The organism is Terrabacter sp. 2YAF2 (genome assembly GCF_052114705.1).
In the GTDB taxonomy this organism is placed as follows: Bacteria; Actinomycetota; Actinomycetes; order Actinomycetales; family Dermatophilaceae; genus Terrabacter.
On sequence record NZ_JBFRFG010000025.1, the window covers coordinates 1 to 56,552 of the forward strand.

The following is a 56,552-nucleotide window of genomic DNA, read 5'->3' on the forward strand; positions in this document are numbered from 1 at the left end:
AATGGCAAGTCGCGGACCGCCGCTACCTATCTGAGGCGTCCATGGCGCTGCTGTACAAGACCAGCGATACTGACACCGCCGCCATCACCAGCGGCCCGTGAGCACCGAGGAACTACCCCTCAAAGCCCACCACCCACCGGGACGCTGTCCGCGCAACCTTGTGTATGCCGTGTCGCCCCCCTTGATCGAAAGAGCAATCCGTCCGCCTACCTCCCCGATCGATAGAGCGATCCGTCCGCCCACCTCCCCGATCGAAAGAGCGATCCGTCCGCCCACCTTCCCGATCGAAAGAGCGATCCGTCCGGTCACCGGCCCCGCGCGCGCAATCGTCGAGCGCGGACCTCGGCGAGCTCGAGCATTCGCGTGCTGAAGAACCGCGGATGGATCGCGTTCAGGTTCAAGGATGCCGGCGGGTGTCCCAGCTTGTCCGCCACCTGCAGGACCAGGTCAATCCGAGACTGGTCCGTGTTGATGTGGTCGTTCCATACGGGCACAACAGCCCAATCGTGGTCGCAGAACCCGGCGAAGCGCACCTCGTCCTGCGCGCGCTGCTCGTCGCTGTCGTGGAACTCCCGTCCTTGGTACTCCAGCAGGAGGCGTTGCTTCTTCCAGCGCATGTCCGGCCGACCGAGCCAGAGCCGACCCGGTCCGTAGATCGGTTTGTTGAGCTCGGGCTCGGGCAGGCACGCCCGGACGAGGACGAGTCTGGTTCGTGTCTCGCCCGGAGACTCCGAGCCCACCCGGATCCACTCGAGGGCCTCGAGGAGCGTGAGTTTGCCTCGCGGGGCGACTCGAGCGTCGAGCGCTTCACGCAGCGGTTCGACCGAGCCCAGCGCGTTCGCGACGGCATCACCCATGATCACGAGATCGTCGAGTCCGAGGGGAAACCCGGGAGCGATGAGCTCTCCTATGTCGACCCAGGTATCCGCGAGGTTAGTCACCGGCACGCCGCACACGTCGACGACATCCCGGCTGGAGAGCCCGCGGTGCCCGACGACGCCGCGGCGGCGCACGGCCCCGTCCCGCGCGTCGCGCATGACGTGAATCGAGTGGTCATCATCGACTGACATCGGCAGCGGAAGTCCATGGAGGCGGGCAGCGCTGAGATGCGAGAAGGCGTGGCACTCGACGACGAGGGAGATCGCGGCACATCGGTGTGCCAAGGACTCGAGCGCGTTCGCGGTCCACACGCCTCGGACGGGTGCCTCGAGGTTGAGCCGGTGCACCTGGTGCCTGGTCAGCCCCCACACCGTGGCCATGGCCGACGTGAACGGCATGCGGCCGAGCGGATCTGGGAGCGACGGATGCATCATCCGATGGTGGCGCACCCGTCGGGAGCTGCGCGGTGACGACGACCGGGCCTGTGGACAACCGGCGCTTCGACCCGACCAGGTCACACGGCATACGCCCACGGAAGCGGACGGATTGCTCTCTCGATCGGGGAAGTGGGCAGGCGGATGGCTCTCTCGATCGGGGAGAGCGCGGACGGATTGCTCTTTCGATCGGGAAGGGCGGACGGAATGCTCTCTCGATTGGGGAAGTGGGCAGGCGGACGGATTGCTCTTTCGATTGTGGGTGGGGGCGTGGCTCCATAGATTGGCGGGATGGAGCGACGGCCGACGATCTACGACGTGGCCGAGGCTGCGGGGGTCGCGGCGTCGACGGTGTCGCGGGCGTTCGCTCGGCCCGGCCGCGTCAACGCCGAGACGGCGGCACGGATCTTCGCCGCCGCGCAGGCTCTCGGCTACCGCACGACCTCCCTGCCAGGCCTCGTCCCGAGTCGGACCAGGACGCTCGCCCTCGTCGTCACCGACATCACCAACCCCTTCTACGGCGACATCATCCGCGGAGCGCACGAGGCTGCCGGCGAGCTCGGCTACACCCTCCTGCTCTCGCACACCCAGGAGGACGCCCAGCTCGAGCGGGAGTGGACCGAGCGGGAGCTGCGGGCCGTCGAGGGCGTGCTGCTGACGAGCTCCCGGATGTCGGACCAGGCGATCCGGATGATGGCCAAGCAGAAACCGGTCATCGTCCTCAACCGTCGGCTGCCCGAGGTGCCGAGCATCCTCGTGGACAACGCCCGCGGCGTCCGACGCGCGGTCGAGCACCTGACCGAGCTCGGCCACGACTCGATCACCTACGTCGCCGGTCCCGAGTCGAGCTGGACCGACGGCGTCCGCTGGCAGGCCCTGCGCGAGGCGACCTACGAGCTCGACATCCGCCTGCGCCGGGTCGGCCCGTGCAACAGCCCCACGGTGCAGGCAGGTTTCGGGCGCGCGAGCGAGATCGCGGCCCAGGGGGCCACAGCCGTCATCGCCTACAACGACGTCGTCGCCATCGGCGTCCTCAAGGGCCTGCTCCGTCTCGGGCTACGCGTCCCGGACGACGTGAGCATCGTCGGTTTCGACAACACGCTCCTCGCCGAGATCACCGAGCCGGAGCTGACCACGGTCGCAGCACCGTTGCACGCGATGGGGGCCACCGGGGTCAGGAACCTCGTCGCCATGGCCGGCGGCGCGGTGCCGAGCCGTGAGCCCATCGTCATGCCGGTGCGCCTCGTCGTGCGCCGCTCGACGGGTCAGCGCAGCCGGAAGAGGACCTCGCCGGCGTTCGGCACGACGAACGCCCCGCCCTCAGCCTCGGCGGCGACGTCGATGGAGGCAGGGTCGGCGTAGCCGAGGTTGGCGGCACGGCATACGTCCTCGGGAATCTGGGTCGCGAGCGTGACCCGCACCCGCAGGCGCTCCTCGCCCGTCTCGGCGTCGTAGGTGCCGGCACCGCGCAGGTGGGTCGAGTGCGCGAGCGTGCCCCAGTGGATGTGCTTGAACCGGTCCCACTGCTTCACGAAGTAGTCGCGACAGTGGTAGCCGATCTCGTTGATCTCGGGGTGGCTCGTCGAGATCTCGGTGATGTGCGGGGCGTAGATGACGACCTCGCCGCCGTCGGCCACGGCAGGCTCGAGCTTGTAGAAGCCCTTGGCCCCCGTCCAGATGTCCTCGTACATCTCCGGGATGATCGAGATGACGCGGTCGACGGGCTCGTCGAGATACGTGACATGGGTGGCCGCGCAGACCTCCGCCGCGTTGGCCCACGACGAGATCGTGTCGCCGAACGAGATGGAGTGCAGGTCGAGCGAGCCGGACTCGCCGACGACGCACAGGGCCAGCTTCTCGGCCGGCACGAGTGAGGCGCCCTCGTTGATGAGGGCCCGGACCGGGGTGATGTCCGTCGTGCCGATGATCTCGGCCGACGTGATGAGCGCTCCGATCCAGTGCGAGACGTCGATGATGTCCTGGCCCGCGACACCGGGGAAGAAGTACTTGTTGCCCCCGGAGATGCCAACGACCTCGTGCGGCAGCACCGGCCCGACGACGAGCGCGACGTCGTGCTCGACCACGGCACGGTTGAGCAGCACCGGCACATCCATCGACAGCCGTCCCTCGGACAGCTCGGACAGGCGGACCGCCGGGATCGTGCCGAGGTCGGCGAAGGTCGAGGGCTCCCACCACTCGTGGTTGAGCACGGTCATGCCGGGATACGTCGCCTCGAGCGCGCCCTCCTCGTAGCCGAGGTGGGCGGCGAGGGCGGCGGCCGACATCGGCTGGTGCGTGCCGAGCGCGATGAGCGTGGTCATCCGGCTGACCCGCCTGTGCAGCGCTCGGTGCACGGCGCCGACGAGGAGCGGGAGGGGGCAGGAGCGGGTGCCGTCTGGGACGACGATGCAGACGCTCTTCCCGTCGAGGTCGACGCCGCCGAGCTGCTCCTCGATGAACGCCGTGACCGCCTCGGGTGCGAGGACACCCTCGGTGCCACCCAGCCGAACGGCCCGACGCGCGGCCTGCGCCGGTGTCTCGTCGGCGGACGGGCTCGGGCCGGGGGCGGTCGCGGGAGTGATCGCGGGGGTGGTCGCGGGGGCGGTCGTCATGGCCCCACTCTCGCCCCGGCCGCCGCGCGCGGACAAGGGCTCCCGGCAACTCGTGGCAACTCATGGGCACCCGCGCGGCGCCGGAGCACGATGGCATGCATGACGACCGTCGCACCCTCCAGGCCACTCGCCCTCGACCCCGATCGCCTCCTGCCGGTGGAACCCGGGACCCGGGAGATCGCCCGTCGTCTGTATGCCGCAGTGGCCGACCTGCCGATCATCTCGCCGCACGGCCACGTCCCCCCGGCCTGGCTCGCGCAGGACACCGCCTTCACCGACCCGACGAGCCTGCTCCTCGCGCCGGACCACTACGTCTTCCGGCTGCTGCACGCGCAGGGCGTCCCGCTCGGCGACCTCGGGGTGGGTGGTCGGCCGCTGACTGCGGACCAGCCCCGTCGCGCGTGGCGCCTCCTCGCCGAAAACTGGAAGTCCTTCCGCGGCACGCCCAGCCGGTTCTGGATGGACAGCGTGCTCGCGGACGTCTTCGGCGTCACCGAGCGGCTGGCGCCGGAGAGCGCCGACGGGATCTTCGACCGCATCGCCGAGGCCATCGCGGATCCGGGGTTCCGCCCGCGGGCACTCATGGACCGGTTCGGCATCGAGGTCCTCGCGACGACGGACGACCCCGTGGACGACCTCCGCGACCACCGCACCCTGCGGGACGACACGAGCTTCACCCCACGCGTCGTCCCGACGTTCCGCCCGGACCGCTACCTCGAGCCGTCCCGCGCCGGCTTCGCGGACCTCATGACCGACCTGGCGCGTGCCAGCTCGGTCGACACGGGCAGCTACGCGGGCTACCTCGCCGCGCTGGAGGATCGACGCCGGTTCTTCAAGGCCAACGGAGCGGTGTCGAGCGACCACAGCCACGTCGACGTCGTCACGCTCAGCCTCGACGAGCAGGAGGCTGCGCGGATCTACGACGCGGCCCTGCGCGGCGTCGTGAGCCCGAGCGAGGCCACCGCCTTCCGACGTCACATGCTCGTCGAGATGGCGCGCATGGCCACCGAGGACGGACTCGTCATGACGTTGCACCCGGGCGTCCACCGCAACCACCACACGCCGACCCTCGAGCGCTTCGGCCCGGACACCGGGCACGACATCCCGACCACCGTCGAGTTCACCCGCGGACTCCAGCCCCTGCTCGACCGCTTCGGCACGGCCGAGGGGTTCCACCTCATCCTCTTCACCCTCGACGAGACCGTGTTCTCTCGGGAGATCGCGCCCCTCGCCGGCTTCTACCCGAGCGTCTACGCAGGCGCGCCGTGGTGGTTCCTCGACGCTCCCGAGGCGGTGCGCCGCTTCCGCGGTGCGGTCACGGAGACCGCGGGCTTCTACCGGACGTCGGGCTTCATCGACGACACCCGCGCCTTCCTCTCCATCCCGGCGCGCCACGACATGTCGCGGCGCCTCGACAGCGGCTACCTGGCCCAGCTCGTCGCCGAGCACCGGCTCGACGAGGACGAGGCGCTGGAGACGGCCGTGGACCTCGTCACGACGATCCCCCGGAAGGTGTTCAAGCTGTGACCACCGAAAAGACGACCACACGGGCGTATGCCGCCACCGACGTTCCGAGCCCGGGTGGCGAACTCCGTCGCCTGACGCGCACGACGGACGGCAGGGCCGCTGCGCCGGTGCGCGTCATCCATCTCGGTGTCGGCAACTTCTTCCGGGCCCACGCCGCCTGGTACACCGAGCACGCGAATGACGCGGACGAGTGGGGGATCGCGGCCTTCACCGGTCGCTCGCCTGACATCGCCGAGAGCCTGGCGCGACAGGATGGTCTCTACACGCTCCTCGTCCGTGGGCCAGGCGGGGCGCGCCCCGAGGTCGTCTCCAGCCTCAGCGCTGTGCACCCCTCGGACGCGCTCGACGCCCTGCGCGGGTACTTCGCCGACGCGGCCGTGGCAGTCGTCACGAGCACCGTCACCGAGGCCGGCTACCGCCGCGACGCCTCCGGCGGCCTGGACGTCGGTGCTGATGAGGTCAGCGCCGACATCGCTGCGCTGCAAGCGGATCCGCTGACCGGCGTCGTCACGACAACCCCGGGCAAGCTCGTGGCAGGCCTGCTGGCTCGACGTGCAGCAGGGGCCGGGCCCCTCGCCATCGTGCCGAACGACAACGTGCCGGAGAACGGTGCCATGGTCGCCCGCGTCGTAGGGGACCTCGCCGCGCTCGTCGACGACACGCTCACCACGTGGATCGACGCGAACGTCTCCTTCGTGACGACGATGGTCGACCGCATCACGCCGCGGTCGACCGCCGAGGACCGCGCCGAGGTCGCGAGACAGACTGGGGTCGATGACCCCGAGACGGTGCCCACCGAGCCGTTCTCGGAGTGGGTGCTCGCCGGGGCGTTCCCGGCAGGTCGCCCCGCCTGGGAGTCGGCCGGCGCGACGTTCGTCGAGGACGTGCGGCCGTTCGAGACCCGGAAGCTGTGGCTGCTCAACGGGTCCCACTCCCTCCTGGCGTATGCCGGGTCGCTCCGCGGGCACGAGACCGTGGCCGACGCCATCGCCGACCCCGTCGTCCGCTCGTGGGTCGAGGAGTGGTGGGACGCCGCTGCGCCCCACCTCGACCTGCCCGCGGTCGACGTGTCCGACTATCGCCAGGCCCTCCTCGACCGCTACCGCAACCCGCACATCCGCCACCTGCTGGCCCAGATCGCCGCCGACGGGTCGCAGAAGGTGCCGATCCGTGCGGTGCCCGTCATCCGGGCCGAGCTCGACGAAGGCCGCGTCGCCGCGGGTGCGACGCGCATCGTCGCCGCCTGGGTGGCCCACCTCCGCGGTCACGGCGCCCCCGTCACCGACGCGGCTGCCGACGACGTCGTCCCGCTCGCCCAGGGCGAACCGGGCGTGGCGGTGCGGGCCGTGCTCGCCCACCTCGGCATCCAGTCCGAGACCGTGGCTGCGACCGTGGAGGACCAGCTCGCAGACCTCCTTGCCCGGGCCGGGTCATGACCGCGGTGCCGGTCGTCATCGGGCTCGACATCGGGACGACCGCGGCCAAGGTCGTCGCCTTCGAGGTCCTCGAGTCGCGCCCGGCCGGCTCGACGGCGCCGGAGACGCAGAGCCGTGGCCGGCGGTGGAGCGCTGAGCACGAGTACCCCCTCATCCGACCCAGGTCCGGCTGGCGCGTCCAGGATCCGGCGGCGGTCATCGAAGCCACCCTGAGGTCGGTCGCCGAGGTCGTGACCGCACTCGACGGAGCGCCGGTGCTGGCATTGTCGGTGAGCACGGCGATGCATGGACTCATCGGTCTGGATGACCGGCTGCGGCCGCTCACGCCCCTCGTGACCTGGGCCGACGCCCGCGCCCGAGACATCGCGCGCGAGCTCCGCGCCTTGCCCCTGGCTGCCGAGCTCCATCGCCGGAGCGGCACCCCGGTCCACTCCATGTCGCCGCTGACGAAGCTGCGGTGGTTCGCCCAGCACGAGCCCGAGCTCACGCGCTCGGCCCGGGCATGGGTGGGTCTCAAGGACTTCGTCCTCCTCGCCCTCACGGGTCGGCTCGTCACGGAGCTGTCGTCCGCGAGCGGGAGCGGCCTGCTCTCGATCCTCGACCGGACGTGGGACCCGGAGGCCGTCGAGATCGCGGGGATCCGCCGCACGCAGCTGCCCGACGTCCTGCCGACGACGGCACACCTTCCGCTCTCGGAGGCGGCGGCGCGCCGCGTCGGCCTGCCGCCCGGCACACCGGTCGTGCTCGGTGCCGGCGACGGACCGCTTGGCAACCTCGGGACCGGGGCAATCCGTCCCGGTGTCGCCGGGTTGTCCCTCGGCACGAGCGGTGCCCTGCGCCTCGTCGTCGACGGTCCGCGGAGTGACCCGTCCGGACGCCTCTTCTGCTACGCGCTCGCCGATGACACCTGGGTCGTCGGCACGCCGATCAGCAACGGGGGCGCCGTCGTCCGGTGGGCCGGGTCGGTCTTCGCCGCTGACCGTCCGGACACCCCGATGGAGTATGCGGGTCCACCCGTCGACGACGCCCACGTCCTCGCACTCGCGGCCGAGGTCGGGCCGGGGAGTGAAGGCCTCGTCATGCTGCCGTTCCTGCTCGCCGAGCGCGGCCCGCTCTGGGACGCCGACGTCCGAGGGGCCTTCCTCGGGATCCGCCAGCACCACACCCGGGGGCACTTCGTCCGAGCCGCCGTCGAGGGCGTCGCCTTCCAGCTCGCGACCATCCTCGACGGTCTCGAGAGCGTCGAGCCCGTCACGTCGATCCGCGCCACCGGCGGCGCCTTCCGCAGCGCGCTGTGGCGAGAGGTCCTCGCCGGCGTGCTCGGCAGGCCGCTGACCGTGACCGCCGGGGCGGAGGGTTCCGCCCTCGGTGCAGCTGCCCTCGGACTGAGGGCGATCGGCGCCAGTGGGTCTCTGGAGAGCGCGCTGTCGACCCTCGCCCCGCACCTGCTCGAGCACCGGCCCGACCACGACGACACGATCGTGGCGTCGCCGGCGAGCGCGGCTGCATACGACCTCGCCCGCGTCTCGGCGGCGCAACGGCTGCGCGACCTGGCGGCAGCAGCGGACCTCCTGGCTGGACCGGGCCGCCCAGTGGAGGACAACCGGCGGCAACCGACCGGCAACAAGCGGCAACTCGTTGTCGGCCCGGACCTCCGGGGCCTTCACTAGAGCATCGCCTCAACTGAGATGTACTGGCCCACAAAGGAGTTCGGCCCCATGAGCACCATCACCAAGGCGCAGGTCGCTCAGTCGTTCGTCGACGAGCGCCTCCCCAAACGATCGATCATCGGCTACGGCTTCGGTGACTTCGCCAACAATCTGGCGTTCACCCTGAGCACGTCCTTCCTGCTCTACTACTACACCGACGTCGCCGGGCTCTCGGCCGCAGCCGTCGCGACGATGTTCTTCGTCGTCCGGCTCTGGGACGCCTTCGCCGACATGTTCGCCGGTCGTCTCGTGGACCGCACGATGACGCGCATGGGCAAGTTCCGCCCGTTCATCCTCTTCGGGGCCGTGCCCCTGCTCTTCCTGAGCTACCTGACCTTCCACGTCCCCAGCTCGCTCGACGACAGCGCGAAGCTGCTCTACGCCTACGTGACCTACGCCGTCCTCGGTCTCGTGTACTCGCTCGTCAACATCCCGTACGGCTCACTCGCCTCGGCGATGACGCAGTCGGTCAAGGAACGGGCCAAGCTCGTGTCGTCGCGCTTCTTCGGCGGCGCGGTCGGCGGCATCGTGCTCACCTACATCATCGCCCCGAAGATCTCGAGCCTGAAGGGCGAGAAGAAGGCCATCAGCGCCGCGGAGTACCAGGAGAAGGTCCAGGCGATCTTCACGCAGACCACGCTGCTGTTCATCGTCATCGGCTCGGTGGCCTACCTCATCACGTGGTACTTCTGCCGCGAGAAGGTCGTCCGGACGACGCCGCGCGTCTCGCTCCGGGAGACGTGGGACACCCTGCGGGGCAACAAGCCGCTCGGCTACCTGTGCGCCTCGAGCTTCTTCTACCTCATCGGTCTCTTCGCCGTGGGCGGCGCCTCGGCCTACTACGCCCAGTACGTCATGGGTGACATCAAGTGGCTCGGTCCGATCACCCTGGTCAACAGCGGCATCTCCATCGTCGCCGCGCCCTTCATCCCCAAGCTCGTCGACCGCTTCGGCAAGAAGGCGCTCTTCCAGTGGTGCGGTGTCTTCACCGTGGTGGGTGGCCTCGCGCTCTTCTTCACGCCGGCCGGTGCCGCCGCTCCCGCCCTGATCTTCTTGGGCATCAAGGGAATCGGAGCAGCCCTCATCAACACCGTGATGTTCGGCCTCGAGGCAGACACGGTCGAGTACGGCGAGTGGAAGTCCGGCACGCGCTCCGAGGGTGCGACCTACGCCGTCTTCTCCTTCACCCGCAAGATCACCCAGTCGATCGGCGGCGCGGTGGGTGCTGCGGCCCTGGCCTTCGGTGGATACCTCTCCGCCACGGCTGCGGTGCCCAACCCGGTCCAGCCGGACTCCGCGATCGGTGCGATCCGCTTCACCATCGGCCTGCTGCCCGCCATCGTCGCGCTCATCGCCATGGCGATCTTCTGGAAATACCCGCTGACCGACGAGCGGTTCCGCGAGGTGCGCAACGAGACGGAGTACCGCAAGCGTCAGCAGGACCACCTGATCGCCCCCGACGGACACGTCATCGAGGTCCCGAAGGGCTGACGGCGACGAGGGACGCGAACGGCGCTGGGTGCATCGTCAGGGGGATGCACCCGGCGCCGTCGCACGCGTCAGCGCCAGGGCGTCGGTGGGTCGCTGTGTCGCAGGAGTCAGTCGATGGCGTCGGAGAGCACGGCGTCGACGGACGCCAAGGCCGCTGCGTCGCCGTCACGGACGATCTCGCCCTCGGTCGGGCGGTTCCACAGCCAGCAGTCGATGTCGGCAGCGGACCCGCTGATCTCGGCGGTCGCGGCGGGGTCGGGTCCGTCGCTGACGAGGAAGCGCTGCACGTCGATCTCCCGGCCGTTCCAGGTGCCGGTGATCCGCACGGGGGTCACCGTCCACGAGTGCATGGCATCGACGGTGGCGATCGTCACCGGGGCCGAGACGGGGACGTGCGTGAGGTCCGGGTCGGGCTCGTGACCCCGCATGACGCGTAGGGCCTCGTCGATGCCGTCGGCGGCCAGGCGACAGTCGAGGGGCGTGCGATCACCGGCGGTGAGCTCGGCGTCGACCCGGTGGATCATCGCCTCGTGCGCCTGGCGGCGGCGGATGTAGCCAGCGCTCTGGTCGTCGTCGTACCACATCCACAGCGGCGTCTCGGGCGGCAGGTCGCTCAGCACCCGGTGCAGTCGCTCGCTCGAGCGGTCGAAGAAGGCGAGCAGTCCCGCTCGGTCGCTCGGCCGCTCCTCGCGCGTCGCGTTCATCGCGTCGAGGTCGGCCGGGTCGGTGAGTCCGCGCTCGGCGATCTCGCCCCAGAACCACTGCACCTCGCCGAGGTGCCAGAGCAGGTCGTCGGCATCCCAGTCGGGACACGTGGGCACGCTCGCGCCGACGGGTGCGGTCGCCAGGACCTCCCGGAAGCGCGCCGAGTCGGCCGCGAGGTGGTCGAGGAAGGGTAGGGGGCCACCTGAGCGGCTGGACGGCATAGAAAGGTCTCCTGTCAGCGGACGCCGGCTACACGGAACTGCACGGAGATGCGCGGTCCCATCGGCTCGGACGTCTTCGGGACCGCATGGTCCCACGTCCGCTGGCACGAACCGCCCATCACGACGAGGTCACCATGCCCGAGGGGGTAGCGCAAGCTCTTTGTCGTCGAGCCGGGGATGGCGCCGCCGTCCCGCGGTCGCAGGGCCAGCGTGCGGGCGGACCCCAGCGAGAGGATCGCGATCATCGTGTCGCTGTCGCGAGAGCGTCCGATGCGGTCGCCGTGCCAGGCCACGCTGTCACGGCCGTCGCGGTAGAGACACAGGCCCGCGGTGGCGAACGGCTCGCCGAGCTCGGGCGCGTAGTGGCGGCTCAGCGCCTCGCGCGCCTCGACGAGCATCGGATGGGGGAGGGGCTCGTCGGCGCCGTAGAACTTCGTCAGCCGGGGGACGTCGACGACGGAGTCGTACATCTGGCGCCGCTCGGCGTGCCAGGGCACGTCGCGCAGCAGGGCCGTGAAGAGCTCGTCACCGGCAGCGAGCCAGCCGGGTCGGACATCGACCCACGCGCCATGACCCAGGTGGTGGCGGGTCAGCCCCGTGCCGACGTCGCGCAGGGTCATCGCGTCGGTGAGGTCGAGGAGCGAACCCTGGAGAGAGAGGTCCATGGCCCCACGATAACCCATGGAGTCGAACGGGTGTTCGACTGACGCGGTCGACTCTCGACGGACCGGCGCGCGCACCGGCGCGTGCGGTGCTGCCGCCGCTCCGCCGAGGGGGAGAATGGGCCCATGCCCCTCTACCGTGACGAGGCGATCGTCCTGCGCACCCACAAGCTGGGCGAGGCCGACCGCATCATCACGATGCTGACCCGCACCCGCGGACGGGTGCGTGCGGTGGCCAAGGGGGTACGGCGCACGAAGTCGCGCTTCGGTTCGCGGCTCGAGCCCGGCATGGTCATCGACGTGCAGTGCTACGAGGGCCGCAACCTCGACACCGTGACCCAGGTGGAGACGCTCGCGCCCTACGGTGACGCCATCGCCCGCGACTACACGGCCTACACGTGCGCGACCTCGATGCTCGAGACCGCACTCCAGCTCACCGAGGAGCACGAGCCGCAGACCCAGCAGTACCTCCTGCTGGCCGGCGCGCTGCGTTCGCTGGCCGAGCGGGCCCACGACCCGGGGCTCGTCCTGGACGCGTACCTGCTGCGCTCGCTCGCGGTGGCCGGGTGGGCGCCGAGCTTCGTCGACTGCGCGAAGTGCGGCGCGCCGGGTCCGCACCGGGCGTTCAACGTGCAGGCCGGCGGCGCGGTGTGTTCCGTATGCCGTCCGCCCGGCTCGAGCGCCCCCGCCCCCGAGACCTTCGAGCTGCTCGCGTCACTGCTGACCGGTGACTGGGGTGTCGCCGATGCGAGCGAGGACCGGCACCGACGCCAGGGCAACGGCATGGTCTCCGCGTTCCTCCAGTGGCACATCGAACGAGGACTGCGCTCGCTGCGCCTCGTCGAGCGTGCCTGAGTCGCACCAGACAGCCTGAGCCGCAAGCGAACCCGATCCCGATCGACCGGAGACCCATGTACGCCAAGCCTTTCCCTCATCCGTCCGGTGCAACGCCGCCGACCATCCGGGCCGACCTGCTGCCGAAGCACGTCGCGATCGTCATGGACGGCAATGGTCGCTGGGCCAACGCGCGGGGCCTGCCGCGGACCAAGGGGCACGAGGCGGGGGAGGCGTCGTTGCTCGACGTCGTGGCCGGCGCGATCGACGTCGGCGTGACGCACCTGTCGGCCTACGCCTTCTCGACGGAGAACTGGCGACGGTCGCCCGAGGAGGTCCGCTTCCTCATGGGCTTCAACCGCGACGTCATCCGCCGACGCCGGGACCAGCTCCACGAGTGGGGCGTCCGGATGCGCTGGGTCGGCCGGGCGCCACGACTGTGGCGGTCGGTCATCAAGGAGCTGGAGATCGCGCAGGAGCTGACGCAGCACAACACCGGTCTGACCCTCTACTTCTGCGTCAACTACGGAGGCCGCGCCGAGATCGCCGACGCCGTGCAGCGAATCGCCCACGACGTCAAGGCTGGTCGCCTCCGTCCGGGGTCGGTCGACGAGAAGACGATCAAGCGCTACCTCGACGAGCCGACGATGCCCGACGTCGACCTCTTCGTGCGCAGCTCGGGTGAGCAGCGCACGAGCAACTTCCTCCTCTGGCAGTCTGCCTACGCGGAGATGGTCTTCCAGAACCAGCTCTGGCCGGACTACGACCGTCGCGACCTGTGGGCGGCCATCGAGGAGTACGTCGCGCGCGATCGCCGGTACGGCGGAGCCGTCGACACCCCCACCACGTAGACGACGCGTGGCACTGGGCACTCGACGGGAGAGCCAGGTCGAGTGCTCACGTGCCCACGGCGCTGCAGTCGGCGCACGTGCCGAAGATCTCCAGCGTGTGCGTCACTCCGGTGAAGCCGTGGTCGGTCGCGACCTTGTCGGCCCACTTCTCGACGGCCGGGCCCTCCACCTCGACGGTGCGCCCGCACGCCCGGCACACGAGGTGGTGGTGGTGGTGCGTCGAGCAGGCCCGGTACACGGCCTCCCCGTCATCGGTGCGCAGCACGTCGACCGTGCCGGCCTCGACCATCGACTGCAGGGTCCGGTAGACGGTGGCCAGGCCGACGCCTGCCCCGGCCTCCCGGAGCCGGGCGTGCACGGTCTGTGCCGAGGTGAAGTCGTCGGACCTCTCGAGCAGGTCGGCGACGGCGACCTGTTGCCGCGTGGGCTTCCTCGAGGCCGCAGGGGATTCGCTGCCGGTCGTCATGGTTTCGATCCTGTCGTCGGGCCGGGCCTCGTGCCTGCGGGTTCAGCTCTCGCGTCCCCGGGTGCCGGGTGGTCGTGGTGCACGCCGTGCTCGTCGTAGTGCCCCTCGTGGGCGGCGTGCAGGTGCCCGTCGTGGACGTAGTCGACATGGTCCCCGTGGGTGACGGCCGGGTGGCCGCACTCCACCCCGTGCTCGTGCGCGTGGGTCTCGGCGACCTCGTGGCGCCGGCTGCCCGTCCGGGCGACGACGCTCGTGACGACGGCCGTCACGACGAAGAGCCCCACGGCGAGCAGCACGATGGTGCCGCCCGAGGGGGTGTCGAGGGGATAGGAGAGGGCGACCCCGCCGACGGAGGAGACGAGACCGAAGGCGATGGCCCACCGCAGCCCACTGCTGAACGACCGCGCGAAGAGCTGGCTGGCGGCGTTGGGCACGATCATGAGTGCACTGATGAGCAGCAGGCCGACCACACGCATCGCGACCACGACGGTGGTGGCGGTGAGGACGGCGAGCACGATGTTGAGCGGCAGCACCGGGATGCCGACGGCGCGGGCGTACTCCTCGTCGTTCGCGACGGCGAAGAGACGCGGGCGCAGGGCCCAGGTCGTCACGGCGATGAGCACGGCGAGCCCGGCGAAGACGTAGAGGTCGCTGCGCTGCGTCGTGAGGATGGAGCCGAAGAGGTACTTCATCAGGTTGGCGGGCGTGCCGTCGGGCGACTTGCTGATGATGACGACGCCGGCCGCGATGCCGCCGTAGAAGATGACCGCGAGAGCCACGTCACCGTTCGTGCGCCCCCGGGTGCGGAGCAGCTCGATGACGACGGCGGCGACGACGGCAGCGACGAGGGCAGTGAGCACGGGCGCCGCGCCCGTGACGAGGCCGATGGCGACACCGGCCAGGGCCACGTGTCCCATCCCGTCACCGATGAGGGAGAGCCGTCGTTGGACGAGGAAGATCCCGACCATCGGGGCGACGGTGCCGACGAGCAGTGCGGCTATCAGGGCCCGCTGCATGAAGTCGACGGTGAGCAGGTCGATCACGGTCGGCCTCCGTCCGGGTGGGTGACGTCGAGGGGGCCCGGGCCCAGGGACGGGCGGTGGCCGTCGAGCTCGAGGTCGTGGTGGTGGCTGTCGTGGTCGTGGTGGACGCGATCGCGCGCGTGGGCGTACTCCTGCGGTGTCCCGTCGAAACGGATGCGTCCGCCGTCGATGACGACGATGCGCGTCAGCAGACGTTCGAGGGCACCGAGCTCGTGCGTGACGATCACCATCGTGACGTCGCGCTCGACGAGCCGTGCGAGGACGTCGGCCAGGACGTGCTGGTTGGCGGCGTCGACGCCGGCGGTGGGCTCGTCCATGATCAGCACGTCCGGCTGCCCTGCGAGGGCTCGGGCGATGAGCACGCGGCGCTGCTGGCCGCCCGAGAGGGTGCTGACCTCGGTGGCGGCCCGGTCGGCGAGGCCGACGACCTCGAGCGAGCGGGCGACGATCTGCCGGTCGGTGGCGTGCAACCGACCGAGCCAGCCGATGCGCGACAGCCGCCCGGTCGACACGATCTCCTCGGCCGTGGCCCTGACGGAGGCCGAGAGCGTATGCCGTTGGGGCACGTAGCCGAGGCGGGCGCGGTCGTGGAACTCGTTGCTGTCCACCCCGAAGAGGGTGACGGTGCCCGCCACCCGCTCGTTGAGGCCGAGCACGCCCTTCATCAGGGTGGACTTGCCCGAGCCGTTCGGCCCGACGATCGCCACGATCTCGCCGCTGTGGATCGTGAGGTCGACGTCGGTCAGGACGGCACGGTCGCCGTAGCCGAAGGCCGCGCCGCGCAGGGTCACGACGGCATCGGCGTCGTCCGGCTCGATGGGCACCAGCCGCGCGGCTCTCATGAGCAGCCCTGTCCGTCGCGCAGCGCCACCAGGTTGCTGCGCATGACCTCGAAGTAGTCCCGGCCGACCGATGCGGACGTGATGCCCTCGATGGGGTCGAGCGTCGCGACCTTCGCTCCCGTCGACCCGGCCACGGTCTGGGCAAAGTGTGGCTCCACGAGAGTCTCCTGGTAGATCGTCGTCACTCCGCTGGACGACACGAGGTCGGCGACGGCCTTTAGGGCGGATGCGCTCGGCTCGGCCTCGGGAGAGACGCCGGTGATGCCGTGCTGCTGGAGGCCGTAGCGGGCGGCCAGGTAGCCGAACGCCGCGTGGCTGGTGACGAGCTGCTTGGTCCGGCACTGTTCGAGCCCGCGCCGCATCTCGTCGTCGAGCTCGGACAGCTTCTCGACGAAGACTGCGGTGTTCTTCGTGTAGGTCGCTGCGTGCTGGGGATCGTCCTTCACCAGGCGCGCACTGATGGCCTCGGCCACGGCGGCATACCGCGAGGGGTCGAGCCAGAAGTGGGGGTCGCTGCCCGAGTGACCATGGTCGTCGTGCTGCGGGTCGGTCTCGCCTGCGTGCCCGGACTCCTCGGCGAGGGTGAGAGTCAGCTTGGCCGCGTCGGCGACGTCGAGGACCTTGGCCGGGTCGACGAGCCCTACGGCCTCGTCGACGGCCGGCTGGAACCCGTCGGCGTAGACGACGAGTCGCGCCTTGGTCATGCCGCCGATGTCCTGCGGCGAGAGCTCGAGGTCGTGCGGCTCGGCGCCTGGCTTGGTGAGGACCGAGACCGGGACAGCACCGCCGGTGATCTGCTGCGTCGCGAACTGGATCGGGTAGAACGAGGTGACGACCACGTCCTCTGCCGCCGAGGTGCCGCCGTTCGCGCCGGACCCGCAGGCAGCAGCCGCAAGGACGAGCGTCGTCGCCGCGGCCAGGGCTGGAAGGAGCCTGCGCAGGGGCGGCGGAACGGGGGGCATGGGCTCATCCTCACCCGAAGTGAGAATGATTGTCAAAACCGTTCTCGTCCTGAGACGAGGGGTCAGCCCGCGGGGACGATCCGAACGACGGCGACGGCGACCGCGAGCACGAGCACGGCGATGCGCATGAGGCGCTCGGGCAGGGTGAGCCGTTGCCACGTGAGGAAGAGCAGCCAGCCGACGAAGGCCGACACGACGAGGAAGGCGATGCCGCCCCACGGCCGCGGGGCGAAGACCCCGACGGCGAGCAGGACGATGAGCGCGCCGAGGGCGACGGGGCGCGGGACGGCGTTGAGACGCTCGACCCACGGGGCCGACGCGTGCTCGAGACGGGAACGGAAGCTCAGGGCCACGTGACGAGCCTAGGGGACGCGACGGCATACCCCGGACGCGTGGCAAACCACTGGCGCCGGCCCGATAACCTGTGCGGCATGGCCAAGCAGACATCCACCGTGGACACCGTCGTCAGCCTCTGCAAGCGCAGGGGCTTCGTCTTCCCGAGCGGCGAGATCTACGGAGGCACGCGTTCGGCCTGGGACTACGGCCCGCTCGGTGTCGAGCTCAAGGAGAACATCCGCCGGCAGTGGTGGAAGGCCATGGTCACGAGCCGCGACGACGTCGTCGGCCTCGACTCCTCGATCATCCTCCCGCGCGAGACGTGGGTCGCCTCGGGCCACGTCGGCACCTTCACCGACCCGCTCGTCGAGTGCCTCAACTGCCACAAGCGCCGCCGCCAGGACCACCTGCAGGAGGCGCTCGCGGAGAAGAAGGGCATCGCCGACCCCGACTCGATCCCGATGACCGACATCGTCTGCCCCGACTGCGGCACCAAGGGCCGGTGGACCGAGCCCCGCGACTTCCAGATGATGCTCAAGACCTACCTCGGCGTCATCGAGGACGAGTCGGGCCTGCACTACCTGCGCCCCGAGACGGCCCAGGGCATCTTCGTCAACTTCAACAACGTCATGCAGGCCTCGCGCAAGAAGCCGCCGTTCGGCATCGCCCAGACGGGCAAGAGCTTCCGCAACGAGATCACCCCCGGCAACTTCATCTTCCGCACGCGCGAGTTCGAGCAGATGGAGATGGAGTTCTTCGTCAAGCCCGGCGACGACGCAGAGTGGCACCAGTACTGGATCGACGAGCGCACCCGCTGGTACACCGACCTCGGCATCAACCCCGAGAACCTGCGCCACTACGAGCACGCGCCCGAGAAACTGTCGCACTACTCGACGCGCACCGTCGACATCGAGTACCGCTTCCGGTTCGCGGGGTCGGAGTGGGGCGAGCTCGAGGGCATCGCCAACCGCACGGACTTCGACCTGTCGACGCACTCGAAGCACTCCGGTACCGACTTGCACTTCTTCGACCAGACGACCGGCGAGAAGTACACGCCCTACGTCATCGAACCGGCGGCCGGTCTGTCGCGCTCGCTCATGACGTTCCTCGTCGACGCGTACGCCGAGGACGAGGCGCCCAACACCAAGGGCGGTGTCGACAAGCGCGTCGTGCTGCGCCTCGACCCGCGCCTCGCCCCGGTCAAGGCCGCCGTGCTGCCGCTCTCGCGCAACGCCGACCTCTCGCCGAAGGCGCGTGACCTCGCCGCGCAGCTGCGCCGCCACTGGAACATCGACTTCGACGACGCCGGGGCCATCGGCAAGCGCTACCGTCGTCAGGACGAGATCGGCACGCCGTTCTGCATCACGGTCGACTTCGACACGCTCGAGGACCACGCCGTCACGATCCGCGAGCGCGACACCATGGCGCAGGAGCGCATCGCGCTGGACCAGGTCGAGGGCTACCTCGCCCAGCGCCTCGTCGGCTGCTGACCCCCAGGCACGCCCGCTGAGGTATGCCGTCCGCCCACCGGGGCGGGCGGCATACGCTCATGACCTGCTCCGTTTTGGGGAGCAGGATCCGATAGGCGAGCTCCCGGACAGATCCGGCCGGGCCTCGGAAGCTGCTCCGTTTTGGGGAGCAGGTTGCGAGGGGCAGCGGGTCAGCCGGGCTGCGGCCCGGTCGCGACCGGGCGCGACGGGTCACGGATCCACTCGCTCCACGAACCGGGGTAGAGCACCGAGTCGACGCCGAGCACGGCCAGCGCGAGCATCTCGTGGGCTGCGGTGACGCCGGACCCGCAGTAGACGCCGACGGGCCCGGCCTGGGCGTCCCTGCCGACCGTCACTCGCTTCCAGACCTCCGCGAGGTCGCGCCGGAACGTGCCGTCCTCGGCGAGCCAGGCTGCTGTGGGGCTGTTGACCGCCCCCGGGACGTGGCCGGCGACGGGGTCGATCGGCTCGGTCTCGCCGGCGTAGCGCTCGGGCGCGCGGGCGTCGAGGAGCAGGCCGTCGCGCGCCAGCCGTGCCGCGCCCGCAGCATCGAGCGTCGGCAGTTGCCCCCGGCGCACCTCGAAGTCGCCGTGCCGGTCGGCGGCATCCTCGGTCGAGACGGGCAGTCTGGCGGCGACCCAGGCGGCATACCCGCCGTCGAGCACGCGCACGTCCGGGACCCCGGCCCAGCGCAGCACCCACCAGGCCCGCGCGGCGGCATACGACTCCCGACCGTCGTAGGCGACGACGCGGCTGTGCTCGGTGATGCCGCAGCGACGCAGCCAACGCTCGAGGACGGCCGGCTCGGGCAGCGGGTGCCGCCCGCCGTCGCCAGGGGGAGCGGCCAGCTCGGTGTCCAGGTCGACGAAGAACGCGCCCGGCACGTGGCCGGCGTCGTAATCCTCCCGACCCGCGGGGGAGTTCGCCGTCGTCAGCGCCCAGCGGACGTCGAGCACGACGACGTCCTCGATCTCGTGGGCGAGCTCCGCGGCGGTGATGAGGTGGGTCACCGGGCCATCGTGGCATCCTCGCCGTGTGCGTGCTCACCTGGTCCTCGTGCACGGGTCGCGCCTGTCGAGCGCCCAGTGGGCACCGCAGGTCCCGCTCCTGCGTGACGAGGTCGACCTGACGCTGGTCGACCTCCCCGGTCACGGGCGGCGCGCCGAGGAGGAGTTCACCCTCGCCCGCTGCGTCGAGGTCATCGACGAAGCCGTTCGCGCCGTCCCGGCCGGCACCCCGGTCGTGCTCGTCGGCCACTCCCTGGGCGGCTACGCCGCGATGGCGTATGCCGCAGCCCACCAGGATGCCCTCGCCGGGCTCGTCCTCGCGGGCGCGAGCGCCACCCCCACCGGCCCCGGCGCCGCGCTGTACCGCGGGGTGGCGGCACTGACCGACTGGCTCGGGCCCGAGCGCATGACCCGGATCAACGACCGCGTCCTGCGCCGGCTCTACCCGGCCGAGCGCATCGACCCGGTCATCGCCGGCGGCTACTACTTCGACCAGACCCCCGCCGCATGGCGCGAGGTCATGACGCACTGCCGGCCGTCGATGCTGCACGCGGTGCGCTGCCCCGTGCTGCTGCTCAACGGGCAGTTCGACCAGTTCCGCGTCGGTGCCCGGGCCTACCTGCGCGCCTGTCCCGGCGCCCGTGCCGAGATCGTCAGGCGGGCGAGCCACTTCGCCAACCTCGACCAGCCGGAGGCCTTCGCCCAGGCGGTCCTGCGCTTCGCGCAGCGGGTCGTCGATTCGGCGCCTCGGGCCTGATCGGGGACAATCGGGTCCGTGACCGACGTGATGAGCCCTCCCGTCCAGGAGACCGGAGCCGTGCTGCCCCCGCTGCACATCGGTCGTCACGTCATCGAGTCGCCGGTCGTCCTCGCCCCGATGGCCGGCATCACGAACCGCGCCTTCCGGCGGCTGTGCCGTGAGTACGGCAACGAGGGCACCGCGATCGGCGGCGCCAGCGGCTCGACGAGCCTCTACGTCAGCGAGATGATCACCTCGCGCGCGCTCGTCGAGCGCACTCCCGAGTCGATGCGCCTCATCGAGCACGACCCCGACGAGAACCCCCGCTCCATCCAGCTCTACAGCGTCGACCCGGCGACGGCCCGGGCGGCCGCGCGGATGCTCGTCACCGAGGACCGCGCCGACCACATCGACCTCAACTTCGGCTGCCCCGTGCCCAAGGTCACCCGCAAGGGCGGCGGCTCGGCCCTGCCGTGGAAGAAGGACCTCTTCAAGGCCATCGTCGGCGCCGTCGTCGAGGAGGGTGCCAGGCGCGACATCCCCGTCACCGTCAAGATGCGCAAGGGCATCGACGACGAGCACCTCACCTTCCTCGACGCCGGCCTGGCCGCCGAGGCGGAGGGTGTCGCCGCGGTCGCGCTGCACGGCCGGACCGCGGCGCAGGCCTACTCCGGCACCGCCGACTGGAGCGCCATCCGGATGCTCAAGGAGACCGTGACGAGCATCCCCGTCCTCGGCAACGGGGACATCTGGTCCGCGGAAGACGCCCTGCGCATGGTCCGCGAGACCGGCTGCGACGGCGTTGTCGTCGGCCGAGGCTGCCTCGGCCGCCCGTGGCTCTTCACCGACCTCGCGGCAGCCTTCGCCGGCACCTCGGCGCGGGTGACGCCGACCCTCGGGGAGGTCGCAGACACGCTTCGCACGCACACGGCATACCTCAGCGACTTCTACGGCGAGGAGGAGCGCGCCTGCCGAGACATCCGCAAGCACATCGCCTGGTACCTCAAGGGATTCCCCGCGGGGTCGACCATCCGCAACTCGCTCGCGCTCGTCGACTCGATGGCGGCGCTGGACGCCCTGCTCGCCTCTCTCGACCCTGACGAGCCGTGGCCCGGCGAGGCCGCGGAGGGCCAGCGCGGACGCGCCGGGTCATCCCGAACCGTGGCGCTGCCCGACCGCTGGCTCGAGTCGCGCGAGCTGTCCGAGGAGCACCGCCGCACCATCGCCGAGGCGGAGCTGTCGGTCAGCGGCGGCTGAGGCTCACTTCAGCCAGACGTTGAGCGGCCCGATCCGCTCGCACCCGGCCGCAACCGCGGCGTCGACGCTCGCACCGGCCTCCCACCCCACCAGGGGTATGCCGCCCGCGACCTCGCGCGCGACAGCTGCGCCCGCAGCCCACGCCCTCTCCACGTCCCCGTCGCGGGAGAAGAGGTTGCCGAGCCCGGCGACCTCGCCCGTGACGTTGACGATGGCGCCCGCGACGACCGGGGACGCCGGGTCGTCGGACGCCCGGGTGCCGAGGACGTGGACGCCCGGTTCGCCAAGCAGCGACGGGCGCAGGATGGCCTCCGCGTCCGGGTCGCTCGCCCACGCGCGCACCCAGTCGGCCACCTCGCGAGGGGTCGTGAACCGCTGCCACGCGCTGCCCGTCCCCGGAGTCGGCACCGAGGGGTCGAGCCACACCCACTCGCCCACGACGATACGAGCGAAGTCCTCCATCGACAGGTCCAGGCGGGCCCACGAGTCCTTGACCGAGCAGCCGTCCGAGGCGTCCACCCGTGCCAGCACGTCGTACTCCCCGGCCCCGGGCGAGAGGGTCACGGCGTCGGGGTAGTAGGGGGGTGTGCGCGTCGACGCGGTCCAGGCCACCTCATCGGTCGAGCACGAGACCCCGTGCGAGCGCGCCACGGCGTCACACCAGAGGGCGTTGTTGCGGGCGGCGAGGGCGATGCGATCGGTCACGTCGTCGATCCTCCCAGCGTCGGAGGTCACTGGCAGGATCGGGTCATGCGTGAGGGTGGTTCCGCGGATCGGCCGGCGATCTTCTTCGACGACGCCGAGGACTTCCGGGCCTGGCTCGAGGCCAACCACGAGAGCGCCACCGAGCTGTGGATGGGCCTCCACAAGAAGCACGTCGAGGACCGGGGGCTCCAGTGGGCCGAGGCCGTGCGCGAGGCGCTGTGCTTCGGCTGGATCGACTCCATGTCCCAGCGCATCGACGAGGACGCCGTGCGCCAGCGGTGGACGCCGCGCAAGCCGGGCAGCAACTGGAGCACGGTCAACATCAACGCCGTGGCCGAGCTCAGGGCGGCCGGGCGGATGCGTCCTGCCGGGCTGGCCGCGTTCGCCCGGCGGCGTGAGGACCGCTCGGGCGTCTACGCCTACGAGAACCGCGAGCGCACCTGGCCCGACCGCTATGAGGCGATGCTGCGCGCCGACGAGCGCGCGTCGGCCTTCTGGGACGGGGCCACGCCGTCCTACCGCAAGGTCGCGACGAACTGGGTGCTGACGGCCAAGCAGGAGGCGACCCGCGACAAGCGCATGGCCGAGCTCGTCGAGGACTGCGCCAACCTGCGCCTCATCAGGATGCAGCGCTACGGCACCGAGCCGGCCTGGGTGCGGCGGATGCAGACCGAGCTCGGCTGAGCCGACGTCAAGGTCGGATGAGGGTCAGCGCTTGGCCTTCGGGGGAATGATCTCGGTGTGGTCCTTGGCCGCGGACTTGGCGTGCTTGTCGGCACGCTTCTCCTTGAGCGATCTGGCCTTCGTGGACATGTGGGACTTCGGTGACTTGTCGCCCATGGCGCGCTCCTGAGGTTGGAAGCCTGAGCGGCTCCATGACTCAGTATGCGCCCAGGGTGCGGTGCCACGGTGGCCTGCGTCTTGCCGCATAGAGTTCCGATGTGGGCTACGAGGTGCGGGACCGGGAGCGCTGGGTCGCGGAGGACCCTGCGCAGAAACGGGCCGACCGCGACGACTTCGCCCGCGACCGGGCGCGGGTGGTCCACTCGTCCTCCCTGCGCCGCCTCGCCGCCAAGACCCAGGTCCTCGCTCCGGGTCACGACGACTTCGTCCGCAACCGCCTGACGCACTCGCTCGAGGTCGCGCAGATCGGGCGCGAGTTCGGCGCAGCCCTCGGCTGCAACGCGGACGTCGTCGACACCGCGTGCCTGGCCCACGACCTCGGCCACCCACCGTTCGGGCACAACGGAGAGACCGTCCTCGACGAGATCGCTTCTGGCATCGGCGGATTCGAGGGCAACGCGCAGACCCTGCGCCTGCTCACCCGACTCGAGGCCAAGCGTGCGCACCCCGACGGCACGTCCGCCGGACTCAACCTGACGCGGGCGAGTCTCGACGCGACGACAAAGTACCCGTGGGGGCGCGGCGACGGGCCGGACGGGACGCGGAAGTTCGGCGTCTACCCCTCCGACCAGCCCGTCTTCGACTGGATCCGCGAGGGTGCCGAACCGCGAGCCCGGTGCCTCGAGGCCGAGGTCATGGACTGGTCCGACGACGTCGCCTACTCCGTCCACGACGTCGAGGACGCCATCGCCTCGGGCTGGATCGACCCGCGCGTGCTCCACTCCCGCGACATGGCCGACGTCATCGACGTCGCGGGTCGCACCTACGCCCCCGACCTCGGGGCCGACGCGCTGGGGGGCGCGCTGGAACGCGTCCTCGCCTCGGGCGCGGTGCCCACGGCATACGACGGCTCACGGGGTGACCTCGCCCGCCTCAAGGACATGACGAGCCGGCTCATCGGGCACTTCGTCCTCGTCGTCGAGCAGGCCACGCGCGAACGGCACGGCCCGGGGGAGCTGTGCCGATTCGAGGCCGACCTCGTCGTGCCCGACGACACGCGCGCCGAGTGCGCGGTCCTCAAGGCCCTGGCCAACCACTTCGTGATGACCACCGACGAGCGGCTCGCGGTCATGGCGGGCCAGCGGGACGTCGTGCGTGCCGTCGTCGAGGCGTATGCCGTCCGGCCCGAGGAGCGCCTCGACGCGGCCTTCCGCGCCGACCACGCCGCTGCGGCCGACGACGGCGGACGACTCCGGGTCGTCGTCGACCAGGTGGCCTCGCTGACCGACGTGCGGGCCCTCGCCCTCCACAGCCAGTGGTGCCGGTGACGGGGCCCGGCTGGGCGAGCACCTAGAATCACGGGCAGCGACAGGAGGCAGATGGCGGGGTTGATCAATAGCGAGGACATCGCGGCGGTCAAGGCGCGGTCGTCCATCGAGGACGTCGTGCGCGAGCACGTGACGCTGCGCTCCGCCGGTCCGGGGTCGCTCAAGGGCCTGTGTCCCTTCCACGACGAGAAGACGCCGTCCTTCAACATCCGTCCCGCCGTCGGCGCCTGGCACTGCTTCGGGTGCCAGGAGGGCGGCGACGTCATCTCCTTCATCCAGAAGGTCGACCACCTCAGCTTCTCCGAGGCCGTGGAGCGACTGGCCTCGAAGCTCGGGATGGAGCTGCGCTACGAGGACGGGGCGCGACCCCGTGAGGAGGGGCTCGGGCGGCGCAGCCGCCTCATCGAGTCGCACCGGGTCGCCGAGGAGTACTACACCGATCTGCTCCTCAGCAGCCAGGCCGCTCGCACCGCCCGCGACTTCCTCCGCGCCCGCGACTTCAACAGCGAGCACGTCAAGCAGTTCGGGATCGGATTCGCCCCGCGCGGAGGAGAGGACCTCGTGCGGCACCTGCGTGCGAAGGGCTTCACCGACGACGAGCTCGTCACCGGAGGCATCGCGGGCCGCGGTTCGCGCGGGCTCTACGACCGCTTCCGGGGCCGGCTCGTCTGGCCGATCCGTGAGATCACGGGCGACACCGTCGGCTTCGGGGCGCGCCGGATCTTCGACGACGACCGCATCGAGGCGAAGTACCTCAACACCTCCGAGACACCGATCTACAAGAAGTCGACCGTCCTCTACGGCCTCGACCTCGCGAAGAAGAAGATCTCCCAGGGCCGGCAGGCCGTCGTCGTCGAGGGCTACACCGACGTCATGGCCTGCCACCTCGCCGGGGTCGAGACCGCGGTCGCCACGTGCGGCACGGCGTTCGGTGCCGACCACATCAAGACCCTGCGGCGCCTGATGCGCGATGAGGCCGGCCTCGCGCCGGCCAAGGTGATCTTCACCTTCGACGGCGATGCCGCCGGGCAGAAGGCCGCGATGCGGGCCTTCGCCGACGACGAGAAGTGGACCTCCCAGTCCTTCGTCGCCGTCGAGAAGTCGGGCAAGGACCCGTGCGAGCTGCGCCAGGCCGGCGGTGACCCGGCGGTGCAGGCGCTGATCGAGGACGCCGTGCCGATGTTCGAGTTCGCGGTGCGCACGACGATCAAGCGCTTCGACGTCGCGACGGCGGAGGGGCGCATCCAGGCCGTCCGCGCCGTGGCGCCCATCGTCGCCTCCATCCGCGACCAGTCGCTCCGCCCGGAGTACACCCGCGAGGTCTCCGGCATGCTCGGGCTCGACGTCGAGCAGGTCGCGACCGAGGTCTCCCGGGCGGGCAAGATCAAGGTCGAGGAGGACGCTCGCGCCGACCGCAACGGCGGTGACGCCCGGAGCGGTCGGGACGGCCGTGGCGGTCGTGACGGTCGCGACGACGGCGAGCCGAGCGCGGCGGAGACCGCCGGGGTCATGCCGGTACCCGACCGGCGCGACCCCGTGGTGCACGCCGAGCGGCAGCTGCTCCAGGTGCTGCTCCAGTTCCCCACGGTCTTCAAGCCCGGCGCCATCGACCTGCTGACGCCCGACGCCTTCTCGGCCCCGGCACACCGTGCGGTCTTCGACGGCATTCGCATCGCCCACCACACCGGTGACAAGGCCAACGCCCGGGCGTGGACGTCAGCCGTCACCGAGGCTGCTCCCGCGCCCGTCGCGGGCTTCGTCAGCGAGCTCGCCGTGGACACGCTGCCCACGCGGATGGACCCCAACACCGGGCTGCCGACGTCGCGCTACGTCGACGAGCTCTTCGCCCGGGTGCGCACCATCGCCCTGACGCGCCGGATCGCCGACGCGATGAGCGAGATGCGCCGTCTCGACCACGCGGAGACCCCGGCACCCGACCGCACCCGCGAGCTCGGCATGCAGCTGCAGACCCTCCAGCGCGAGCTGGCGACGATCAAGGCGGGAATGGGCTGATGGCACTCTTCGATCGGCGGCGCCGACCGGCGCTGCCTGCGGATGTTCGGGCGGCCGTGCCGCTCGAGAGCGGGGAGCGGCTGCTCGCTTGGGCGCGTGACGAGGTGAGCGGCGCGCACGTCGTCGCGACCACCCACCACCTGGCCCTCGTCGACGCCGGCGGTGGTCTCGTCTGGAGCCGCCCGTGGCACGAGGCGGAGTCCGGCACGTGGCAGGGGGAGTCGTCCCAGCTCACGGTGACGTGGGTCGACCGCGGCGCGCCGGAGCGGTGGCGACTGACGGAGCCCTCACTCCTCCAGCAGGCCTTGCGCGAGCGGCTCCAGGCCAGCGTCGTGCTCGCCGACGAGTTCCGCACCGCAAAGCGCCGCACGGTGCGCGTCGTGATCCGTCAGGACCTCGCCAGCGGCGAGCTGCTCGAGCAGACCATCCCCGGCAAGGGGGCCGACCTCAGCGACCCGCTGGTGGCCCGTGAGGCGGCGCAACGGATGGCCCGTCTGCGCTCCGAGGTGGGTCGGTGACAGCCGTCGCCGCCGGGTCTGCGCGGACCCGGGAGCCGGCCGACGGGGAGCTCGCGACCCCGATTTAGTGCCGGCCCAGTCCCTTTGCTATGGTTTCCCAGCAGCATTCCCCTGTAGCTCAATTGGCAGAGCAGCCGGCTGTTAACCGGCAGGTTATTGGTTCGAGTCCAATCGGGGGAGCCCAAGAATGGGGCCCCGTCACCAGTGGTGACGGGGCCCCTTTCCGTATGCCCTCGCGCTGAGTGGGAGGACGTCTGCGGCTCTCGGTCAGCGGCTCGCCGCGTCGCCGGTGTAGACGCCTGTGCCGCCGATGCCGTCGGTGGGGGTGTCCACCGTGCCGGCGCCCGTGACACCGGTCGCGGGGCCGCCCCGGCGACGACCACGGCCGCGGCGGTTGAGGCGGCGCTCGACCCGGCCGGCGACGACCGTTAGGCCGTAGTTCAGCAGGATGAAGATGACCGCGACGAGGATGTAGGCCGCGATCGTGTTGCTGTAGGCCGTGCCGATGTCCTTGGCCGCCTGGAGCAGCTCCGGGTAGAGCACGGCGGTGCCGAGGGCGCTGTCCTTGAGGATCACGACCAGCTGGCCCACCAGGGCCGGCAGCATTGCTGTCAGAGCCTGCGGCAGCTGGATGGAGCGAAGCGTCTGGCCCTGCGTCAGGCCGATCGAGAGACCCGCCTCAGCCTGTCCCTTGGGCAGCCCGAAGACCCCGGACCGGACCAGCTCCGCGATGACGGAGCCGTTGTAGAGCGTCAGACCCGTCACGACGGCGGCGAGCGGGTTGAGGTCGTTGGTGAAGACGCCGTTGTCGGAGTAGTAGCGGTAGGTGAAGTACATCATCAGCAGCACCGGGACCGAACGGAAGAACTCGACGACGACACCGCATACCCAGCGCACCGCTCGCACGGGCGAGAGGCGACCGAGACCGAAGACGAGCCCGAAGGCGATCGCGAGCACGATGGAGATCGCGGAGGCGATGAGCGTGTGGATCAGGCCCGGGATGAGGTAGGCGGTCCACACGTCGGCCGTGAAGAGTGAGGTCCACATCGAGGGCTCGAGCTGACCCTGCGCGGCGAACTTCCACAGGACGAGCGCGACCCCGCCCGCAGCAAGGATGAACCCGACGACGGTCAGGATCGCGTGGCGACGCCGGGCCCGTGGCCCGGGCGCGTCGAAGAGGACGTTCTGGGCACTCATCGCTTCACCGCCAGGCGCCGCGACAGGGACGTGAACAGCATCCCGACAGGCAGCGTCAGGATGACGAAGCCCATCGCGAAGATGAGGAAGACACCGAGGCTCGCCGTCTCGTTCTCGATGATCTCGCTCATCAGCAGCGAGGCCTCGGCGACGCCGATGACGGACGCGACCGTGGTGTTCTTCGTCAGGGCGATCAGCACCGAGCCGAGCGGCGCGATGGATCCTCGGAAAGCCTGGGGGAGGATCACCTCGCGCAGGCTCTGCGTGAACGTCAGCCCGATCGACCGAGCGGCCTCGGCCTGCCCGACCGGCACGGTGTTGACACCGCTGCGCAGTGCCTCGCAGACGAAGGCGGCGTGGTAGACGGAGAGCCCGACGATCGCCCAGCGGACGTTGTTGTCGACGATCGACGTCGGGGACTTCGGGTCGGCCAGGTTGATCTGCAGGATGTAGAGCACACCCAGTGAGCAGAAGACGAGGATGAGGGTCAACGGCGTGTTGCGCACCGTGTTGACGTAGAAGGTGCCCAGGCGGCGCAGGACCGCGATGGGAGACACCCGCATCACGGCGAGGACCGTGCCGATCACCAAAGCCCCGATCGCGGAGAAGATGGTGAGCCTGATGGTCATCCAGAACGCGCCGAAGATCGCGTACTTGTCGAAGAGGTCGAGCACTGCGCCCCTTTTCGCGGGTGATTGACACCGTTACCGGGTCGTGCGATCACCCTCGGTGACCGCACGACCCGATGAGCCGGCTGGGGTGGTCAGGAACAGGCAGCCGGCGTCGGCGGGTTGCCGGGGCCCGGCTTGTAGTTGGCCGGTCCCAGGTTGTTCGCGATGGCCTTGTCGAGCGAGCCGTCGCTCTGCATCTTCTTGATCGCGTCGGTGATCTTCTGGCAGAGGGCCGTGTCGCCCTTCTTGAGGCCGATGCCGTAGTTCTCGGTCGAGAACGGCTTGCCGACGAGCTTGAACTTGCCCTTGTTCTCGGGCTGCGCGGCGAAGCCGGCGAGGATCGCGTCGTCCGTCGTCAGGGCGTCGACGCCCCCGGTGGCCAGCGCCGGCAGGCACTCGGAGTAGGTGGCGAACTCCTGCAGCTGCACGGTCTGGGCGAACTTGTCCTTGACCTTCTGCGCGGACGTCGAGCCCTTGACCGAGCAGAGCTTCTTGCCGTTCAGGCTGTCGGGACCGGTGATGGAGGTGTCGTCGGCGCGGACGAGGAGGTCCTGGCCGGCCACGAAGTAGGGGCCCGCGAAGGAGACCTTCTCCTTGCGCTTGTCGGTGATGGAGTACGTCGCGACGATGAACTTGACCTGACCCGTCGAGATGAGGTCCTCGCGCTGCGCGCTCGGGGCCTGGACCCACGTGATCTTGTCCTCGGGGGTGCCGAGCTCCTTGGCGACGTACTTGGCGACGTCGATGTCCATGCCGGTGTAGTCCGTGCCCTTCTTCAGGCCGAGGCCGGGCTGGTCGAACTTGATGCCGATCTTGATGCCGTCGGCGCCTCCGCTGCCGCTCCCGCTGTTGCCGGAGCCGCACGCGGCGAGCGTGAGCGCCAACGTCGCAGCCGCCGCAACGGCTCCGAGTCGTCGTGCCTTCATGTGAGTTCCTCCTGAGTGGTTGCAGCGGCGCGGTGCGCGCCGCTCCCTGTCGTTCGCCGTAGCTGGTTCAGATGGTTCAGCTGGTTCAGTGGGTGAGGATCTTGCCGAGGAAGTCCTTGGCGCGGTCGCTCCTGGGGTTGGTGAAGAACTCCTGCGGCGTGCCCACCTCGACGATCTGGCCGTCGGCCATGAAGACGACACGGTCGGCCGCCTTGCGGGCGAAGCCCATCTCGTGGGTCACGACGATCATCGTCATGCCCTCCTTGGCCAGGCCCACCATGACGTCGAGGACCTCGTTGACCATCTCCGGGTCGAGCGCCGACGTCGGCTCGTCGAAGAGCATGACCTTCGGTCCCATGGCCAGGGACCGGGCGATGGCGACGCGCTGCTGCTGGCCGCCGGAGAGCTGCGCGGGGTACTTGTCGGCCTGCGCCTCGACGCCCACGCGCTTGAGCAGCGCAGTCGCCTGCTGGTCGGCGTCGGACTTCGACTTCTTGCGCACCTTGATCGGCCCGAGCGTCACGTTCTCGCGAATCGTCTTGTGGGCGAAGAGGTTGAAGGACTGGAAGACCATCCCCACGTCGGCGCGCAGCTGTGCGAGCGGCTTGCCCTCCTCGGGGAGCGCCTTGCCGTCGATCGAGATGGTGCCGGACTCGATGGTCTCGAGCCGGTTGATGGCACGGCACAGCGTCGACTTGCCCGAGCCGGACGGTCCGAGGACGACGACCACCTCGCCCTTGCCGACCGTGAGGTTGATGTCGCGCAGAACGTGCAGCTCGCCGAAGTGCTTGTTCACCCCGTCGATGACGACCATGGGGTCACGAGGCGTGTCCGGGGTGCGGTCGCTCGGCGCCGCGGTGTCGGGTTTCACGTCGTCCATCCGGGAAACCTATCGGCTCCGGCGGTCAGCAAGCACACTCCGCGCCGAGCGTGCCCGAATCGTGAGGCGTCCGTCCGGGACACCACGAGCCGGCGGGAGTGTCAGGAAATCAACATATCGGGCGCGCCTGCCCGAGGGGTGGCCATCTCGGTCAGGCGCAGCGCGCGGCTAGCTCGCAGTCAGGGAAGTCGTGCCGGAGCCCGCGGACGAGCTGCTCGACGGGCTCGATGGAGCGGCTGACGGTGTGGTCGGTGCATCCGTCGTGGTCGTGGTCGTGGTGGTCGTGCCGGTCGACGGATCGGTCGTCGTGCTCGGCGGCGTCGTCGTAGTCGGCGGGACGCTCGTGGTCGGCGGATCGGTCGTGGTCGGCGGCACCGACGTCGTGGTCGGCGGCACCGACGTCGTGGTCGGCGGGACCGTCGTGGTGGTCGGTGACGGCGCGGTGCTGGTGGGGGTGGGCGTCGACGTGGTCGGACCGGGCGTACTGGTCGTCGTCGATGGTGTCGCCGTCGTCGGCGTGCCGCTGGGCGTCGTCGGTCCGGACGTGGTCGGTGTCGTGGTCGGCGGCCGGCCGCCCGTGCTGGTGGGCCCCGAGGGGATCACGCTGGCGTCGGTGATCGGGACGTCGCCGTCGGCCACGGTGTCGACGAGACGGCTGGCCGGGTCGAACACGAGGTGCGGCACGGCGGCATACGGCACGGAAGCTGCGTCTGAAGGCGGGAAGCCGAGGTACGGGGCGGGGTCGACATAGCGATCGTCGACGATGACGTCGAAGTGCAGGTGGCAGCCGGTCGACCAGCCGGTCGTGCCGCTGAGGCCGATGACCTGCCCCTGCTTGACGACCTGGCCCTCCGTGACGAGGAACGCGGACTGGTGACCGTAGGCGGTCTTCAGTGTCGGGCTGTGCTGGATGATCGTGCGTCCGCCCCACGAGGCGGAGACCCGGGCATAGACCACGACGCCGTCCGCCGCCGCGCGGATCGGGGTGCCGCACGCCGCGGCGAGGTCGATGCCGGTGTGGAACATCGGCCGGCCGAGCAGGGGGTGGATGCGCGGGCCGAAGGGCGAGGTCTCGCCGCCGGGCACGGGGTGGATGAAGAGCGGCCGCCCGATGATCGGGGCCGCGATGGCCTCCGCCGTCGCCGGGGCGAGGCTGATCGAGGGGAACATGAAGAGGCCGCCCCCGATCCCGGCCGTGAACGCCGAGCCTGCAGGGGCGGTCGCGGCGGCGTCGGTGACGTCGGTGACCGCGGTGACGTCGAGCGTCGAGAGCTCGGCTCGTGCCCGGTCCACGGCATCAACGGCCTCCTGCACCGCGGTGGAGGACCCGGCTGCCAGCACGACGGACGCGACCGGTGCCGCCGGGCCGGTGCCGCCGAGGAAGGGCAGCAGCGCGAAGAGCACCAAGATGGCGGCAAAGGGCACGAAACGGCCCCTGACCCGGATGCTCACGACGCGTGGAGCGGTGCGCTCGCCGGCGTCTGTCACCGTCAACTCAGCCCCCCTCGAGCCACTTCTGGTCTCACCGTCGACACTCCTGGGCAAGGTGTCCCCCGACACCGGAGCCCGGACCGACTCGCGCCTCGACGCGCCGGTAGCGTCCACCATAGGTCGGCGGGTTGCGGGCCGGGTCGTTCCGGCAAAACCCGAGGCGACCCGATGCGGCAATCTTGCGCAAACCCCGGCATTTCGGGACTGCCGATCTTGCAGCCCGCGGGGCACTGTTGTCAGTGCGGGGGAGGAAGACCGACCGAACAGTGGGGACGGGTCGGAGTAGAACCGGTCGGGGGATGACCGGGGTGGGAGTCTGCCGGGGGAGTCGGCGGAACCCACCCCGGCCAGCGGCACCGGGCCCGTGGGCCGCGCCGAAGGACGACGGCCCGGCCCCGACCAGGGCCGGACGCCCCTAGGCTGAGGGCGTGAACCCGGGGGAACCCCCGCCCGAGCCTGACGACGTCGCGGACGGTCCCACGCCGTCCTTCGCGGAGCTCAAGGAGCTGCTCGCGTTCCGGCCCTTCCGCAACCTGTTCCTGGCCGGGACCTTCTCCAGCTTCGGGGACTGGCTGGCGCTGCTCGGCACGACGGCGCTCGCGGCCGAGCTCGCCCGCGGCGGGGTGGGCGAGTACCTCGCCGTCTCGGGCGTCTTCATCCTGCGCATCGCGCCGGCCGTGCTCCTCGGCCCGCTGGCCGGTGTCGTCGCCGACCGGCTCGACCGGCGCCGCACGATGATCACCGGCGACCTCCTGCGCGGTGCGCTCTTCGTGTCCATCGCGCTCGTCGGGACCCTCTGGTGGATGTACGTCGCGATCGTGGTGATCGAGTGCATCTCGCTCTTCTGGAACCCCGCCAAGGACGCGACAGTGCCCAACCTCGTGCCCCCGGAGCGGCTCGAGATGGCCAACCAGCTGGGACTCGTCGGCAGCTACGGCACCGCGCCGGCAGCGGCCCTCGTCTTCTCGGGGCTGTCGCTGTTCAGTGAGCCCCTGCAGTCCCTGGTCCCCGGCCTCGACCCGGAGGGCGTCCTCCTCGCGCTGTACCTCAACGCCGCGACCTTCCTGGCCAGCGCGTGGATCGTCTGGCGGCTCACGTTCCCGCCCAGGGCGGCGACCGCGACCCTGGCGGGGGAGTCCATCTACCGCACCGTCGCCGACGGCCTGCTCGTCGTGCGGGAGCGGCCCTTCGTCCGGGGGCTCATCGCCGGCATGCTCGGCGCCTTCGCCGGCGGTGGGCTCGTCGTCGGACTCGCGACGCGCTTCGTCGAGGACATGGGCGCCGGCTCGCCCGGCTACGGCATGCTCTTCGTCGCCGTCTTCACCGGCATGGCAGGCGGCATCATCGTGGGGCCGCGCCTGCTCGCCGGGCTGTCCCGGCCGCGGATCTTCAGTGCGGCCCTGACGAGCACGGGCCTGCTGCTGCTCGCCCTCGCCCTCGTGCCGACCCTGCTGCTCGCGCTGCCCCTCGCGACGGTGCTCGGCGCCCTCATCGGCGTCGGATGGGTGGTCGGCTACACGTTGCTCGGACTCACCGTCGAGGACGAGGTTCGCGGCCGCACCTTCGCGCTGGTCCAGTCGCTCAACGGCGTCGTGCTCGTCCTCGTCCTCGCCCTGGCGCCGCTCCTCGCGGCGGCCTTCGATGCCGTGCTGTCCCTCCCGCGCACCATCACCGTCGGGGCGCTGGACCTCAGCTACACGGGCGCCACGGTGACCTACCTGCTGGCCGGGATCGCGATGTCGACCGCCGGGGTGGGGGCATGGCGGGCGATGAACGACCAGCCGGGCGTCTCCCTCGTGAGCGAGTACCGCCTGGTTCGGCGGCGGCGCCGCGCGACCTGACCTCAGACCGCACTGCCGTCGCGTCCATCACATGCGGGCGTCCGGCAGCCACAGCTGTCCGGTCCGGCGAGAATGGGAGCGTGGCCGCGTGGCAGCATGACCTCCTCCCCGAGCCGCCCAGCCCGCCCCCGACGGCGAGGTGGGCAGACCTCGACGGCCCGGTGCACTACGTCGACTACGGCGGACCGGAGGGCGGGCCGCTCCTGCTGCTCGTGCACGGTCTCGGCGGTTCCGTCCTCAACTGGGCCGCGGTCGCGCCGACGCTCGCCGAGACGTGCCGGGTCCTGGCGATCGACCTGGTCGGCTTCGGTCGCACGCAGCCGTTGGGGCGCTCGCCGCACATCGACGCCAACCGCGACCTCCTGGCGCGCTTCGTCGACGAGGTCGTCGGCCACCCGGTCATCCTGGTCGGGAACTCGATGGGTGGCCTGCTCGCCATGCTCCTCGCCGACGCCCGCCCCGACCTCGTGAGCGGGCTGGTGCTCGTCGACCCCGCAGTGCCTGTGGGTCCGACGGCTCGCCCCGACCCCCTCGTCACCGTCATGTTCGGGGCGTATGCCGTCCCCGCCGTCGCGCGCGGCTTCCTGGCCCGCCGGCGCTCGCTGCTGTCCGCCGAAGGACAGGCCATGGCCGTGCTCCGGCTCTGCTGCGTCGACACGACGCGGGTGCCGGCGCACGTCGTGCAGCAGCACCTCGAGCTCGCCCGGGAGCGTCAGGACTACCCGGACGTCGACGCCGAGCTCATCGTGGCGGGGCGCTCGCTGATCCTCGTCCTCGCTCGCCGTCGCTGGCTATACGCGCTGATGGAGCGCATCACCGTCCCCGTGCTGCTCCTCCACGGGGCGAGGGACCGGCTCGTCCCCGTCGCCGCGGCGCGAGCGGTGGCGAAACGGAACCCGGAATGGCGCTTCGAGGTCGCTGAGGACGTCGGGCACGTGCCCCAGCTCGAGGCGCCGGGCTGGACCATCGACCGGATCCGTGACTGGCTGGTCGACGAGGGCGCGGTCGCCGTGCTTGCGGCACGGCCCTGAGACTGCCGATCCCGGCACTCACGTGCTCACGGCACTCACGGCACTCACGGCACTCACGGCACTCACGGCACTCACGGCACTCACGGCGTCCGGGCGACCTGGCCCGCGTAGAGGCGGTCGATCTCGGCGGCATACCGCTCGACGACCACCGCGCGCTTCACCTTGAGCGTCGGCGTGAGCAGACCGGACGCGACGGTGAAGGCCTCCGACAGGACGACGAAGCGCTTGATGCCCTCCGCGTGCGACACAGCGGCGTTCGCGTCGTCCACGGCCGACTGGAGCGCGGCCACCAGCTCGGGGTCCTCGCGGAGGTCCTCGACCGGGGCCTGGTCAGGATGGCCGTGCTCCGCCCGCCACTGCGGCAGCACCTCCGCGTCGAGGGTGAGCAGCGCCGCGACGTACGGGCGACGGTCGCCCACGACGACGCACTGGTCGACCAGCCAGTGGGCACGGAGCCGGTCCTCGAGCACGGCCGGGGCGACGTTCTTGCCGCCGGCCGTCACGATGAGGTCCTTCTTGCGGCCGGTGATCGTCAGGTAGCCGTCGGAGTCGAGCGCGCCGAGGTCACCCGTTCGGAACCACCCGTCGGCGTCGAAGGCCGCTCGCGTGGCCTCGTCGTTGTGCCAGTAGCCCTCGAAGACGACGCCGCCCTTGATGAGGACCTCGCCGTCGTTCGCGATGCGCACGGCGCACCCGGGCACCGGTCGACCGACCGTCCCGATGCGCTGCTGTCCCGGCAGGTTGAGCGTGACGCCGGCGCACGTCTCGGTCAGGCCGTAGCCCTCGAGGGGATTGACGCCGACACCGCGGAAGAAGTGGCCGAGGCGCGTCCCCAACGGGGCCCCGCCGCTGGCGATGAAGTCCACCCGTCCACCGATCGCCGCGCGGAGGCGACCGTAGACGAGGCGGTCGAACAGTGCGTGACGCAGCCTCAGGAGGCGCCCGGGGCCGCCGTGGTCCAGCGACTCGCTGAAGTCGCGGGCCGTGGTCTCGGCCAGGTCGAAGATCCAGCCCTTGCCGTCCGACGCCGCGCGGTGCTTCGCCGTGTTGTAGATCTTCTCGAAGACGTAGGGCACGGCGAGGACGACCGACGGCTGGAAGTCCTCGAGCAGGGCGGCGGCCTGCTTGGCGTCGCTGCTGTGGGCGAGGTGCACCCGGTTGTGCACGGCGCACAGCTGGATGGACCGCGCCAGGATGTGGGCGACGGGGATGAAGAGCAGCGTCCTGCTGCGGTCGTTGAAGACGAGCTCCGTGACGTTGTGGCCGGCCAGGACGTTTCGGATCTGGGACAGCAGGTTGGCGTGGGTGATCGCGCAGCCCTTGGGGCGCCCGGTCGTCCCGGACGTGTAGATGATCGTGGCCAGCGACGCGCTCGTCCGTGAGGTGCGCCGGGTCTCGACCTCGGATGGCTCGAGGCCGCGACCTGACGCGGCGAGCGTGTCGAGGTCGGCAGAGTCGAAGCTCCACACCTGCCGGAGGTCGCTCAGGCTGTCTCGAACGGACGCGACGGTGTCGGCGAGGGCCGCGGTCGCGACGAACACCCCGGACGCGCCCGAGTCGCGCAGGATCCACTCCACCTGCTCCGCGGACGACGTCTCGTAGATCGGCACGGTGACCCCGCCGGCGGTCCAGATGGCGAAGTCGCAGACCATCCACTCGAAGCTCGTTCCCGCGAAGATCGCGACGCGGTCGCCCGGGGCGAGGCCCCAGGCCATCAGGCCGCCCGCGAGCTCGGTCACCTGCTCCGCGAGCTGCGCGTGGGTGACCGGCAGCCAGCGTCCACCGACCCCGCGCGAGTAGCCGACCTCGGAGCCGTGCAGCCGCGCGTTGGCCACGACGTCGTCCGTCAGGGTGTCGTGCAGGGCGGGGGTGTAGCAGGCCGGCTCAGCTGTTTCGTGCATGACGCGCCTCGGAACGGTTCGTGGGCGGGGTGAGGGAGACGAGCGCGGTGATCGACTGCTCGATACCGTCGGAGAGCACGTCGAGGTCGGGGACGGAATCGCGATCACCGGTGACGCCCCAAGCCAGCCCCCCGGCATACGACGCGATGCCGATCGTGACCCGCAGCTCGGCCCCGAGCGGGATGTAGGGGTAGAGGTCGGTCATCCGGCGCCCCAGCAGGTAGAGCGGTGTCCGCGGCCCGGGGACGTTCGTCGTCACTGTGCTGAAGGTCCGCTGCGGGCTGTGCGCCCACGTCTTGACGCCGAGGGCGAGCAGCCTTCCCGGCAGCAGGTCGGCCGCTCCCAGGAGGGCGTCGACCCCGAGCGCGGTCCCGCTGTTCTTCAGCGCGTCCAGCTGGGAGGTGATGGCATGGAGCCGGTCGAGCGGGTCGGCCAGGCCGATCGGCAGGTCTGCGAAGACGGCAGACACCCGGTTGCCGAGCGTGCCGTGCTCGTCGGCGTGACGGGTCGAGACGGGCACCATCGTGCGCAGGCTCCGGCCGTCGACCAGCCGGCCCCTGGAGAGCAGGAGCGACCGGAAGCCGCCGGCGACGGCCGCGAGCACGACGTCGTTGACGGTCCCGCCGTGATGGTTCTTCACCGCCTTGACCGCGTCGAGGTCGGCGCGCACCCACCGCCAGTCGCGACGGGGGCCGATCGGGCCGTTGAGCCCGAGCTCGAGGTGCGCGAGCTGCTCGCCGAGGTGGGCCATGCCGACGACCTCCGCCACGCTCGTCGGGAGCGCCTGGGGTCGCAGCGCCCTGGCCAACCGGTCGACCGCCCGGAGCGGGCTCGACGCCAGCTCGACCATGGCGTCCAGCGCCAGCCGGGCCTCCGTCGGCTCGGGCGCGGGCCGCCACGGCGGCGGTGGCGCCTCACGGGGATGTAGGGGTGTGCGGGGGGTCGGCGACAGCAGCACGCTGATGATGTCGCTCCCGGAGATGCCGTCGATCATCGCGTGGTGGTTGGTGTTGACGAGGGCGAAGCGTCCGTCCCGGAGCCCTGTCACGAGCCAGGTGTGCCACAGCGGACGGCGGAGGTCGAGCGGTTGGGAGATCAGGCGTACGGCCAGCCGTCGCAGCGCGTCGTCCGTGCCCGGCGGACGCAGCCGTCGGTGTCCCACGTGGTCGTGCAGCCGGAACTGCGGGTCGTCGACCCAGATCGGCAGCGCCAGCCCCAGCGGCACCGACCGCACGTGCTGGCGGTAGCGCGGGAACTGAGGAAGGAGTGCCTCGATGGCGCGGCACACCTCAGCGTGAGTGGGGGCGGGCCCTTCGAAGACGAGGGCGGATCCGACGTTGAGCTGTTGCACGTCACGTTCGAGGTGCAGGAAGGACGCGTCGAGGGGACTGAGCCGCTGCATACTCGCAGTCTGTGCCGGAGGGCGGGTTCCCCACACCGGCCATTGGTCCCGGCGCTCGGCCTTTTGCCGGGTCATTCGTGCCGGTTGGCGACGAACGACGCCAGACGTCCCGCGCGGTCGACTGGTTTGTCCGTCGACGCGTCCTGGGCGCGCGCGTAGCGTCGAGATAGACCCCGCCGAGACCTCTCCCGGACCGCCCCGCTGGGCCGGGGCCGATCCCAAGAAGGGAGTGCAACGGTATGAGCTATGGCGTCGTCCACCAGTTCAAGGGTGGCACCAAGGATCAGTACGAGGCCTCGATCGCGGCGGTTCACCCCAGCGACGGGAGCCTGCCGGCCGGGCAGATCTTCCATGCCGCGGGGCCGTCTGCCGACGGCTGGACCATCGTGGCTCTTCACGAGAGCAAGGAGAGCTGGGAGGCCTTCCGGGACGGGATCCTGATGCCTCGGATGCAGGCAGGCATCGACGGCGGCTTCGCCGAGCCGCCGCAGGAGACGGTGTTCGAGGTCGTGAACGAGGTCACGGCTTCGGCCCACGCCTGAGCCGCACGCGACCATCGGTCGCGCCATGGACGTCCATCGTTTTCGACCACGAGAGCGACGAGTGGCCCCCTGGAGGGACCACTCGTCGCACCTCTGAGCTCGGTGTGTGTCGCCTGGACGTATGCGTGGCGAGGGCTCTCGGGTGTCAGCCGAGCTGCTCCCTCCGTCGGGCACCTGGGCGCAGGTGGACACAGCTCGGGTTCGAGAGGCGTGCACCGGATGCCTGGCCCTGAGAAGGCGAGAATGAGCCTGACGTGGCTCTGGCCGCGAATTGCTCTTTGAGCAAAGGCCGGTGAGCTGCAGTGATGCGTTCTGCTTGGTGCGTTTTAGCGTGATTACGGCGCCCTTAGGGTCGCTGGTCGAGTTCATAAAGCGGCTGTGGACGGCCTCGCGCCCGGCCGTCGCACCCGGGCGGGGCAATTACCTGACCGATTTGGTGTCTTGCCACCCAATCCTCACGCGGATACGTTGAATGGACAGTCAAAATTGGCTGCCAGGGGGTCGCAATTCTCTTCTGAGGCGACTTGTGCGATTCGGCCTTATTAGGTCTTTAGGGCGTTGCGTGCGCTAATCAGCGCGGCTCAACAAGCGATGTCGTGGACTGTATGTGTCCATCTCTTTGGCCCGCTCGACCTCCCGAATTCCAAAAACCCTTCAAGGGAGAGAAATGCGCAAAACATACGTGATTGCCGCCGCCAGTGCTGCCCCTCTGGTTCTGGCCCTCGCTGGTGCCTCCGGGAGCCAGGCCGTCGCGGCCACCCAAACCAGTCACGACTCCTCCGTCTTCTCGACGATGCTGACCCGGTCCCCACCAACCACGTGAATGCCAGTGGTACCGCGTCCGTTCGTCTTGACGGCGACACCGCGTGGGTCACGGTCAAGGTCAAAGGCCTGATCGTCGCTCCGCACGCCATGCACATCCACTACAAGGGCGAAGGCGAATGCCCCCAGGCCGACGACGCCGCCAAGCACAACGGGCACCTGGCCATGAGCACCACCGACGGCCTCGACGACTACGGGCCGATCGGCACCTCGCTGACCACCCGAGGCGACACCAGCCCCGCCAGCGCCCTGGCCATCTCCCGATTCCCGCAGGTCGGCACCTACACCTACACGCGCAGCATCGAGCTGACCCATGACGTCGCCATGGCGGTCCGGCAGAACAACGCCGTCATCGTTGTCCATGGCATCGACTACAACCACAACAACAAGTACGACAACGTGCTCGGCGTCAGCGACCTGACCTCCACCCTGCCAATGGAAGCCACCGCCCCCGCGATCTGCGGCGCCCTCACCAAGGCCAGCGACCGCTGAACCGCATCCATGATTGACTGACGCGGCTATCCCCGGGGATCTCGTTCTGACGGATCCCGGATATTCCACCTTGCCCCGCAAGGACGAGAACAGATGCATCTGTGTGGTCCGTCGAGATGAGTTGAAGCAATCCGCTATCGCAGATTCGCGCCAGCTTGGGCGAAAGACGCCGCCGTGTTCTTGAGAATGTAGTTCGCGCGCTCACGCTCGGTCACCCGACGCGTGGGCGCACGCATCTCCAATCGTCGCCTCCCCGTGCTCCTCCAGCCTGTCGCGGTAGTGCTGGGCCGCTCGAATGCGGGTCGCGTCGTCGAACGTCTTCGCTGCAGGCATGAGAATGGTCCTACGTGCTAGATCAGCAACGTCCGCGAGGCGCAGATGGTTCACATCGGTCAGGAGGACATGCTCGAGTGCTCCACCTCGGCCTCGTCAATGTGCTCATGACCCAGACACTTCACGAGCGGCGGGGTGCGTGCGGTGCCGACGAACTCGGCAGCACCTCGAGCACCGGGCGACCGGGGTACGGCATGCGCCCACCCTACGGTGCGCATCCCTAACTCGAACACTAGTCCCAGAGTGGCCAGATGGCAGGCGGCTCGGCAGGGGGCACGAGCACCCCATGCTGTCGGTCGCCATCCCATAGGCACTGCTGAGTGAGCGGGACCCGCGATGCGCCAGGCCCGCACCCCGGCATCGTCACCCCTTGGGAGCAGCGGGAGGGGCAGTGGTTCGCTTTGATGGCCTAATACCTCGATGCGGATGGTGTGCTTGCTCAACAGTGGCTCGTGGCGGAGCGGCTTACGCCAGTCAGCCAGATGACGCGCCCGTGATATTGGCCGGGTGCAGCCACTGTCAACACGCGAATCACATCCGACGGCATCCGACATTCCGTGGAAACTGCCCCTATGCGACCAACTGTTCTGCACAATCGCTCTGCACCACCCACAAGCTGAGACAGGGACATCATCAATGAGCGACAACTCGACTACCTCCTACTACAACGCCCTGCCCCCGCAGGGTGAACCGCTAACCCCCGACCCAACCCCCGCCCCGAAAAAGATGAGCAAGGGCAAGAAGTGGGCCATAGGTGTCGGCGCGCTCTTCGCTCTCGGCCTCATCGGCAACTTGGGGAGCAAGGCCCCGACGGTTGACCCGACAGCCGTGTCTGTCGCCGTCCCCCAGTCGACGACCACGGTCGCGGGCGCAACCCCCACGCTCAATCCGTCCGTCCAGGCATCGCTGGACAAGGCCGCTGCCGACAAGGCCGCGGCAGACAAAGCCGCGGCAGACAAGGCAGCAGCGGACAAAGCCGCTGCCGACAAGGCCGCCGCGGACAAAGCTGCCGCAGACGCCGCAGCCGCGAAGAAGGCAGCAGATGCCCAGGCAGCCGCCGAGAAGGCAGYCGCCGACAAGGCCGCAGCGGAGAAAGCAGCAGCCGACGCGATGTCCAACGGGCAGCAGCAGGCGGTCGCCAAGGCCGAGTCGTATATCGAGATGACCGCGTTCTCCAGAAGCGGTCTGATCAAGCAGTTGCAGTTCGAGGAGTTCTCCCAGGCCGACGCGACGTTCGCTGTCGACCACATTACGGTTGACTGGAATGCGCAGGCCGCTGAGAAGGCCAAGTCCTACCTCGAAATGTCCCCCTTCTCACGCAACGGTCTGATCAAGCAGCTGCAGTTCGAGGGCTTCACAAGTGCGCAGGCCACCCACGGGGTCAATGCCGCAGGGCTTTGAACATCTAGGTTCTCGAACGAACATCCGGGCTCTCAAAAACCGCGGAGGCAGACAGGCCTGGCCGGGCGTGGACGGGGTAAGTCGTCCGCCCCGGCTCGCAGTTATCGCTTCCGCCATGGCTGAACCTTTTGCGTCGGCGGCAGGTCGTCGCCGAGAGCGTGACCGAGGTCGGTGGCCGGCTCGTCTGGTCCACTCCGAAGACGCACCGGACGCGGACGGTGCCTTTCCCGCCGTCGCTCGGGCCGGGCATCGAGGCCCTGTGCGTCGGCAAAGGGCCGGATGACCTGCTGTTCACCGCGCCGGGTGGGGGAGCGGTCCGTCTGGGGAACTGGCGTCATCGAGTGTTCAACCCGGCATGCCGAGAAGCTGGCCTCGTCAACGTCAAACCTCACGACCTGCGTCACACGGCGGCCTCCCTTGCGATCGCAGCGGGGGCGAACGTGAAGGCTGTGCAGCAGATGCTGGGGCACGGTCGGCAGCGATGACGCTCGACGTGTACGCCGGTCTCTTCGGTGACGACCTGGACGCCGTGGCTCTGGCTCTCGACGGGCTTGTGCCCCAGATGTGCCCCCGCGACCCTGGAGGCATCAAAGGAGGGGCGGTCTCATGCCGCAGACTCGAGTTGAACTGCGCAAACGTGTGGTGGGGCAGCAGGGGCTTGAACCCTGGACCGACGGATTATGAGTCCGCTGCTCTGACCGGCTGAGCTACTGCCCCGGGACCGTCGCGAGCCGTGCAGGCCGTCGAGGTCGATCGGAGTCTAGCGAGCCGCTGCCGATGGTCGGGAGTCGGTTCCGGCGGTCGCCCCGCGACACTCTAGGCTCGCCCTGTCCCAGGCCCCCGCACGTGAGGAACAGGAAATGAGTGACGGCATCCGCGTGGCAGCGGTCGACGACGTGGAGCCCGGCGAGGCGCTCGTGCTCGACACGGCGGTCACGGCGACGCCCGAGCCGATCTCCTTGTTCCGCGACGACGACGGCACGTACTACGCCCTCGACGACACCTGCTCCCACGAGGACGCCTCCCTCGCCGAAGGCTGGATCGAGGCGGGTGAGGTCGAGTGCCCGCTGCACGCGACGCGCTTCTGCCTGCGCGACGGCAAGCCGATGTGCCTCCCGGCCACCAAGCCGGTCAGGACCCATCGAGTCGAGATCCGTGACGGCGAGGTCTATCTCTTCCCCGGTGTCGCTGCGAGCGCCTGACGTGTCACTGGTTCAACCTTAGGACGAAAGTGGACATATCGGCACCTGAGATTGCTGGTGCCCCTGCGCCCCATGGTGCACAATGGGCGAGTGCTCGATGCCGAGCATGCTCCACCCGCATCACCGAGACAGTTCGCCGCACCACGAAGTAGCAGGCGTTGGGGAAGACGTCCCTGCAACTTCAGGAGGTTCGGATGGCTGTCGCGATGTCGCGCACCCAGACAGGCGGGGTTCTGTTCGTACACGGAGCCCCAGCCGCGCTGTGCCCGCACATCACGTGGGCGATCGAGGCCGTCCTCGACCAGCGGGTGACCCTCGACTGGATCCCTCAGCCGGCTGCGCCCCGGATGATGCGCACCGAGCTGACCTGGACCGGCGCCCCCGGAACGGGTGCCGAACTGGCCAGTGCCCTGCGCGGCTGGGACGGGCTGCGCTACGAGGTGACCGAGGACCCGTCCCCGGGCTGCGACGGGGCACGCTGGTCCTACACGCCCCGCCTCGGCATCCACCACACCATGACGTCTGCCTCCGGTGACGCCGTCGTGCAGGAGGACCGCCTCCGCGAGGCGATCATGCGCACGCGCGGCGACGCCGACGCGCTCCAGGACGAGATCGACCTGCTGCTCGGCGTCCCGTGGGACGAGGAGCTCGAGGTGTTCCGCTACGCGGGAGACGGTGCTTCCGTGCGCTGGCTGCACAAGGTCGGCTGACCACCCCAGCGCTCGTCCGCCCCGCCCTCCAGCGTGGCGAGCGGGACGTGACGAGGGCCCGGGCGGTTCGTGCGCCCGGGCCCTCCTCGCGGCGACCTCGTCCGGCGCCCAGGGAGGACTCCTCACGGGGCCGAGGATCGGCATGATCGGGGGCATGAGTACACGCCGCGGGCTCTTCGTCGCCCCCTTCGACGCCCTTGCCGACCCTCGAGTCCTCGCAGACCTCGCCGTCAGGGCCGAAAACTCGGGCTGGGACGGCTTCTTCGTCTGGGACCACCTCAGGTACGGCGACCGGGTCTCCGAGATCGCCGACGTGTGGACGTGTTGCGCAGCCATCGCGATGCGAACGGAGACGATGCTGCTCGGCCCGATGGTGACCCCGCTGGCGCGACGCCGACCGCAGGTGCTGGCCCGGCAGGCTGCGAGCCTGGCGGTGCTCTCGAGTGGTCGGTTCGTGCTCGGGTTGGGGCTCGGCGACGACTGGGTGGGCGAGTTCACGACCTTCGGTGACCAGCCGGACCCGCGGGTGCGCGCTGCCATGCTCGACGAGGGGCTGCATCTCCTGACCGGCTTGCTGTCGGGTGGTCACGTCGATCACCGGGGCGCCTACTACACCGCTCGCGACGTGCAGTTCCAGCCCGCGGCCGCGGTGCCCATCTGGCTGGCCGGACGATTCGGCAACCGGGCGCCACTGCGTCGAGCTGCGAACTACGACGGGTTCTTCGTCATCGACGTGGAACAGCCCGACGATCTCGCCCGGGTGACGTCAGACCTCGCGTCCCACTCTCCCGCCGCAGGTTTTGACCTCGTGGTGGACATCCGCCCCTCGCAGGATCCCGCTCCGTGGATCGACCACGGTGCGTCCTGGGTCCTGACGCGCCTGGGACCGTTCGACCTCGACGTGGCGCAGGTTCGCGCGATCATCGAGGCGGGACCCGGCTGAAGCGTGCCCAACCCTGCGGTACCGAGGTGACGCCCCAGCGTGGAAGGTCGCACCCCGCCGAAGGGGTGCGACCTTCCAGGCTGCGGAGAGGCTGCTCCGCCCCTGCAGCGGAGGCAGCCGGAGCCGAGACTCAGATGCTGCGGATCGCCAGGGCGACGTTGTGGCCGCCGAAGCCGAACGAGTTGTTGAGGGCCGCGATGTCGCCGTCGGGGAGCTTCTGGTGCTCGCCGGTGACGACGTTGAGCGCGATCTCGGGGTCCTGGTCGTCGAGGTTGATCGTCGCCGGTACGAGCCGGTTGTAGATCGACTGGATCGTGATGACCGCCTCGAGGGCTCCGGCCGCGCCGAGCAGGTGCCCGGTCATCGACTTCGTCGCCGTGACCGACAGGTTGCCGGTGTGGTCGCCGAAGGCGCGCTTGATCGCGTTGTACTCCGCGACGTCGCCGACGGGGGTCGAGGTGGCGTGCGCGTTGATGTGGATGATGTCGGTCGGTGACAGGTCGGCGCGCTCGACGGCATACAGCATCGCGCGGGACGCGCCCGAGCCGTTGGGCTCGGGGGCCGTGATGTGGTGTGCGTCGGCCGACATGCCGACGCTCGCGAGCTCGGCGTAGATGCGGGCGCCACGGGCGCGGGCGTGCTCCTCCGACTCGAGGACGATGACGGCGGCGCCCTCACCGAGCACGAAGCCGTCACGGCCCGTGTCATACGGCCGCGACGCCTTCTCGGGCTCGTCGTTGCGGGTCGAGAGCGCCTGCATCGCGGCGAAGCCGGCGATCGGCAGCGGGTGGACCGCCGCCTCGGTGCCGCCGGCGACGACGACGTCGGCGCGGCCGGTGCGGATCATGTCGATGGCATAGCCCATGCTCTCGGCGCCGGAGGCACAGGCGCTGACCGTCGTGTGCGCGCCGGCGCGGGCGCCGAGGTCGAGCGAGACGGCCGCGGCGGGCCCGTTGGGCATCAGCATCGGCACCGCGAGCGGGTAGACGCGCCGGGGCCCCTTCTCCTTCAGCACGTCCCACTGGTCGAGCAGGGTCCACACGCCACCGATGCCGGAACCGATGGCGGCGCCGAGGCGCTCGGGCTCGATCTCGGGGGAGCCGGCGTCGGCCCACGCCTCACGGGCGGCGATGAGGGCGTACTGGCTCGACGGGTCGAGGCGACGGGTCTCGACCTTGGTGAGGACCTCGCCGGGCTTCGTGGCGATCGTCGCTGCGAAGGTGACCGGGAGCTCGTACTTGGCGACCCAGTCGAAGTCCATCGGGCGGGCGCCGGACCGGCCGGCGAGCAGGGCCTCCCACGTCTCAGTGGCGGTTCCGCCCAGGGGCGTGGTGGCTCCGAGACCGGTGACCACGACGCGTCGGTCGCGATTGGACGTCATGGTGACGTGCTCCTCTGAGTCGAGTGGGGTGGGGTCGTGCGAGGGGTGGAGCGGGTGGGGGTGGTGCGGTCGGCGCCCGGTCCTGCCGGTGACGGCGTCGCGGACGGTCTTGAGGTTCTTGACCTCGCTGTCCGGGATGCGCACGCCGAACTTCTCCTCGGCGTTGACGACGATCGTCATCATCGAGAGGGAGTCGATGTCGAGGTCCTCGGTGAAGGACTTGTCCATCTCGACGGACGCGGTGTCGAGACCGGTCTCCTCGTTGACGATCTCGGCAAGACCCTCGAGGATCTCCTGCTCGGACTGAGCCATCTGTCTACTCCTTGGTGTGTGGTGCCTGGTGGTTGTCGTTCCGTGGCCCGAATGACCCGTCGGGACCCGCGGGAGTGCTGGACTGCCCGTGTCGGGCGTGCTCAGGGCAGCACGACGACCTGCGCGGCATACACCAGGCCGGCGCCGAAGCCGATCTGGAGAGCGAGGCCGCCGCTGGGGATCTCCTTCTCGGCGAGCATCCGTGTCGTCGCGATGGGGATGGAGGCCGCCGAGGTGTTGGCCGTCGTCACGATGTCGCGAGCGACGGGGATGTCGGCGGGCAGCTTGAGCTGCTTGACCATCGCGTCGATGATGCGGATGTTCGCCTGGTGCGGGATGAAGGCGTCGAGGTCGTCGGCCTTGATGCCGGCCTTGTCGATGGCCTGCTGGGCGACGGGGGCCATGCCCCAGACGGCCCAGCGGAAGACCGTCTGGCCGGCCATGCCGATCGCCGGCCACACGTTCTTGTCGGCCTGCGCGGACCGCCAGGACTCGCGCACGTCGGTCCAGGCCTGCTTCTGGCTGATGGCGTCGCGCTGCGTGCCGTCGGAGCCCCACACCGTGGGGCCGATGCCAGGGGTGTCGCTCGGGCCGATGATGCACGCGCCAGCCCCGTCGCCGAAGATGAAGGCACTGCCGCGGTCGTACGGGTCGGTGAAGTCGCTCAGCTTCTCGACGCCGACGACGAGGACGTAGTCGGCCGACCCGCCCTTGACCATGTCGCTGGCCATGGCCACGCCGTAGCAGTAGCCGGCGCACGCCGCCGAGATGTCGAGGGCGGGCGCGGTCGAGCCGAGCCGGGACGCGAGCTCGGGCGCCGCGGCGGGCGTCTGGTACGGGTGCGTCACGGTGGCGACGAGGACGAAGCCGATCTGCTCCGGTGCGACGCCCGCTTGCTCGAGGGCCTGGCGGGAGGCCGCCTCGGCCATGTCGATGACGCTCTCGTCGTCGGCGGCGAAGTGGCGGCTGATGATGCCGGACCGCTCACGGATCCACTCGTCGCTCGAGTCGATCTTGTCGACGATCTCGGAGTTCATGACGACGCGGGCCGGGCGGTAGGCGCCGACGCCCATGATCCGCGAGTGGCGCGGCGCGCCGTTGTCGACGAGGGTGCCGGTGCCCTTGGGCGTCGGCGCGGTGGCGCTGGGGGATGTCACGTGAGGCCTTCTCGAGGGTGAGGGTTCAGGTGGGTCGTGGATCGGCGCTGGAGGGGTCCGGGGACGGGGTGGCCGTCGGACGGGGACCTCTCCATGAGCCTGCCCCTTGTCGGGGTGGTGCGCTAGTCAAGGATCCGTCACGAGCCTGTGTGGGCTGCGATGAGGGTCCGGGCCGCCTCGAGGTCGTCGGGGGTCTTGACGGCGAGGGTCTCGACACCGGGCATGGCCCGCTTGGCGAGGCCGACGAGGGTGCCGGCGGGAGCGAGCTCGACGAGGCCGGTGACGCCGAGCGCGAGCATCGTCTCCATGCAGCGGTCCCAGCGCACCGGGTTGCTGACCTGTCGGACGAGGCGGTCGAGCGCGTCGGGGCCGTCGGCCACCGTGGCACCGTCGGCGTTGGAGAGCAGCCGGAGCGCCGGGGCGGCGGGCGTGACCTCGCGGGCGGCCGCGGCGAGGGCCTCGACGGCGGGGGACATGTGCTGGGTGTGGAAGGCGCCGGCGACCTGCAGGGGGATGACCCGTGCCTTGGCCGGGGGGGCTGCGCGCAGGGCCTCGACCTGCTCGAGGGTGCCGGCCGCGACGATCTGTCCGGCGCCGTTGACGTTGGCGGGCGTGAGGCCCTGGGCCTCGAGCGCAGCCAGGACCTCGTCCGGATCGCCGCCCAGCACGGCGGCCATCCCCGTCGGGGTGACCGCGCTGGCCTGCGCCATGGCGCGGCCTCGGGTGGCGACGAGAGAGATGGCCTGCTCGTCCGTCAGGACTCCGGCGAGGGCGGTGGCCGTGAGCTCGCCCACCGAGTGTCCGGCGAGAACGGCGCGTGTACCGGCGAGGTCGCTGCGGGTCGGGAAGAGGGCCGAGGCGGTGACGAGTCCGGCCGCGACGATGAGCGGCTGGGCGACGGCGGTGTCCTTGATCGTGTCGGCGTCGGACTCGGTGCCGTGCGCGACGAGGTCGTGTCCGGCCGCCTGGCCCAGGGCGGTCAGCTGTTCGCGCACCCCGTCGAGCTCGAGCCAGGGGGTGAGGAAGCCGGGAGTCTGGGAGCCCTGTCCGGGGCACACGATCGCTAGCACGTGCTCCACCTTTCCCGGTTACCGGTCAGGACCCCGCCACCGAATGTCACGAAGTCGCGGAGGATACTTTGGAGGTTTCCTCCAAAAGCAGGGACGCAGCCGAGCCGACCGCGGTCGGAGTGCTGGCGGTCGAGGGGGCGGGTGTCGCGGCAAGGCGACCCAGGGCCAGGGCGATGCGCACGGTCCAGGCCTCGCGCGGTGACGTGAGGTCGTAGCCCGTCACGTCGGAGATGCGTCCCAGCCGGTAACGCACCGTGTTGGGGTGCACGAAGAGCGCCCGCGCGCTGGCCTCGAGCGAGCCTCCGGTCTCGAGGTAGGCCGTGGCCGTCTGCAGCAGTGGGGCGTGACTCGCGCGAGCCAGTGGCCGGTGGATCCGGTCGACGAGGATGCGCCGGGCCGGCGGGTCGCCGGCAAGCGCCCGTTCGGGCAGCACGACGTCGGACTCGAACACGCGCGGCGCGTCGGGCCAGGCGGCGGCGGCCACGAGCCCGCTCAGCGCCGCTCGGGCTGAGCGGCCCGCGGCGAAGAGGTGCGGCACCGTGGGCCCGAGCACGATGGGCCCCGGTCCGAAGCAGCCGGCGACGGACTCGACGACCCGCGCCGCCTCTCGCGTGCCGCCGAGGATGGCGATCAGGCGCGACCGCTGCACGATCGCCAGCGCTTCGACGCCGTGCTGGCGGACGGACCGGCGGAGGTCGTCCACGGCCGGGACCGCGCCACCAGGCACTGCCGGCGTGCTGCCCACGACGAAGGTCACGTCGGCGACGTCGCCCCAGCCGAGGGCGCTCGCCCGCGACTGCATCGAGTCGTCGGCCTCGCCGCGGAGGACGGCGTCCACGACGAGAGCCTCGAGGCGGGCGTCCCACGCGCCACGGGCTTCCGCGGCACCGGCATACACCTCAGCGGCAGCGAAGGCGATCTCGCGCGAGAAGCGCAGCACGGACTCGCGCAGCAGCTGCTCGTCGCCGGGACCCGCGAGGCTCTCGACGCGCGACTCGACGACGTCGACGACGGTGCGCACGAGGTCGAGGGTCTGGCGCAGGCTCACCGACCGGGTCAGCTCCTGGGGGGCGTTGGCGAAGATCGAGATCGCCGACGGCGGGTGGCTCTCCTCCTGGTGGAACCACGCGATGAACTGCGAGATGCCGGCCTGCGCGACGAGTCCGACCTGCGAGCGCTCCTCGGCGGAGAGGTCGCGGTACCACCCCAGGTGCTCCTCCATGCGCTGCGACGCGAGCGTCGACAGCTCGCCGGAGCTGCGCTCCACGGCGCGCGAGGTGGCCGCACTCGGGTGCTGCCGCGGTCCGCTCACGGTGCCAGCCTAGGACGATCCGCGTCGCGATTTTGTATGCCGTTCACAAACCGCCCGCAGGCACGTGCGGTCCTCGGGTCGTGCCGCGAGGTCAGCGGGCCGTGAGGACCGCGGTGTGGCCGGCATACGACCTCGGCCCGTCGAAGTGCGGGAGGGACCCGGCGAGACCGGGGGAGAACGTCGCGAGGTAGGCGCAGGCCGCCTCGTGGTCGGCGAAGGTCGCACGCGTCTCGATGTCGCGTCGGGCGACGTGCTCGAAGTGCCTGCCGAGGATCTCGGCGGCGTTCTCCGACGTGAACTGGGTGACGAGCGGGTCACCGCCGGCGTCGCGGAGCAGGTCGGCGAGGTGCTCACTCCCGTTGGTCGCGACGTGCAGCGTGCCACCGTCGCGCAGGACCCGGCGCACCTCGCCCAGCGCGCCGTCGAGGTCCGGCACGTGGTAGAGCATCCAGGCGGCGACGGCGCCGTCGAAAGAGCCGTCGCCGAAGGGCAGGCCGTCGGCGGGTGCCACCTCTGCGGTGACGCCGAGTGCGCGCGTGGCCTCGACCATGGCGGGGGAGAGGTCGGTCGCGACGTAGTCGACGTTCGGCGCCTCGTCGAGGACGGAACGAGCGAACTGGCCCGTGCCGCAACCGACCTCGATCAGCCGCCGGGGCTGGGTGGACACGACGAGGGTCCGGAGGACCTCGACGGGCGACACGCCTTCGGGCCCGGGCCCCCAGACGCTGCGGCGGGTCTCGAGGCGGTCGACAGTCGCATACTGCTGGCCGACGAGGCCCCGGTCCGTCATCTCGCGCATCGATGGACCCTATCGGCGCGGCCGACGGTCGGGCGTCCGGCCGCGCCGGAACAGCTCGCGCAGGCGGACGCGGTGCCCGGTGACGAGGAGGGCCCGGCGGTAGACCGTCGAGGCGAGCCAGACGCACCCGAGCCCGGTGAGGGCCGTGAGGCCGAGGCCCAGCAGCAGCTGGTAGACCGGCACCTCACCGGAGGCCCACCGGATCGGCATCGTCAGCGGTGCGGTCAGGGGGAACAGCGACACGGCGACGCTCAGCGTCGATCCCGGATTGCCCATGACGACGGTGACCCCGAGCAGATAGCCCGCGATGATGAGCGCGGTCACCGGCAGGACTGCGGTCCCTGCCTCGGTCACCTTGTCCACGAGCGCCCCTCCGGCGGCGTAGAGGAAGGCGAAGAGCATGAAGCCGAGGATGAACCACGTGATCGCGAGAGCCAGGTCGGGAGCGGCCATCGCCGGCAGCCAGGTGGACCCGGTCATCGATGCGCCGACGAGCAGCGGCACGGACAGGACGAGCAGCTGGATCGTCGCGACGGTCGCGACCGCGAGGACCGTGCCGACGAGGATCTGACTGGGGCGAAGGACGGCCAGCAGGACCTCCGAGATGCGGCTCGCCTTCTCCGTCGCGACCGTCGTCGAGATGATCTGACCGCTGAAGAGCAGCGCCAGGTAGAGCACGAGGCCCACCGCGAAGCCCACGCCGGCGCGGCCCGTGTCCTGCACGGGCGCGACGAACACCTGCTCGGGAGGGTGCACGGAGTCGAGCTGCGCCACCTGCCCGGCGGTCAGGCCGAAGCTGGTCAGCAGGCGGCGTGTCTCGATCCGGACCAGCGACTGCGCGACGACGCCGGGGAACGCGCCGGCCGTTCGCTCGGCGACGTACATCCGGTCCCCGGCGAGGCCGACCGTCGCCTCACCGTGCTGGACCGCGGACCTGACCCCGGCGTCGTCGGTCCGCACGACGTACGTCGTCCGGACGCCGGTGGCCTTGGCCGCCGCGTCCAGGGACGTGATGAGCGCGGCGGGCGCCGGACCGACCGTCGCCAGGGTGTAGGTCGTCGGTCCAGCGGTGACGAGCTTGGGCACGACCACGGCGCCGATGGACAGCAGCAGCATCAGGGCCGTCACGATCTTGAAGGTCCTCGAGCGCAGCTGCTCCCGCAGGCCGCGGCCGAGGACGAGTGCCATCCCGTGCAGCCAGCTCATCTCGGTCTCCCCTCGAGCGCGGCCGCGGCCGCCGACGCGTCCGGCGCGTCGGCCGGACCCACCGACTCCAGGAACAGCTGGGAGAGCGAGGGCAGGTCGAGCCCGAAGTCGTCCACGCGTCCGGCGGCTCGCGCGCCGTCGAGCACGCTCAGCGGGTCGGTGCCCCGGGGGATCGCGATCCGCACCTCGTCGGCCTCCTCGCTCACGACGGTGGCGCCAGGGAACCGGGCCAGCCACCGCCGGTCAGGTGCGTGGACGTTGAGTCGCAGCTGCACGCCGGTCGACGCGGCCCGGAGGCTCACGAGCGGGCCACGTAGGACGATCCGCCCCTCGTTGACCATGAGGATGTCCTCGCACAGGTTCTGCACCAGGTCCAGCTGGTGGCTGGAGAAGAGGACGGTGCAGCCGGACCGGGCTCGCTCACGCAGGCTCTGGGACAGCTCGGCCACCGCCACCGGGTCCAGTCCCGCGAACGGTTCGTCGAGCACGATCACCTCCGGCTCGTGGACGAGGGCCGTGGCGAGCTGGAGCCGCTGCTGCAGACCGCCCGAGAGCTTGTCCGTGCGCTGGTCCCAGCGTTCTGCCATCCCGAGCTCGGCGAGCAGGCGGCGGGCCCGCGCGACCGCCTCCGCGCGGGAGAGCCCGTGCAGCCGGCCGAAATAGACGACCTGGTCGCCGACCTGCATCCCCGGGTACAGGCCACGCTCCTGCGGCATGTAGCCCCAGTGCTGTCTGGCCACGCTGTCGACCGCGACCCCGTGGAGACGCACCTCGCCCCGATCCGGGGTGAGCACGCCGAGCAGGATCCGCATCAGCGTGGTCTTACCGGCCCCGTTCGGTCCGAGCAGCCCCGTGAGGACGCCGGGGGCGATCTCGAAGCTGACGCCGTCGAGCGCCACGCGGTCGCCGTAGGAGTACGCGACGTCGCGGACCTCCATGGCCATGCATCCACGCTAGCGCCGCGAGGGCCCGGCCGTGACGGCCTGCGGGAAACGGGTCCGTCGGTGCCGAACTCCGCGGCGCGCGGTCGAGCTCGTCGCTCAGCCAGCGACCGCCGAGGCGAGGTTGCCGAGGCTGTCCTCGAGCTGGTTCTTCTCGACGAGCGGGAAGCTGACCTTCTGGAGGATCTCCTTGTCCGTGACGTGACTCCAGTCGTACGTCAGGGACACGAGAGTCGAGTTCGGGCCCTCGGGCGTCAGCTCCCACATCCATTCCCAGCCTGGCGGCGGGGTGTCGGCCGGGGCGGTCTTCCAGGCGAGCAGGGCGTTGTGCGAGTAGCCCGAGACGGTGTTGTCTGTCTGGTACTCGCCGCCCATGTGGTCGCCGGCCATGTTCATCCGGAAGACGTCGCCGACCTGCTTGATCCGTTCGGCCTTCTCGTCGGAACGCACGAACCCGGAGCCGTCGAGCTCGACGTGCCGCTTCGGGTTGCTGAGCACGTCGAAGATGTCGGCGGCCGAGGCGTCGATGTTCCGCTGGACGGTGATCTTTTGCGAATCGGTCATGCCGGGTCCCTACCCGCTGGGACCCGGCGCCTCTCGCTCAGTCGGTGCCGAACTCCATGGCGGCGCGGTCGAGCGCGTCGTCCTGCTCGTCGACGCCCACCGCGGCGGGGTTCGCCGAGATGGCAGCCGCGCCGCCGGGCGTGAGCTCGCCCACGAGCTCGTGGGCGTCGGGGCCGAGGAGGCCCTGGGCGGCATACAGCTCGAGCTTGGCGCGCGAGTCGGCGATGTCGAGGTTGCGCATCGTCAGCTGCCCGATCCGGTCGACGGGGCCGAACGCGGCGTCCTCGGTGCGCTCCATGGAGAGCTTCTCGGGGTGGTAGCTGAAGGCGGGACCGGCCGTGTTGACGATCGACCAGTCGTCCCCGCGCCGCAGCCGGATCGTGACCTCGCCGGTCACGGCCGAGGCGATCCAGCGCTGGAGCGACTCACGCACCATGAGCGACTGCGGGTCGAGCCAGCGACCTTCGTAGAGAAGGCGGCCCAGCTTGCGGCCCTCGGCGTGGTAGTTGGCGATCGTGTCCTCGTTGTGGATCGCGTTGAGCAGACGCTCGTAGGTGATGTGGAGCAGCGCCATTGCCGGGGCCTCGTAGATGCCGCGCGACTTCGCCTCGATGATGCGGTTCTCGATCTGGTCGCTCATGCCGAGCCCATGACGGCCACCGATGCGGTTGGCGGCGTCGACGAGAGCGACGGCGTCGGCATACTCCTCGCCGTTGATGGCGACGGGGCGCCCACGCTCCCAGCGCACCGTGACGTCCTCGGTCTCGATCGCGACCGAGGGGTCCCAGAACTTGACGCCCATGATCGGCTCGACGACCTCCATGGACTCGCTGAGGAACTCGAGGGTCTTCGCCTCGTGCGTGGCGCCCCAGATGTTCGCGTCGGTGGAGTAGGCCTTCTCGGCGGATGCCCGGTAGGGCAGGTCGCGGGCGGTCAGCCACTCCGACATCTCGTGGCGGCCGCCGAGCTCGGTGACGAAGTCGGCGTCGAGCCACGGCTTGTAGATGCGCAGCTGCGGGTTGGCCAGCAGGCCGTAGCGGTAGAACCGCTCGATGTCGTTGCCCTTGAAGGTGGAGCCGTCGCCCCAGATCGAGACGCCGTCCTCCTGCATGGCGCGCACGAGCAGCGTGCCGGTGACGACGCGGCCGAGCGGCGTGGTGTTGAAGTACGTCTTGCCGCCGCTGCGGATGTGGAAGGCGCCACACGCGATGGCCGAGAGGCCCTCCTCGACGAGCGCCGTCTTGCAGTCGACGAGGCGGCTGATGTCCGCGCCGTACTGGCCGGCCCGGCCGGGGACCGAGTCGATGTCGGGCTCGTCGTACTGCCCGAGGTCGGCCGTGTAGGTGCACGGCACGGCGCCCTTCTCGCGCATCCAGGCAACAGCAACAGAGGTGTCGAGACCGCCGGAGAAGGCGATGCCGACACGCTCACCGACAGGGAGCGACGTGAGGACCTTGGACATGGATGTAAGTATATGCACAGCCGCGCATACCTATCCAATCGTGTATGCCGTGCCCCTCCTACCGATCGAAAGAGCAATCCGTCCGCACCAGGTCGTGCGCAGACGCGCACCCGGGCGGACGGATTGCTCTCTCGATCATCGGGGGTGGCGGGCGGTCAGCTCTCACCGCCCGCGTTGCCGGACGTGCCGGCCGTGACGTCGTCGAGCTGGTACTTCTCGGCCGCACGACGCGGGACGTCGGCGTCGACCTTGCCCTCCTTGGCGAGCAGCTGCAGCGTCCGCACCGCGACCGAGGGGCCGTCGATGTGGAAGAAGCGGCGCGCCGCGGGCCGGGTGTCGGAGAAGCCGAAACCGTCGGCGCCGAGCGTGGCGTACGTGCCCGGCACCCACTCGCGGATCTGGTCCTGGACCGCGCGCATGTAGTCGGAGACCGCGACGACCGGGCCCTCCGTGCCCTCGAGGCACTGCGTGACCCACGGCTTGATCGGCGGGCCGTCGGGGGAGAGGAACTCCTGCTCGTCGGCGGCCAGGCCGTCACGACGCAGCTCGTTCCACGAGGTCACCGACCACACGTCGGCGGCCACGCCCCAGTCGTCGGCGAGCAGCTGCTGCGCCTCGAGCGCCCACGGCACCCCGACACCGGAACCGAGGATCTGCGCCCGCGGGGCCTCGTGCGTCCAGCCCTCGGTGTCGGCCGGCGAGATCCGGTGCATGCCGCGCAGGATGCCCTCGACGTCGACGTCGTCGGGCTCCTTGGGCTGCTGGATCGGCTCGTTGTAGACGGTGAGGTAGTAGATGACGTTCGACTCCTCGGGCGTCTTGCCCTCGCCGTACATCCGCTTGAGGCCGTCCTGCACGATGTGCGCGATCTCGTAGCCGTACGCCGGGTCGTAGTGCACGACGGCGGGGTTGGTCGCGGCCAGCAGCGGGCTGTGTCCGTCGGCGTGCTGCAGGCCCTCGCCCGTCAGCGTCGTGCGACCTGCCGTGGCGCCGATGAGGAAACCACGCGTCATCTGGTCGGCAGCGGCCCAGATCGAGTCGCCGGTGCGCTGGAAGCCGAACATCGAGTAGAAGACGTAGATCGGGATCATCGGCTTGCCGTGCGTCGCGTACGACGTGCCCGCCGCCGTGAACGCCGCGAGCGAGCCGGCCTCGTTGATGCCGAGGTGGAGGATCTGGCCGCTGACGTTCTCTCGGTAGGCGAGCATCAGCTCGGCGTCGACCGGCGTGTAGTTCTGCCCGTTGGGGTTGTAGATCTTGATCGTCGGGAAGAACGCGTCCATGCCGAACGTGCGCGCCTCGTCGGGGATGATCGGCACGATGCGAGGGCCGAACTCCTTGTCGCGCAGCAGGTCCTTGAGCAGACGGACGAACGCCATCGTCGTGGCGACCTCCTGCTTGCCCGAGCCCTTCTTGACCTGGGTGTACGCCTCGTCGCCGGGCAGCTTGACCGGCTCGAAGTCGACGCGGCGGCTCGGCAGCGTGCCGCCGAGCTTCTGGCGGCGGTCGACGGAGTACTTGATGACCTCGCTGTCGGCACCCGGGTGGTAGTAGGGCGGCTGGTAGGGGTTGGCCTCGAGCTGCTCGTCGGTGATCGGGATGCGCAGGCTGTCGCGGAAGGCCTTGAGGTCATCCAGCGTCATCTTCTTCATC

52 protein-coding genes, 2 tRNA genes and 2 pseudogenes (1 of these 56 running past the window's edge) are annotated in these 56,552 nt (G+C 70.4%); 24 read left to right on the forward strand and 32 right to left on the reverse strand.

Features of this window, described 5'->3' with window-relative positions; genetic code table 11:
• Positions 1–206: 206 nt before the first annotated feature.
• Positions 207–290: pseudogene (locus tag AB4030_RS19780) on the reverse strand (hypothetical protein); the annotation flags it as partial.
• Positions 291–305: 15 nt separating this feature from the next.
• Positions 306–1,277 carry a hypothetical protein gene (locus AB4030_RS19785; RefSeq protein WP_442280918.1) on the reverse strand — a complete coding sequence of 324 codons (972 nt, stop codon included), beginning with the start codon at positions 1,275–1,277 and terminating at the stop codon, positions 306–308.
• Positions 1,278–1,604: 327 nt separating this feature from the next.
• Here AB4030_RS19785 and AB4030_RS19790 point away from each other — a divergent pair, with 327 nt between their 5' ends.
• Positions 1,605–2,675, forward strand: coding sequence for a LacI family DNA-binding transcriptional regulator (locus AB4030_RS19790; protein ID WP_442280919.1), 1,071 nt, complete (start codon positions 1,605–1,607; stop codon positions 2,673–2,675).
• Here the strand turns inward: AB4030_RS19790 and AB4030_RS19795 are convergent.
• The gene (locus AB4030_RS19795; RefSeq protein WP_442280920.1) at positions 2,579–3,925 is read right to left on the reverse strand and encodes a lactate racemase domain-containing protein; all 1,347 of its coding nucleotides are present in this window, start codon (positions 3,923–3,925) and stop codon (positions 2,579–2,581) included. The two genes, AB4030_RS19790 and AB4030_RS19795, sit on opposite strands and share 97 nt — an antisense overlap.
• 99 nt (positions 3,926–4,024) lie before the next feature.
• Between AB4030_RS19795 and uxaC the strand changes: the two genes are divergently transcribed.
• The 4 genes from uxaC to AB4030_RS19815 are packed head-to-tail and all read left to right on the forward strand — an operon-like array spanning position 4,025 to position 10,088.
• Positions 4,025–5,452 (forward strand): glucuronate isomerase, encoded by a 1,428-nt coding sequence (gene uxaC / locus AB4030_RS19800; protein ID WP_442280921.1) that lies wholly within the window; start codon positions 4,025–4,027, stop codon positions 5,450–5,452.
• The gene (locus AB4030_RS19805; RefSeq protein ID WP_442280922.1) at positions 5,449–6,888 is read left to right on the forward strand and encodes a mannitol dehydrogenase family protein; all 1,440 of its coding nucleotides are present in this window, start codon (positions 5,449–5,451) and stop codon (positions 6,886–6,888) included. Before uxaC ends, AB4030_RS19805 begins: the two co-directional genes overlap by 4 nt.
• Positions 6,885–8,558, forward strand: coding sequence for a gluconokinase (locus tag AB4030_RS19810; RefSeq protein WP_442280923.1), 1,674 nt, complete (start codon positions 6,885–6,887; stop codon positions 8,556–8,558). Before AB4030_RS19805 ends, AB4030_RS19810 begins: the two co-directional genes overlap by 4 nt.
• 48 nt (positions 8,559–8,606) lie before the next feature.
• Positions 8,607–10,088: a glycoside-pentoside-hexuronide (GPH):cation symporter gene (locus AB4030_RS19815; protein ID WP_442280924.1), complete on the forward strand. Its 1,482-nt coding sequence runs from the start codon at positions 8,607–8,609 to the stop codon at positions 10,086–10,088.
• A 107-nt stretch (positions 10,089–10,195) separates the two neighbouring features.
• Here AB4030_RS19815 and AB4030_RS19820 read toward each other — a convergent pair whose 3' ends face one another.
• Positions 10,196–11,014, reverse strand: coding sequence for a maleylpyruvate isomerase family mycothiol-dependent enzyme (locus AB4030_RS19820; protein ID WP_442280925.1), 819 nt, complete (start codon positions 11,012–11,014; stop codon positions 10,196–10,198).
• A gap of 14 nt (positions 11,015–11,028) precedes the next feature.
• Positions 11,029–11,679 carry an alpha-ketoglutarate-dependent dioxygenase AlkB gene (locus AB4030_RS19825; protein WP_442280926.1) on the reverse strand — a complete coding sequence of 217 codons (651 nt, stop codon included), beginning with the start codon at positions 11,677–11,679 and terminating at the stop codon, positions 11,029–11,031.
• A 123-nt stretch (positions 11,680–11,802) separates the two neighbouring features.
• On the opposite strand from AB4030_RS19825, the gene recO reads away from it, so the two are divergent.
• Complete coding sequence (gene recO, locus AB4030_RS19830) at positions 11,803–12,531, forward strand: DNA repair protein RecO (protein WP_442280927.1); 729 nt, start codon at positions 11,803–11,805, stop codon at positions 12,529–12,531.
• A 56-nt stretch (positions 12,532–12,587) separates the two neighbouring features.
• The gene (locus AB4030_RS19835) at positions 12,588–13,361 is read left to right on the forward strand and encodes an isoprenyl transferase (protein WP_442280928.1); all 774 of its coding nucleotides are present in this window, start codon (positions 12,588–12,590) and stop codon (positions 13,359–13,361) included.
• Between the two features lie 46 nt (positions 13,362–13,407).
• On the opposite strand, the gene AB4030_RS19840 is transcribed toward AB4030_RS19835, so the two are convergent.
• The 5 genes from AB4030_RS19840 to AB4030_RS19860 all read right to left on the reverse strand — a co-directional run bounded on the left by AB4030_RS19840 (position 13,408) and on the right by AB4030_RS19860 (position 17,027).
• Positions 13,408–13,827: a Fur family transcriptional regulator gene (locus AB4030_RS19840; protein ID WP_442280929.1), complete on the reverse strand. Its 420-nt coding sequence runs from the start codon at positions 13,825–13,827 to the stop codon at positions 13,408–13,410.
• Positions 13,824–14,870, reverse strand: a complete 1,047-nt coding sequence (locus AB4030_RS19845; RefSeq protein WP_442280930.1) for a metal ABC transporter permease — start codon at positions 14,868–14,870, stop codon at positions 13,824–13,826. Before AB4030_RS19845 ends, AB4030_RS19840 begins: the two co-directional genes overlap by 4 nt.
• Complete coding sequence (locus AB4030_RS19850; RefSeq protein WP_442280931.1) at positions 14,867–15,712, reverse strand: metal ABC transporter ATP-binding protein; 846 nt, start codon at positions 15,710–15,712, stop codon at positions 14,867–14,869. The genes AB4030_RS19845 and AB4030_RS19850 overlap by 4 nt, the downstream gene beginning before the upstream one ends.
• On the reverse strand, positions 15,709–16,674 hold the full coding sequence (locus AB4030_RS19855; protein WP_442280932.1) for a metal ABC transporter substrate-binding protein: 966 nt from the start codon (positions 16,672–16,674) through the stop codon (positions 15,709–15,711). The genes AB4030_RS19850 and AB4030_RS19855 overlap by 4 nt, the downstream gene beginning before the upstream one ends.
• 62 nt (positions 16,675–16,736) lie before the next feature.
• On the reverse strand, positions 16,737–17,027 hold the full coding sequence (locus AB4030_RS19860; protein WP_442280933.1) for a DUF6703 family protein: 291 nt from the start codon (positions 17,025–17,027) through the stop codon (positions 16,737–16,739).
• A 78-nt stretch (positions 17,028–17,105) separates the two neighbouring features.
• On the opposite strand from AB4030_RS19860, the gene AB4030_RS19865 reads away from it, so the two are divergent.
• The gene (locus AB4030_RS19865; protein WP_442280934.1) at positions 17,106–18,500 is read left to right on the forward strand and encodes a glycine--tRNA ligase; all 1,395 of its coding nucleotides are present in this window, start codon (positions 17,106–17,108) and stop codon (positions 18,498–18,500) included.
• A 170-nt stretch (positions 18,501–18,670) separates the two neighbouring features.
• On the opposite strand, the gene AB4030_RS19870 is transcribed toward AB4030_RS19865, so the two are convergent.
• On the reverse strand, positions 18,671–19,510 hold the full coding sequence (locus AB4030_RS19870) for a sulfurtransferase (protein WP_442280935.1): 840 nt from the start codon (positions 19,508–19,510) through the stop codon (positions 18,671–18,673).
• 25 nt (positions 19,511–19,535) lie between these two features.
• On the opposite strand from AB4030_RS19870, the gene AB4030_RS19875 reads away from it, so the two are divergent.
• Positions 19,536–20,264 (forward strand): alpha/beta fold hydrolase, encoded by a 729-nt coding sequence (locus AB4030_RS19875; protein WP_442280936.1) that lies wholly within the window; start codon positions 19,536–19,538, stop codon positions 20,262–20,264.
• Positions 20,265–20,294: 30 nt separating this feature from the next.
• On the forward strand, positions 20,295–21,503 hold the full coding sequence (gene dusB / locus AB4030_RS19880; protein WP_442280987.1) for a tRNA dihydrouridine synthase DusB: 1,209 nt from the start codon (positions 20,295–20,297) through the stop codon (positions 21,501–21,503).
• Positions 21,504–21,506: 3 nt separating this feature from the next.
• On the opposite strand, the gene AB4030_RS19885 is transcribed toward dusB, so the two are convergent.
• The gene (locus AB4030_RS19885; RefSeq protein ID WP_442280937.1) at positions 21,507–22,208 is read right to left on the reverse strand and encodes a hypothetical protein; all 702 of its coding nucleotides are present in this window, start codon (positions 22,206–22,208) and stop codon (positions 21,507–21,509) included.
• A 45-nt stretch (positions 22,209–22,253) separates the two neighbouring features.
• On the opposite strand from AB4030_RS19885, the gene AB4030_RS19890 reads away from it, so the two are divergent.
• On the forward strand, positions 22,254–22,892 hold the full coding sequence (locus AB4030_RS19890) for a YdeI/OmpD-associated family protein (RefSeq protein WP_442280938.1): 639 nt from the start codon (positions 22,254–22,256) through the stop codon (positions 22,890–22,892).
• A 24-nt stretch (positions 22,893–22,916) separates the two neighbouring features.
• Here the strand turns inward: AB4030_RS19890 and AB4030_RS19895 are convergent, their stop codons facing one another.
• Positions 22,917–23,048, reverse strand: coding sequence for a hypothetical protein (locus AB4030_RS19895; protein WP_020142547.1), 132 nt, complete (start codon positions 23,046–23,048; stop codon positions 22,917–22,919).
• A gap of 101 nt (positions 23,049–23,149) precedes the next feature.
• Here AB4030_RS19895 and AB4030_RS19900 point away from each other — a divergent pair, with 101 nt between their 5' ends.
• The 4 genes from AB4030_RS19900 (at position 23,150) to AB4030_RS19915 (ending at position 27,090) form a co-directional block, all read left to right on the forward strand.
• Positions 23,150–24,379, forward strand: coding sequence for a deoxyguanosinetriphosphate triphosphohydrolase (locus tag AB4030_RS19900; RefSeq protein WP_442280939.1), 1,230 nt, complete (start codon positions 23,150–23,152; stop codon positions 24,377–24,379).
• 51 nt (positions 24,380–24,430) lie between these two features.
• Positions 24,431–26,392, forward strand: a complete 1,962-nt coding sequence (dnaG, locus tag AB4030_RS19905; protein WP_442280940.1) for a DNA primase — start codon at positions 24,431–24,433, stop codon at positions 26,390–26,392.
• Positions 26,392–26,910, forward strand: coding sequence for a hypothetical protein (locus AB4030_RS19910; protein ID WP_442280941.1), 519 nt, complete (start codon positions 26,392–26,394; stop codon positions 26,908–26,910). Before dnaG ends, AB4030_RS19910 begins: the two co-directional genes overlap by 1 nt.
• A 107-nt stretch (positions 26,911–27,017) precedes the next feature.
• Positions 27,018–27,090 (forward strand) — tRNA-Asn (locus AB4030_RS19915).
• An 87-nt stretch (positions 27,091–27,177) separates the two neighbouring features.
• On the opposite strand, the gene AB4030_RS19920 is transcribed toward AB4030_RS19915, so the two are convergent.
• The 5 genes from AB4030_RS19920 to AB4030_RS19940 form a co-directional block, all read right to left on the reverse strand.
• Complete coding sequence (locus AB4030_RS19920) at positions 27,178–28,107, reverse strand: amino acid ABC transporter permease (protein ID WP_442280942.1); 930 nt, start codon at positions 28,105–28,107, stop codon at positions 27,178–27,180.
• On the reverse strand, positions 28,104–28,781 hold the full coding sequence (locus tag AB4030_RS19925; RefSeq protein WP_442280943.1) for an amino acid ABC transporter permease: 678 nt from the start codon (positions 28,779–28,781) through the stop codon (positions 28,104–28,106). The genes AB4030_RS19920 and AB4030_RS19925 overlap by 4 nt, the downstream gene beginning before the upstream one ends.
• 89 nt (positions 28,782–28,870) lie before the next feature.
• Positions 28,871–29,704: a glutamate ABC transporter substrate-binding protein gene (locus tag AB4030_RS19930; RefSeq protein WP_442280944.1), complete on the reverse strand. Its 834-nt coding sequence runs from the start codon at positions 29,702–29,704 to the stop codon at positions 28,871–28,873.
• An 85-nt stretch (positions 29,705–29,789) separates the two neighbouring features.
• Positions 29,790–30,518 (reverse strand): amino acid ABC transporter ATP-binding protein, encoded by a 729-nt coding sequence (locus AB4030_RS19935; protein ID WP_442280988.1) that lies wholly within the window; start codon positions 30,516–30,518, stop codon positions 29,790–29,792.
• Positions 30,519–30,752: 234 nt separating this feature from the next.
• Complete coding sequence (locus tag AB4030_RS19940; RefSeq protein ID WP_442280989.1) at positions 30,753–32,072, reverse strand: M23 family metallopeptidase; 1,320 nt, start codon at positions 32,070–32,072, stop codon at positions 30,753–30,755.
• Between the two features lie 431 nt (positions 32,073–32,503).
• Here AB4030_RS19940 and AB4030_RS19945 point away from each other — a divergent pair, with 431 nt between their 5' ends.
• A complete protein-coding gene (locus AB4030_RS19945) occupies positions 32,504–33,916 on the forward strand; it encodes an MFS transporter (protein ID WP_442280945.1) in 1,413 nt (470 codons plus the stop codon).
• Positions 33,917–33,996: 80 nt separating this feature from the next.
• A complete protein-coding gene (locus AB4030_RS19950; protein ID WP_442280946.1) occupies positions 33,997–34,947 on the forward strand; it encodes an alpha/beta fold hydrolase in 951 nt (316 codons plus the stop codon).
• An 80-nt stretch (positions 34,948–35,027) separates the two neighbouring features.
• Here the strand turns inward: AB4030_RS19950 and AB4030_RS19955 are convergent, their stop codons facing one another.
• A complete protein-coding gene (locus AB4030_RS19955; protein ID WP_442280947.1) occupies positions 35,028–36,848 on the reverse strand; it encodes an AMP-dependent synthetase/ligase in 1,821 nt (606 codons plus the stop codon).
• Positions 36,832–38,250, reverse strand: coding sequence for a wax ester/triacylglycerol synthase family O-acyltransferase (locus tag AB4030_RS19960; RefSeq protein ID WP_442280948.1), 1,419 nt, complete (start codon positions 38,248–38,250; stop codon positions 36,832–36,834). The genes AB4030_RS19955 and AB4030_RS19960 overlap by 17 nt, the downstream gene beginning before the upstream one ends.
• 239 nt (positions 38,251–38,489) lie before the next feature.
• Between AB4030_RS19960 and AB4030_RS19965 the strand changes: the two genes are divergently transcribed.
• From AB4030_RS19965 to AB4030_RS19980, 4 genes are all read left to right on the forward strand, one after another.
• Positions 38,490–38,792: a hypothetical protein gene (locus AB4030_RS19965; RefSeq protein ID WP_442280949.1), complete on the forward strand. Its 303-nt coding sequence runs from the start codon at positions 38,490–38,492 to the stop codon at positions 38,790–38,792.
• An 819-nt stretch (positions 38,793–39,611) separates the two neighbouring features.
• The gene (locus AB4030_RS19970; RefSeq protein WP_442280950.1) at positions 39,612–40,106 is read left to right on the forward strand and encodes a hypothetical protein; all 495 of its coding nucleotides are present in this window, start codon (positions 39,612–39,614) and stop codon (positions 40,104–40,106) included.
• 969 nt (positions 40,107–41,075) lie between these two features.
• Positions 41,076–41,840, forward strand: coding sequence for an Ltp family lipoprotein (locus AB4030_RS19975; RefSeq protein WP_442280951.1), 765 nt, complete (start codon positions 41,076–41,078; stop codon positions 41,838–41,840).
• Between the two features lie 158 nt (positions 41,841–41,998).
• Positions 41,999–42,325, forward strand: coding sequence for a tyrosine-type recombinase/integrase (locus tag AB4030_RS19980; protein WP_442280952.1), 327 nt, complete (start codon positions 41,999–42,001; stop codon positions 42,323–42,325).
• Between the two features lie 155 nt (positions 42,326–42,480).
• Here the strand turns inward: AB4030_RS19980 and AB4030_RS19985 are convergent.
• Positions 42,481–42,557, reverse strand: a tRNA-Ile gene (locus AB4030_RS19985).
• Positions 42,558–42,700: 143 nt separating this feature from the next.
• On the opposite strand from AB4030_RS19985, the gene AB4030_RS19990 reads away from it, so the two are divergent.
• From AB4030_RS19990 to AB4030_RS20000, 3 genes are all read left to right on the forward strand, one after another.
• Positions 42,701–43,042 carry a bifunctional 3-phenylpropionate/cinnamic acid dioxygenase ferredoxin subunit gene (locus AB4030_RS19990; protein ID WP_442280953.1) on the forward strand — a complete coding sequence of 114 codons (342 nt, stop codon included), beginning with the start codon at positions 42,701–42,703 and terminating at the stop codon, positions 43,040–43,042.
• Between the two features lie 194 nt (positions 43,043–43,236).
• Positions 43,237–43,752, forward strand: coding sequence for a DUF3145 domain-containing protein (locus tag AB4030_RS19995; RefSeq protein WP_442280954.1), 516 nt, complete (start codon positions 43,237–43,239; stop codon positions 43,750–43,752).
• A 154-nt stretch (positions 43,753–43,906) separates the two neighbouring features.
• Positions 43,907–44,695, forward strand: coding sequence for an LLM class flavin-dependent oxidoreductase (locus AB4030_RS20000; protein ID WP_442280955.1), 789 nt, complete (start codon positions 43,907–43,909; stop codon positions 44,693–44,695).
• A gap of 130 nt (positions 44,696–44,825) precedes the next feature.
• Here the strand turns inward: AB4030_RS20000 and fabF are convergent, their stop codons facing one another.
• The 11 genes and pseudogenes from fabF to aceE form a co-directional block, all read right to left on the reverse strand.
• Entirely contained in the window at positions 44,826–46,076 is a 1,251-nt protein-coding gene (gene fabF, locus AB4030_RS20005; protein ID WP_442280990.1) for a beta-ketoacyl-ACP synthase II, read from the reverse strand.
• 99 nt (positions 46,077–46,175) lie between these two features.
• Positions 46,176–46,388: pseudogene (locus tag AB4030_RS20010) on the reverse strand (acyl carrier protein); the annotation flags it as partial.
• Between the two features lie 101 nt (positions 46,389–46,489).
• Positions 46,490–47,545: a beta-ketoacyl-ACP synthase III gene (locus AB4030_RS20015; protein ID WP_442280956.1), complete on the reverse strand. Its 1,056-nt coding sequence runs from the start codon at positions 47,543–47,545 to the stop codon at positions 46,490–46,492.
• 137 nt (positions 47,546–47,682) lie between these two features.
• The gene (locus AB4030_RS20020; RefSeq protein WP_442280957.1) at positions 47,683–48,615 is read right to left on the reverse strand and encodes an ACP S-malonyltransferase; all 933 of its coding nucleotides are present in this window, start codon (positions 48,613–48,615) and stop codon (positions 47,683–47,685) included.
• Between the two features lie 46 nt (positions 48,616–48,661).
• Positions 48,662–49,927, reverse strand: coding sequence for a PucR family transcriptional regulator (locus tag AB4030_RS20025; RefSeq protein WP_442280958.1), 1,266 nt, complete (start codon positions 49,925–49,927; stop codon positions 48,662–48,664).
• A gap of 91 nt (positions 49,928–50,018) precedes the next feature.
• Positions 50,019–50,726, reverse strand: a complete 708-nt coding sequence (locus AB4030_RS20030) for a class I SAM-dependent methyltransferase (RefSeq protein ID WP_442280959.1) — start codon at positions 50,724–50,726, stop codon at positions 50,019–50,021.
• Positions 50,727–50,735: 9 nt separating this feature from the next.
• A complete protein-coding gene (locus tag AB4030_RS20035; protein WP_442280960.1) occupies positions 50,736–51,932 on the reverse strand; it encodes an ABC transporter permease in 1,197 nt (398 codons plus the stop codon).
• Positions 51,929–52,876 carry an ABC transporter ATP-binding protein gene (locus AB4030_RS20040; protein WP_442280961.1) on the reverse strand — a complete coding sequence of 316 codons (948 nt, stop codon included), beginning with the start codon at positions 52,874–52,876 and terminating at the stop codon, positions 51,929–51,931. Before AB4030_RS20040 ends, AB4030_RS20035 begins: the two co-directional genes overlap by 4 nt.
• 96 nt (positions 52,877–52,972) lie before the next feature.
• Positions 52,973–53,437 (reverse strand): SRPBCC family protein, encoded by a 465-nt coding sequence (locus tag AB4030_RS20045; protein ID WP_442280962.1) that lies wholly within the window; start codon positions 53,435–53,437, stop codon positions 52,973–52,975.
• 37 nt (positions 53,438–53,474) lie between these two features.
• Positions 53,475–54,899, reverse strand: coding sequence for an argininosuccinate synthase (gene argG / locus AB4030_RS20050; RefSeq protein WP_442280963.1), 1,425 nt, complete (start codon positions 54,897–54,899; stop codon positions 53,475–53,477).
• A 155-nt stretch (positions 54,900–55,054) separates the two neighbouring features.
• Positions 55,055–56,552: the 3' portion of a pyruvate dehydrogenase (acetyl-transferring), homodimeric type gene (gene aceE / locus AB4030_RS20055; RefSeq protein WP_442280964.1), read on the reverse strand. It continues 1,274 nt past the right edge of the window; 1,498 of the gene's 2,772 nt are visible here — the last part of the coding sequence; the start codon falls outside the window, past its right edge; its stop codon occupies positions 55,055–55,057.

What these genes read in the sequence shown, in the direction of transcription:
- AB4030_RS19785 (WP_442280918.1), bottom strand. Translation starts at nt 1,277, where the DNA reads ATGCCGTTCACGTCGGCCATGGCCACGGTGTGGGGGCTGACCAGGCAC.
- AB4030_RS19790 (WP_442280919.1), top strand. Translation starts at nt 1,605, where the DNA reads ATGGAGCGACGGCCGACGATCTACGACGTGGCCGAGGCTGCGGGGGTC.
- AB4030_RS19795 (WP_442280920.1), bottom strand. Translation starts at nt 3,925, where the DNA reads ATGACGACCGCCCCCGCGACCACCCCCGCGATCACTCCCGCGACCGCC.
- uxaC (WP_442280921.1), top strand. Translation starts at nt 4,025, where the DNA reads ATGACGACCGTCGCACCCTCCAGGCCACTCGCCCTCGACCCCGATCGC.
- AB4030_RS19810 (WP_442280923.1), top strand. Translation starts at nt 6,885, where the DNA reads ATGACCGCGGTGCCGGTCGTCATCGGGCTCGACATCGGGACGACCGCG.
- AB4030_RS19815 (WP_442280924.1), top strand. Translation starts at nt 8,607, where the DNA reads ATGAGCACCATCACCAAGGCGCAGGTCGCTCAGTCGTTCGTCGACGAG.
- AB4030_RS19820 (WP_442280925.1), bottom strand. Translation starts at nt 11,014, where the DNA reads ATGCCGTCCAGCCGCTCAGGTGGCCCCCTACCCTTCCTCGACCACCTC.
- AB4030_RS19825 (WP_442280926.1), bottom strand. Translation starts at nt 11,679, where the DNA reads ATGGACCTCTCTCTCCAGGGTTCGCTCCTCGACCTCACCGACGCGATG.
- recO (WP_442280927.1), top strand. Translation starts at nt 11,803, where the DNA reads ATGCCCCTCTACCGTGACGAGGCGATCGTCCTGCGCACCCACAAGCTG.
- AB4030_RS19835 (WP_442280928.1), top strand. Translation starts at nt 12,588, where the DNA reads ATGTACGCCAAGCCTTTCCCTCATCCGTCCGGTGCAACGCCGCCGACC.
- AB4030_RS19840 (WP_442280929.1), bottom strand. Translation starts at nt 13,827, where the DNA reads ATGACGACCGGCAGCGAATCCCCTGCGGCCTCGAGGAAGCCCACGCGG.
- AB4030_RS19850 (WP_442280931.1), bottom strand. Translation starts at nt 15,712, where the DNA reads ATGAGAGCCGCGCGGCTGGTGCCCATCGAGCCGGACGACGCCGATGCC.
- AB4030_RS19855 (WP_442280932.1), bottom strand. Translation starts at nt 16,674, where the DNA reads ATGCCCCCCGTTCCGCCGCCCCTGCGCAGGCTCCTTCCAGCCCTGGCC.
- AB4030_RS19865 (WP_442280934.1), top strand. Translation starts at nt 17,106, where the DNA reads ATGGCCAAGCAGACATCCACCGTGGACACCGTCGTCAGCCTCTGCAAG.
- dusB (WP_442280987.1), top strand. Translation starts at nt 20,295, where the DNA reads ATGAGCCCTCCCGTCCAGGAGACCGGAGCCGTGCTGCCCCCGCTGCAC.
- AB4030_RS19890 (WP_442280938.1), top strand. Translation starts at nt 22,254, where the DNA reads ATGCGTGAGGGTGGTTCCGCGGATCGGCCGGCGATCTTCTTCGACGAC.
- AB4030_RS19895 (WP_020142547.1), bottom strand. Translation starts at nt 23,048, where the DNA reads ATGGGCGACAAGTCACCGAAGTCCCACATGTCCACGAAGGCCAGATCG.
- dnaG (WP_442280940.1), top strand. Translation starts at nt 24,431, where the DNA reads ATGGCGGGGTTGATCAATAGCGAGGACATCGCGGCGGTCAAGGCGCGG.
- AB4030_RS19910 (WP_442280941.1), top strand. Translation starts at nt 26,392, where the DNA reads ATGGCACTCTTCGATCGGCGGCGCCGACCGGCGCTGCCTGCGGATGTT.
- AB4030_RS19920 (WP_442280942.1), bottom strand. Translation starts at nt 28,107, where the DNA reads ATGAGTGCCCAGAACGTCCTCTTCGACGCGCCCGGGCCACGGGCCCGG.
- AB4030_RS19930 (WP_442280944.1), bottom strand. Translation starts at nt 29,704, where the DNA reads ATGAAGGCACGACGACTCGGAGCCGTTGCGGCGGCTGCGACGTTGGCG.
- AB4030_RS19935 (WP_442280988.1), bottom strand. Translation starts at nt 30,518, where the DNA reads ATGGTCGTCATCGACGGGGTGAACAAGCACTTCGGCGAGCTGCACGTT.
- AB4030_RS19955 (WP_442280947.1), bottom strand. Translation starts at nt 36,848, where the DNA reads ATGCACGAAACAGCTGAGCCGGCCTGCTACACCCCCGCCCTGCACGAC.
- AB4030_RS19960 (WP_442280948.1), bottom strand. Translation starts at nt 38,250, where the DNA reads ATGCAGCGGCTCAGTCCCCTCGACGCGTCCTTCCTGCACCTCGAACGT.
- AB4030_RS19965 (WP_442280949.1), top strand. Translation starts at nt 38,490, where the DNA reads ATGAGCTATGGCGTCGTCCACCAGTTCAAGGGTGGCACCAAGGATCAG.
- AB4030_RS19990 (WP_442280953.1), top strand. Translation starts at nt 42,701, where the DNA reads ATGAGTGACGGCATCCGCGTGGCAGCGGTCGACGACGTGGAGCCCGGC.
- AB4030_RS19995 (WP_442280954.1), top strand. Translation starts at nt 43,237, where the DNA reads ATGGCTGTCGCGATGTCGCGCACCCAGACAGGCGGGGTTCTGTTCGTA.
- AB4030_RS20000 (WP_442280955.1), top strand. Translation starts at nt 43,907, where the DNA reads ATGAGTACACGCCGCGGGCTCTTCGTCGCCCCCTTCGACGCCCTTGCC.
- fabF (WP_442280990.1), bottom strand. Translation starts at nt 46,076, where the DNA reads ATGACGTCCAATCGCGACCGACGCGTCGTGGTCACCGGTCTCGGAGCC.
- AB4030_RS20030 (WP_442280959.1), bottom strand. Translation starts at nt 50,726, where the DNA reads ATGCGCGAGATGACGGACCGGGGCCTCGTCGGCCAGCAGTATGCGACT.
- AB4030_RS20035 (WP_442280960.1), bottom strand. Translation starts at nt 51,932, where the DNA reads ATGAGCTGGCTGCACGGGATGGCACTCGTCCTCGGCCGCGGCCTGCGG.
- AB4030_RS20040 (WP_442280961.1), bottom strand. Translation starts at nt 52,876, where the DNA reads ATGGCCATGGAGGTCCGCGACGTCGCGTACTCCTACGGCGACCGCGTG.
- AB4030_RS20045 (WP_442280962.1), bottom strand. Translation starts at nt 53,437, where the DNA reads ATGACCGATTCGCAAAAGATCACCGTCCAGCGGAACATCGACGCCTCG.
- argG (WP_442280963.1), bottom strand. Translation starts at nt 54,899, where the DNA reads ATGTCCAAGGTCCTCACGTCGCTCCCTGTCGGTGAGCGTGTCGGCATC.